The sequence below is a fragment of the Citrobacter sp. MGH110 genome (assembly GCF_001037515.1).
Lineage (GTDB): Bacteria > Pseudomonadota > Gammaproteobacteria > Enterobacterales > Enterobacteriaceae > Citrobacter > Citrobacter portucalensis.
The window spans coordinates 461,370-519,040 of the sequence record NZ_KQ089831.1 but is presented as its reverse complement, the minus strand read 5'-3'; the positions used below and the strand labels follow the sequence as shown (position 1 = coordinate 519,040).

The 57,671-nt window shown below is 53.2% G+C and carries 46 protein-coding genes, 1 tRNA gene and 4 pseudogenes (2 of these 51 cut by a window edge); 18 read left to right on the top strand and 33 right to left on the bottom strand.

From position 1 onward, the window contains the following. From tssM to tssB, 13 genes and pseudogenes are all read right to left on the bottom strand, one after another. Positions 1-3,048 carry the 5' portion of a type VI secretion system membrane subunit TssM gene (tssM, locus tag SK38_RS18505; protein WP_156183274.1) on the bottom strand. It extends 384 nt beyond the left edge of the window, so 3,048 of the gene's 3,432 nt are visible here — the first part of the coding sequence; its start codon is at positions 3,046-3,048; the stop codon falls past the left edge of the window. Positions 3,049-3,158: 110 nt separating this feature from the next. After that, positions 3,159-4,580, bottom strand: coding sequence for a type VI secretion system protein TssA (gene tssA, locus SK38_RS18500; protein ID WP_048236757.1), 1,422 nt, complete (start codon positions 4,578-4,580; stop codon positions 3,159-3,161). 2 nt (positions 4,581-4,582) lie between these two features. Next, positions 4,583-5,311 (bottom strand): type VI secretion system-associated protein VasI, encoded by a 729-nt coding sequence (gene vasI / locus SK38_RS18495; protein ID WP_048236756.1) that lies wholly within the window; start codon positions 5,309-5,311, stop codon positions 4,583-4,585. Then, positions 5,308-8,063: pseudogene (tssH, locus tag SK38_RS18490) on the bottom strand (type VI secretion system ATPase TssH). The gene vasI and the pseudogene tssH overlap by 4 nt, the downstream one beginning before the upstream one ends. Before the next feature lie 8 nt (positions 8,064-8,071). Next, a complete protein-coding gene (icmH, locus tag SK38_RS18485; protein ID WP_048236755.1) occupies positions 8,072-8,830 on the bottom strand; it encodes a type IVB secretion system protein IcmH/DotU in 759 nt (252 codons plus the stop codon). Positions 8,831-8,834: 4 nt separating this feature from the next. Continuing rightward, positions 8,835-10,166, bottom strand: coding sequence for a type VI secretion system baseplate subunit TssK (gene tssK / locus SK38_RS18480; protein WP_048236754.1), 1,332 nt, complete (start codon positions 10,164-10,166; stop codon positions 8,835-8,837). Positions 10,167-10,168: 2 nt separating this feature from the next. Continuing rightward, entirely contained in the window at positions 10,169-10,702 is a 534-nt protein-coding gene (gene tssJ, locus SK38_RS18475) for a type VI secretion system lipoprotein TssJ (RefSeq protein ID WP_048236753.1), read from the bottom strand. Further along, positions 10,699-11,988 carry a type VI secretion system-associated FHA domain protein TagH gene (tagH, locus tag SK38_RS18470; RefSeq protein ID WP_048236751.1) on the bottom strand — a complete coding sequence of 430 codons (1,290 nt, stop codon included), beginning with the start codon at positions 11,986-11,988 and terminating at the stop codon, positions 10,699-10,701. Before tagH ends, tssJ begins: the two co-directional genes overlap by 4 nt. A gap of 24 nt (positions 11,989-12,012) precedes the next feature. Continuing rightward, positions 12,013-13,101, bottom strand: a complete 1,089-nt coding sequence (gene tssG / locus SK38_RS18465) for a type VI secretion system baseplate subunit TssG (RefSeq protein ID WP_048236750.1) — start codon at positions 13,099-13,101, stop codon at positions 12,013-12,015. Next, complete coding sequence (gene tssF, locus SK38_RS18460; RefSeq protein WP_048236749.1) at positions 13,065-14,918, bottom strand: type VI secretion system baseplate subunit TssF; 1,854 nt, start codon at positions 14,916-14,918, stop codon at positions 13,065-13,067. Before tssF ends, tssG begins: the two co-directional genes overlap by 37 nt. Before the next feature lie 4 nt (positions 14,919-14,922). After that, a complete protein-coding gene (gene tssE / locus SK38_RS18455) occupies positions 14,923-15,339 on the bottom strand; it encodes a type VI secretion system baseplate subunit TssE (RefSeq protein ID WP_048236748.1) in 417 nt (138 codons plus the stop codon). Next, complete coding sequence (tssC, locus tag SK38_RS18450; protein WP_032944954.1) at positions 15,336-16,808, bottom strand: type VI secretion system contractile sheath large subunit; 1,473 nt, start codon at positions 16,806-16,808, stop codon at positions 15,336-15,338. The genes tssE and tssC overlap by 4 nt, the downstream gene beginning before the upstream one ends. A gap of 290 nt (positions 16,809-17,098) precedes the next feature. Beyond that, positions 17,099-17,602, bottom strand: coding sequence for a type VI secretion system contractile sheath small subunit (tssB, locus tag SK38_RS18440; RefSeq protein WP_048236746.1), 504 nt, complete (start codon positions 17,600-17,602; stop codon positions 17,099-17,101). Positions 17,603-18,229: 627 nt separating this feature from the next. Between tssB and SK38_RS18435 the strand changes: the two genes are divergently transcribed. From SK38_RS18435 to SK38_RS24795, 8 genes and pseudogenes are all read left to right on the top strand, one after another. Further along, positions 18,230-18,748, top strand: coding sequence for an Hcp family type VI secretion system effector (locus tag SK38_RS18435; protein WP_032944948.1), 519 nt, complete (start codon positions 18,230-18,232; stop codon positions 18,746-18,748). Positions 18,749-18,971: 223 nt separating this feature from the next. Next, a complete protein-coding gene (locus tag SK38_RS18430) occupies positions 18,972-21,086 on the top strand; it encodes a type VI secretion system Vgr family protein (protein ID WP_048236744.1) in 2,115 nt (704 codons plus the stop codon). 148 nt (positions 21,087-21,234) lie between these two features. Continuing rightward, a complete protein-coding gene (locus SK38_RS18425; RefSeq protein WP_048236743.1) occupies positions 21,235-25,689 on the top strand; it encodes an RHS repeat-associated core domain-containing protein in 4,455 nt (1,484 codons plus the stop codon). Between the two features lie 19 nt (positions 25,690-25,708). Further along, entirely contained in the window at positions 25,709-26,692 is a 984-nt protein-coding gene (locus tag SK38_RS18420; RefSeq protein ID WP_231587329.1) for an SEL1-like repeat protein, read from the top strand. A gap of 266 nt (positions 26,693-26,958) precedes the next feature. Then, positions 26,959-27,412 (top strand): annotated as a pseudogene (locus tag SK38_RS24800) (hypothetical protein); the annotation flags it as partial. 57 nt (positions 27,413-27,469) lie between these two features. Continuing rightward, positions 27,470-27,769, top strand: a complete 300-nt coding sequence (locus SK38_RS18410; RefSeq protein WP_053069350.1) for a hypothetical protein — start codon at positions 27,470-27,472, stop codon at positions 27,767-27,769. 247 nt (positions 27,770-28,016) lie between these two features. After that, entirely contained in the window at positions 28,017-29,153 is a 1,137-nt protein-coding gene (locus SK38_RS18405) for an ISAs1 family transposase (RefSeq protein ID WP_048236741.1), read from the top strand. 9 nt (positions 29,154-29,162) lie between these two features. Next, a pseudogene (locus tag SK38_RS24795) lies at positions 29,163-29,745 on the top strand (RHS domain-containing protein); the annotation flags it as partial. A gap of 139 nt (positions 29,746-29,884) precedes the next feature. Here SK38_RS24795 and SK38_RS18395 read toward each other — a convergent pair. The 3 genes from SK38_RS18395 to SK38_RS18380 form a co-directional block, all read right to left on the bottom strand. Continuing rightward, positions 29,885-30,667 (bottom strand): lipoprotein YafT, encoded by a 783-nt coding sequence (locus SK38_RS18395; protein ID WP_048236740.1) that lies wholly within the window; start codon positions 30,665-30,667, stop codon positions 29,885-29,887. Positions 30,668-31,299: 632 nt separating this feature from the next. After that, positions 31,300-31,375, bottom strand: a tRNA-Phe gene (locus SK38_RS18385). A gap of 105 nt (positions 31,376-31,480) precedes the next feature. Continuing rightward, positions 31,481-32,188: a DUF554 domain-containing protein gene (locus tag SK38_RS18380; RefSeq protein ID WP_003825390.1), complete on the bottom strand. Its 708-nt coding sequence runs from the start codon at positions 32,186-32,188 to the stop codon at positions 31,481-31,483. Between the two features lie 468 nt (positions 32,189-32,656). On the opposite strand from SK38_RS18380, the gene SK38_RS18375 reads away from it, so the two are divergent. Next, the gene (locus tag SK38_RS18375) at positions 32,657-34,792 is read left to right on the top strand and encodes an ornithine decarboxylase (RefSeq protein WP_048236909.1); all 2,136 of its coding nucleotides are present in this window, start codon (positions 32,657-32,659) and stop codon (positions 34,790-34,792) included. Between the two features lie 52 nt (positions 34,793-34,844). On the opposite strand, the gene SK38_RS18370 is transcribed toward SK38_RS18375, so the two are convergent. The 4 genes from SK38_RS18370 to mutY all read right to left on the bottom strand — a co-directional run bounded on the left by SK38_RS18370 (position 34,845) and on the right by mutY (position 38,833). Then, positions 34,845-36,101 carry a nucleoside permease gene (locus SK38_RS18370; RefSeq protein WP_008785778.1) on the bottom strand — a complete coding sequence of 419 codons (1,257 nt, stop codon included), beginning with the start codon at positions 36,099-36,101 and terminating at the stop codon, positions 34,845-34,847. 210 nt (positions 36,102-36,311) lie between these two features. Then, positions 36,312-37,397, bottom strand: a complete 1,086-nt coding sequence (mltC, locus tag SK38_RS18365) for a membrane-bound lytic murein transglycosylase MltC (protein ID WP_008785777.1) — start codon at positions 37,395-37,397, stop codon at positions 36,312-36,314. Positions 37,398-37,483: 86 nt separating this feature from the next. Beyond that, a complete protein-coding gene (locus SK38_RS18360) occupies positions 37,484-37,753 on the bottom strand; it encodes an oxidative damage protection protein (protein WP_003027126.1) in 270 nt (89 codons plus the stop codon). Positions 37,754-37,780: 27 nt separating this feature from the next. Next, entirely contained in the window at positions 37,781-38,833 is a 1,053-nt protein-coding gene (mutY, locus tag SK38_RS18355) for an A/G-specific adenine glycosylase (RefSeq protein ID WP_048236908.1), read from the bottom strand. 160 nt (positions 38,834-38,993) lie between these two features. Between mutY and trmB the strand changes: the two genes are divergently transcribed. From trmB to ansB, 4 genes are all read left to right on the top strand, one after another. Further along, a complete protein-coding gene (gene trmB, locus SK38_RS18350; RefSeq protein ID WP_048236737.1) occupies positions 38,994-39,713 on the top strand; it encodes a tRNA (guanosine(46)-N7)-methyltransferase TrmB in 720 nt (239 codons plus the stop codon). After that, positions 39,713-40,039 (top strand): YggL family protein, encoded by a 327-nt coding sequence (locus SK38_RS18345; RefSeq protein ID WP_003027115.1) that lies wholly within the window; start codon positions 39,713-39,715, stop codon positions 40,037-40,039. The genes trmB and SK38_RS18345 overlap by 1 nt, the downstream gene beginning before the upstream one ends. A 49-nt stretch (positions 40,040-40,088) precedes the next feature. Then, positions 40,089-40,808: a YggN family protein gene (locus SK38_RS18340; protein WP_003825409.1), complete on the top strand. Its 720-nt coding sequence runs from the start codon at positions 40,089-40,091 to the stop codon at positions 40,806-40,808. Between the two features lie 188 nt (positions 40,809-40,996). Beyond that, positions 40,997-42,043, top strand: a complete 1,047-nt coding sequence (ansB, locus tag SK38_RS18335; RefSeq protein ID WP_003027108.1) for an L-asparaginase 2 — start codon at positions 40,997-40,999, stop codon at positions 42,041-42,043. Positions 42,044-42,157: 114 nt separating this feature from the next. Here ansB and hemW read toward each other — a convergent pair whose 3' ends face one another. Genes hemW through SK38_RS18310 form a run of 5 tightly spaced genes read right to left on the bottom strand, consistent with a single transcriptional unit; the run spans position 42,158 to position 45,464 of the window. After that, a complete protein-coding gene (gene hemW / locus SK38_RS18330) occupies positions 42,158-43,294 on the bottom strand; it encodes a radical SAM family heme chaperone HemW (protein ID WP_048236736.1) in 1,137 nt (378 codons plus the stop codon). Next, the gene (locus tag SK38_RS18325) at positions 43,287-43,880 is read right to left on the bottom strand and encodes an XTP/dITP diphosphatase (RefSeq protein ID WP_048236734.1); all 594 of its coding nucleotides are present in this window, start codon (positions 43,878-43,880) and stop codon (positions 43,287-43,289) included. Before SK38_RS18325 ends, hemW begins: the two co-directional genes overlap by 8 nt. 7 nt (positions 43,881-43,887) lie before the next feature. Then, positions 43,888-44,178 carry a DUF167 family protein YggU gene (gene yggU, locus SK38_RS18320; RefSeq protein ID WP_003027101.1) on the bottom strand — a complete coding sequence of 97 codons (291 nt, stop codon included), beginning with the start codon at positions 44,176-44,178 and terminating at the stop codon, positions 43,888-43,890. Next, positions 44,175-44,741, bottom strand: coding sequence for a YggT family protein (locus SK38_RS18315; protein ID WP_003825417.1), 567 nt, complete (start codon positions 44,739-44,741; stop codon positions 44,175-44,177). The genes yggU and SK38_RS18315 overlap by 4 nt, the downstream gene beginning before the upstream one ends. Before the next feature lie 18 nt (positions 44,742-44,759). Continuing rightward, on the bottom strand, positions 44,760-45,464 hold the full coding sequence (locus SK38_RS18310; RefSeq protein WP_032944928.1) for a YggS family pyridoxal phosphate-dependent enzyme: 705 nt from the start codon (positions 45,462-45,464) through the stop codon (positions 44,760-44,762). Positions 45,465-45,481: 17 nt separating this feature from the next. Here SK38_RS18310 and SK38_RS18305 point away from each other — a divergent pair, with 17 nt between their 5' ends. Next, complete coding sequence (locus SK38_RS18305) at positions 45,482-46,462, top strand: type IV pilus twitching motility protein PilT (protein WP_048236732.1); 981 nt, start codon at positions 45,482-45,484, stop codon at positions 46,460-46,462. Here the strand turns inward: SK38_RS18305 and ruvX are convergent. The 8 genes from ruvX to metK all read right to left on the bottom strand — a co-directional run bounded on the left by ruvX (position 46,459) and on the right by metK (position 53,710). Then, positions 46,459-46,875, bottom strand: a complete 417-nt coding sequence (gene ruvX / locus SK38_RS18300; protein ID WP_008785771.1) for a Holliday junction resolvase RuvX — start codon at positions 46,873-46,875, stop codon at positions 46,459-46,461. The two genes, SK38_RS18305 and ruvX, sit on opposite strands and share 4 nt — an antisense overlap. Continuing rightward, positions 46,875-47,438, bottom strand: a complete 564-nt coding sequence (locus SK38_RS18295; protein ID WP_003027086.1) for a YqgE/AlgH family protein — start codon at positions 47,436-47,438, stop codon at positions 46,875-46,877. The genes ruvX and SK38_RS18295 overlap by 1 nt, the downstream gene beginning before the upstream one ends. A 176-nt stretch (positions 47,439-47,614) precedes the next feature. Beyond that, positions 47,615-48,562, bottom strand: a complete 948-nt coding sequence (gene gshB / locus SK38_RS18290; RefSeq protein WP_003027083.1) for a glutathione synthase — start codon at positions 48,560-48,562, stop codon at positions 47,615-47,617. A gap of 19 nt (positions 48,563-48,581) precedes the next feature. Then, positions 48,582-49,313: a 16S rRNA (uracil(1498)-N(3))-methyltransferase gene (gene rsmE / locus SK38_RS18285; RefSeq protein WP_008785768.1), complete on the bottom strand. Its 732-nt coding sequence runs from the start codon at positions 49,311-49,313 to the stop codon at positions 48,582-48,584. A 74-nt stretch (positions 49,314-49,387) separates the two neighbouring features. Beyond that, complete coding sequence (gene endA / locus SK38_RS18280) at positions 49,388-50,095, bottom strand: deoxyribonuclease I (protein WP_003825437.1); 708 nt, start codon at positions 50,093-50,095, stop codon at positions 49,388-49,390. Positions 50,096-50,189: 94 nt separating this feature from the next. Beyond that, positions 50,190-50,687: a SprT family zinc-dependent metalloprotease gene (locus SK38_RS18275; RefSeq protein WP_003825440.1), complete on the bottom strand. Its 498-nt coding sequence runs from the start codon at positions 50,685-50,687 to the stop codon at positions 50,190-50,192. 76 nt (positions 50,688-50,763) lie between these two features. Continuing rightward, on the bottom strand, positions 50,764-52,158 hold the full coding sequence (gene galP, locus SK38_RS18270) for a galactose/proton symporter (RefSeq protein WP_008785766.1): 1,395 nt from the start codon (positions 52,156-52,158) through the stop codon (positions 50,764-50,766). Positions 52,159-52,555: 397 nt separating this feature from the next. Next, positions 52,556-53,710: a methionine adenosyltransferase gene (gene metK / locus SK38_RS18265; protein ID WP_020996311.1), complete on the bottom strand. Its 1,155-nt coding sequence runs from the start codon at positions 53,708-53,710 to the stop codon at positions 52,556-52,558. Positions 53,711-54,250: 540 nt separating this feature from the next. Here metK and SK38_RS25310 point away from each other — a divergent pair. From SK38_RS25310 to speB, 4 genes and pseudogenes are all read left to right on the top strand, one after another. After that, positions 54,251-54,352, top strand: a pseudogene (locus SK38_RS25310) (hypothetical protein); the annotation flags it as partial. 258 nt (positions 54,353-54,610) lie between these two features. Further along, positions 54,611-54,757, top strand: a complete 147-nt coding sequence (gene yqgB / locus SK38_RS24315; protein ID WP_071692618.1) for an acid stress response protein YqgB — start codon at positions 54,611-54,613, stop codon at positions 54,755-54,757. Continuing rightward, the gene (gene speA, locus SK38_RS18260) at positions 54,750-56,726 is read left to right on the top strand and encodes a biosynthetic arginine decarboxylase (RefSeq protein ID WP_071692619.1); all 1,977 of its coding nucleotides are present in this window, start codon (positions 54,750-54,752) and stop codon (positions 56,724-56,726) included. Before yqgB ends, speA begins: the two co-directional genes overlap by 8 nt. A 207-nt stretch (positions 56,727-56,933) precedes the next feature. Next, a protein-coding gene (gene speB / locus SK38_RS18255; RefSeq protein ID WP_003027056.1) for an agmatinase crosses the window boundary here: on the top strand, positions 56,934-57,671 show its 5' portion. Its footprint extends 183 nt past the window's final position; only the first 738 of its 921 coding nucleotides appear in the window; its start codon is at positions 56,934-56,936; its stop codon lies off the right edge, out of view.

Sequence of the window (57,671 nt, the reverse complement as noted above, 5' to 3'; positions counted from 1 at the left end):
CTGAGCGCCAAGGCCGTTTTGCCTGCTGAAGAAGGCATCGCGAATTTCCTGCGCGGCATTCAGTTGCTCCTGGACGTCTTCGCGAATAATCACGTTGTTATCCCCGTCCTCCAGACTCAGGTCGTTTTCTATAAACAGACGCAAATTCTGTTGGTAGAACGTGTCCAGTAAACCATCCGGTTTAAAGAAGCGTTCAAAGGCATCCAGCGATGCATCCTGTGACGAACGAGGGTTAAACGGATAGTTGTTGGCGAGCTGCTCGTTAAACGGTTTCACCACGTTGTCACGCCAGTCAATCTCCATGTAATGGACTGCTTCCACCATCACCACATGCCAGGCTTGCTCCGCCAGCTTGCCCACCCAGCGGTTAAGCGGGGCAGGCAGAGTTTTTGCCATCTGTCGGGTGGCGAAGATCGGATCGCTGCTGTTTTGATCAAGCCGTAGCTGCACCGCCTTCAGTGCTGATTTTCCCTGTACCGGTGCGTTCTGGATCGCCAGCAGATAACGGTGCAGTTCCGTCAACTGTTGATAAACTGCCTGCAGAGTGTTTTCTTTGTCTTTCTGTACAGCCAGCGTGCTGTTCTCCGGGGAGAACTCATGCCCCAGGCGGGTCAGTAACTGATACTCCGACTCTGCCATGGCTTCCTGAAGCGCTCTGTCATCCAATTTTTCAGAGAGTACGGCGGGCTGTGTATTGTCGCGCAGTGCCGTCAGCGCCCGCTGGAGTGGCTGATCGCCGCTGATAATTTGCTCCAGTGCGCCGGTCAGTTCAGCGATGGATTCGTAATTGCGCACGTTAAGGTTATCCATCCCGGCGCGCCAGGTGGCGGTGTAGTCGCTGAGATACTGTTCGGTGAGCTGACGCTGGATTTCCGCCCGGTCTGCCTCGCTGTATTTCACACTGTGGGTCAGGTTCAGCACCCAGGAATCCATCGCCGTCAGTTCGACCAGCGCATCGCGCTGTTTGACAAAATAACTTTGCAAGCCGTAACGGGTGAGGAATTGCGGAACAATAAGTTTATTATCATCCCCGGAGGTAAACACCTGATCAAACGTGGCGCCCACCTGGTCACGCAGGTTCAGATCGGCGGGCAGCACGCCGAGGGCACGCGTTTTCAGACTCTGGTAAACACGCTGGTAGACGGGCAGTTTGCTGAGTTCTTTCTGGGCCGCCACCACCGGGCCGTCATAAGGCGTCCAGCGGCTGGTGGCGTCGACGTTGCCTGCCTGACGTTCCGCGTGCCAGTCTGTATGCTGCAGGGCATAGTCCAGATGAGACATAAGCTGCGCCTGGAGATCTCGCTGGCCATGGAACTTATCGCTCCAGCGTTTTGCCATGTACTGTTTCACTACCTCGTTGCTGCGTCCGCTTTTATCCTCCAGCATTCTGATGACGCGCAGTACCGCAAGTTTTTCCTCGCTCTCCGGCGGCGCGGCGTTCATCTCTTTGAGCAGACCATTAAACAGGGCCGGCAGGTAACGCTGCTCCAGCAGTTGCAGGTAGGTCTGCTCCACATACGGGCCGACACGCCTGCCCTGATACAATCCCATATCGGCCAGACGGCTGCGATCGCCCCAGTCACCGTAGGCCAGCGTGGCGTCACGCACCGGGTTGAGTAACGGCAGTTGCAGGTTGCCATAATCATCCATACCCTGCGGTGGCGGAACCGACATAAAGGCTTTGGCCTGCTCCAGTACGGTGATGCCGGAACGCCAGTTGTTATTGTAATAGTGATGCCAGCCCATAATCAGCAGCAGCGCGGCGATGCCCCCGGTGACGGAAAACACCGATAACCGGCGGCGGGACTGCATCAGCCAGACGCGGCTTTCACCGGCGAGGTTAGGCTCTGCCAGTAAAGTCTGTGGAAACAGGTTGCGGGTAAAATAGGGGGCCGTGTCCACCAAAGGCCAGGCCGTCATCGGGCTATTGCCCAGGCGGAACTGACGGGCGGCAGACTGCATAAAAATATCGTCTATCTGGCCGCGTTGCAGGGAGGAGGTGAAGTACACGCCTCGCAGCATGACGTCCATATTTTCCCCGTCCAGTAATCCGCTCAACAGGGATACCAGCGGTTCACGGCTACCCTGTATCTGACGAACAAAGCTGAACAGGGAACTGCGGGAGCCGGGGGTTAGCAGTCGCTCCGGCAGGGCGTTATTGAGCTGTTCGCTCCAGGTCTGCCAGAATGCATTCAGCTCTGCGCGCCAGTCGTCATTTTCATGAGCATGACGGGTAAAGGTAACGCCAAGAATGGCATCGCGATCGTTCCTGTCCAGAGACTGAAACAGAGCAGCGAAACCGTACAGTAAATCCAGCCGGGTCAGTACCACATACACCGGTAACTGGCAGTGAAGGTGCTGGCGTATATCCTGCAAACGTCCGCGCAGAATTTGCAACAGGTGCTCCCGGCGGCGTTTGTCGGCAGTCAGCAGATCGGGCAGATCCAGCGTCAGTATCAGGCCGTTCAGCGGCTGTCTGGCGCGTTTTTGTACCAGCCAGTCCAGCATAGTTGTCCACAGGCGACGGTGCAGCACATCCGCCTCCTGTTGCTCAAACAGGAGGCCGTCTGCATCAAAAATGACCGCCTGTTTTCCCACATGTGGGATAACATACCGGCGCAATTCCACTCCCCGCACGGCCTCCGGGGCGTAAATAATGTCGGATGGAAAACCTTCGCGCAGCAGTGACGTTTTGCCACTTCCGGATGGACCAATAGCCATATACCACGGCAGTTGCCACAGGTAGCGACGGTTGTCGAGATGGCGTTGCAGACGCAGCAGCCAGTGGTCGAGATAACGTTGCTGGGCAGTCAGTTCTACAGTCAGCGGATCTTTTTCCTCTTCACGCTGTTGTTTTTGCTGTTTTTCCAGCAGTTGCAGGCGCTTCATTACCCTGACGGTAAGCCATACCAGCGCTGCGAGCGCCCAGGCTGCCGTCGCCAGCCAGCGGTTCGTCAGCGGTTTAAGCCACTGCTCGTCGTAGAACGACCATGACGGGCCTTTCCACCAGATGCATACCAGCAGCACAATCCACGCCAGTGCCAGCAGCCAGGCGGCGGAAACCTTAACGCGGGGCATCGCCGGTCGGAGGACGGATCGCAGACTGCTGAACAGTCGAGGGGTTGGTAATCTGAACACGGTAACTCCTTGTTACGTTATTATTTTTCTGCCGTGAATTTGTTTTCCAGTTGCTCCAGCAGGGACGGCTCCCAGTCAGCCAGCGTCATACGCAGCCCTGCTTTAAACAACATCCGGTACTGCTGCTGTGCAAGCTGCACCATTCCGGCGTCTTCCATCAGTTGCGCGCCCAGATACTGCCGGAGAAACTGATCGCGCGGATCGCCTTCCGGCAGCTTTTCCAGGTATTGCAGTGCGGCTTCCAGTCCCTTCTCGCTGAAACACTGGTGGACAGCCTCTGTGTCTTCGTCGGTCCGCATAATCGGGGCTGTCTGACTGCCCGGAGACGTCGCCAGCCACTGTTTTGTCTGCTCACTCATAAACGGCGTGCGGTCATTAAACCGCAGGGTGGCAAGTTGCGGCAGGCGGACGAGAAAACGGGCCATTTCATCCCGGATGGCTTCTGCTGCACTGGAGTAACCCAGGCGTTGCGCGGTTTGCGCCGAAAGGTAATGCCCATCGAGCCAGTACGGGGCCAGAAGCAGGCTTTTTTCCACCTGTTGCCAGAGCGCCAGATCGGCATTGCTCAGTCGGGTCTGATAATCGGCGGTCATATCAGCAGGTACCGCCGCCAGCGGCGTTCGCCCGTCGCTTTCTGCCTGGGGTACGGATGTAATGGCCTGCCATAACGCATGGCGACGCAGGCGGTAACCCTGCGGCGAATCCGGCTGGCGCTCACAGAGAATGGCGGAGACTTTCAGCAGTGTGTCGCGCCAGGCCTTATCATCATGACTGTCAATATCGACGGTCGGGATAGCGGGGGCGGACACCGATGGCGATACCGGGGAGGGTAGTGTGGCTGCAGCCGGAGGTGCGCCGACGGATGGCGTGGGTGACGGGGCAGACAGCGCAAGCTTTGCCCCGCGAAATGCCCGGCGATACTGCGACGAGAGATCATCGACGGCCTGCGCCAGTGCCGGGATATTTTGCTCCTGCCAGCGCTGCGCCAGTTTTGCCAGCTCAGCCAGCAGGCTGTCGCGTTGCGTGATATCTGCCGATTCTGCGAAGCTCTCTGCACCGGATTCAAATCGTTTCAGTACCTGGGCGGCGAAACGCTGTTTATGAGCTGCATTTTGCGGTGCGGCCTGCGTCCAGTAATGTTCCACATATAACGTCAGTAAACGTAACGCCAGCAGCGGATCACCGGCGTGTTGCAGCGTACGTAAAAGGTGGGCCAGCAGGCGAAAATCTTTGCTTTCCGACGCCAGAAGCACTAATCCCCGGCGCTGTATTTCCGGGATATCCAACTGACTGTGCGTCAGTGAGCCAAGTTTAAGCATTTCGCCATCGATATATTCCCAGTCGGGATTATCGTCTTTCATCGCGGAGGCATGTTTATCTTCCGGCAGATTTTCCAGCAGGTGTGAAATCCAGGTATCCGGGTTACGTAAGTCCATTGCCATTTTTATTCCCCCGCCCAGTGGCAGGCGTCACGCAGCGGTGCGATGGTTTTCGCCAGCCCGTCAATGTTAAATGTCAGTTTTCCGGCGGCACTGTCCGTACCGGTGTTGATGGTCAGGGTTTTTGCGCCAAAGAGCTGCTTAATTTCGTCAATACCGGATAGTCCGCGGCTGGACTCCAACAGGACACCGTTCTCACGGATAAACCAATGAGACTGAAAGCGTCCGTGGTCAGTTGTCAGCGTCACGGCGATGTCGTTCTGCGTCATGGAATGGGTCAGCGCCACCTGCATCCGGGTGATGTTGTCCACACAACTGAACATCAGTACCGGGCGTGGCGGGACGTTGCCGATGGCTGGTGTAGTAATAACCACTGTTGGGCGTTCGCCATCGCTCTGCGTCATCAGTAGTGCGGTGGAATTATCCGGGCGCTGTTTCTCCTGGGCGAAAGCCCGTTTCCAGGCTTCACCTTCATAACGGGCCTTTACCAGCGCGCCATTAAAGCTGGATTGCTCTGGTGCCAGAATATGGTCATAGCAGTCAAGACGCTCCAGTGCAGCAGGCTCCCGGCGACAGTCCAGCATGGCACTGAGCGTCGTCTGTGCGTTGGTTTCCGGCACCACAATCCCCGGCAATACGGCAATCACCTGTTTTGCAGGTGTTTCCGCCTGTACTGCGCGGGGGAATAATCCCGGCAGCAGCATTATGATCATGAGCGTCTGTATTCTGCTCATAGAACGGTTTTGTCCTCTGTTTCTGGTTCCGACTGTGTGTCGGAATCAGTGCTATCCTCCGGTGCATCTTCCACATCAGCGATAAAGGAGCCGTTTGTCACACCCAGCGTGATACGGGCAATGGCGATATTCGCCGCCATTTTCTGCAACAGCAGCAGGGAGAGCGGCGGCAGCATCTCACCGTCGATGACCGACTCCAGCATCCGCGCGCCGTTTTCAGCGCGGGTGACGCGCTGCATTATTTCGTCGGTGACTTCCGGCTCAATTATCACCTCTGCACCGAAGCGGGTACGCAACACGTTATCCAGCCGCGCCAGTTTCCCGGCGATAATGACGGAGAGTGTTTCACGCGACAGCGGCAGGTATGGCACCACTTCCATGCGTGCCAGTAGCGCAGGTTTGAAGAAGTCTGCCAGTATCGGATACAGCGCGTCGTGCATGGTTTCAGGGTGATCGGCATGTTCGACAATCAACTGATAACCGAGGTTGGAGGTGAGGAAAAAGACGATGTTTTTACAGTCAATCAGACGGCCTTCGCCATCTGCCATCTCGCCCTTGTCGAACGCCTGGTAGAACAGGTTAAGCACGTCCGGGTGCGCTTTTTCCACTTCATCAAGCAGCACTACGGAGTAAGGTTTTTGACGAATCGCTTCGGTCAGCACGCCGCCCTCGCCGTAGCCAACATAGCCTGGAGGGGAACCAATCAGGCGGGAAACAGTATGTTTCTCCTGGAATTCGGACATATTGATGGTGGTGAGGTACTGGTGACCGCCATAGAGCAGTTCTGCCAGTTGCAACACGGTTTCCGTTTTACCCACGCCGCTGGGGCCGGCCAGCAGGAATGCACCCAGAGGTCGCCCCGGGCGGCGCAGATCCGCACGCGCTGTCAGCAGGTGCTTATGCAGATGCTTAATCGCCAGATTCTGGCCCTTGATAATGTCACCCAGCCACAGCGGCAAATCGGTGATGACCGACATCTCGTTCTGCGACAGACGGTTAAGTGGTACGCCTGTCCATTCGGCAATCACAGCTGCGATTTGTTTTTTATCGACGTGTGGGGAAACCAGTAGCTGCGTATGGTGCAGAGTATTCAGTTCGGCGGTCAGCGCTGCCAGTCGTTCTGCAGGACAGCGTTCTGGGACGGTTTCTGGTTGCTTCGTCGCGAATTCATTTGCCGGAACGGGGGGGGGGCGGCATCCACTTCTTCTGACTGCACATTTTCTTCTTCACTGCTAACGGATTCATCCAGCAGCCCTTTACGCAGCGAGATAATTTCCTGTACCAGCGCCTGCTGCTGGTGCCATGCTGTTTCCAGCTCATCCAATTCGGTCAGCGTTTCGTCATACTGCACCAGTACTTCATTCAACCGCGAGGTATCAGATCGCAGGCCTATGCGGATTTCACGCTCAAGCTGGTGAATTTCTGCTTTGCACTGATGGCTCAGTGTGGTCAGCGCTGAAATTTGCCGTGGTGGAGAGGAAAGATTGATCGCAACGCGGGCGCAGGCGGTATCCAGCACATCAATGGCTTTATCCGGTAACTGACGCCCGGAAAGATAGCGCTCGCTTAACGTTGCTGCTGCCTGTAAGGCTTCATCATCAATCAGCACGCCGTGGGACTGCTCATACACCACCGACAGGCCGCGCAGAATAATGGTGGATTCGGCAGCATTGGGTTCGCGTACTTTTACCAGTTGGAAACGACGCGACAGGGCAGCGTCTTTCTCGAGATATTTTTTATATTCGCTCCAGGTGGTGGCGGCGATGGTTTTCAGCTCGCCGCGTGCCAGCGCAGGTTTTAGCAGGTTAGAGATATCCAGCCCGCCCTGCTGGTTGCCCGCGCCAATCAGCGTGTGGGCCTCGTCGATAAACAGAATAACGGGTTTCGGTGACTGAATGACCTCCGCCATCAGCCCCTTAAAGCGCTTCTCAAACTCGCCTTTCACCGATGCGCCTGCCTGTAGTGCACCAAGATCCAGGGTCATAATATCGGTATCGCGCAGCTTGTCCGGTACCTTGCCTGCGACAATGCGCAGCGCCAGTCCTTCGATCAGCGCGCTTTTGCCGACGCCTGCCTCACCGACTACCACCGGATTATTTTTACGGCGGCGGCAGAGAATATCAATCATCAGGTCAATTTCATTATCGCGGCACAATACTGGATCGAGCCTGCCGTTGCGGGCATCATCGGTCATGTTTCTGGCGTAGCGGGCAAGCAGGCTGTCGCCGGTATCGGTTGCGGCGCTGATGACCTGCCCGTCCGCATTCAGCATAACCGACTCGGCTGACGCCTTCGTCCATCCAGCAAAATCCTGCTGTAGCTGGTCGCGGTTGATGGCAGTGAGCAGCCGGGCGGCGGTGGGCAGTACGTAGCGCAGCGGCGAGTGGAGCAGGGCGAGCAGCAGGACGCCGCCGCGCAACTCTGTCTGCTGCATTTCAGCGGACGCCAACAGCCAGGCCTCTTTCAGCCATTCAACCAGCATGGGGGAAAACGACGGATAGCTATCCACTGAACGGGTGGTGGCGTAATTTTCCACTGTCAGCGCTTGGCGTAAATCATCGGTGCCGATCCCGGCGCGTTCAGTAATGACCCGCAAATCGCTGCGCGGGATAGCCAGCATCTGGAGCAGTACGTGGCTGACAGTGATTTCCGCCGCCTGCTGGCTCATACACTCCGAGGCTGCGGCTTCCAACGCCTGTTTCGCGAAGGGATTAAGCCGTTTTACCAGTGTGGCCAAATCAATCTGGATCATATGTGTCCTTACCTGGCGAGCAGCCGGTTTAACTGGTGAAGAATGTCCTGCGTCTGGCCGTCCAGGCGCAGCAGATAGAACAGATAAAACAGCGCCAGCACGATGATACCGCCGGACAGAACATGGCGGATGGTCAGTCGTTTAATGAGCTGGTAGCGTCCGCCATGGGCTTTTTTATCCTGGTGCAGCAGTGGAAAGGGCGCATCGCCGCGCAGTTTATGCAGGACGTGATACAGGCGGCGGTATATCTGCTCAAACTCCCCCTGATCCTGAGGCGCGACTTTATAGCGCCCGCGAAAGCCCAGTGAAAAGCAGATATACAAAAACTCCAGCAGATCCTGGTAGCGTTTTGGCTCGCGCATCAGGCGTTCCAGCAGAATAAAGACCTTTTCACCACCCCAGGCTTCATTGTGGAAATGCACCAGTAACGACTGTTTGATCCACTCGTTCTTGTTGGACCAGCCGTTACCCAGTGCCGCTTCATCTATAAAAGTACAGAGGATGTAACGAAACGAGATAATCACACCTGGCTCATAGCCCTGCTCCTGAAGTAGCTGCTCCATTGCCTGCACATCCGTCACCACCTGAGTGAACAGGTGTTCAGGCATGGCATGGCTGTTCATCCCCGCAACACGCATTACCATCCCCAGCAGCGGTGTTGCGGCGTCGATCATCGGGTTCAGGCTGTTGCCGCGCAGCGTAAGCTGGTACTGACGGAGGCCTTCGCTTTCGTATTCGGGTAAAGGGGGCAGTGATAGCGCATCCATCGTCTTATCCTCTTATAGCCCACAGTTGCATGTTCAGATCCGGAAACGAACCGGATACATGCAGGGCGACGGCACCGGTAGCCGCCACATCCGCCCAGGCTGGACCGCTCTTGTCCAGTTCGAAATAGCTGAAACCGGCATGGTACGGAAGCTGGCGGGGGGCCACCATCAGCGTATGCAGCGGGATACCGGGGATTTGCACACTGACCATATTGCGAATTTTTTCCGGCGAGGAAATTTTTGACTGCTGGATAAACTGGCGCTGGAGTTGCTGTGTCTCCATTTTCGCCGCCACTGCCAGCACGAAGGTGGCTGACTGCAACAGTGCTGAGTCATGTACGTCAGCCTGCCAGATGCCATCGCGCAGATGCAGCGGCAGGTTAACCGCCCTGGGCGATAGGACGGTATGCAGTGCCCGCTTCACTTCCGGTAACAGCGTGTTGAAGGTGTCCGTCAGGTTACGGTGATCATAGACATCCAGCGGACAGGGCAGGCGGGACGGCTCGGTAAATGTCATGAGTTCTCCCAGCAGCCCAGCAAGATCGAGATAAAACTCTTCCGGATGAAGCTGTGGTCTGCGGGCGCGGTGAGTGAAGCGGGTCTGGTTACGGTTGAGCAGTTGCAGCATCATAAATTCCGCCACATCGGCAATACCGCTTTGCGCCGGAGAACCAATGCGGTTAGCCAGGTCATTGGCCCGGCCGCCGACTGCCTCCTGGATTTCGCGGAGAAATTCACGAAGCCGTGCGCTGACATGGATGTTCTGGCAGGAGGGGATAAAACTGTCATCCAGCATCAGAGAGCCGTCTGCACGCCTGTCTTTGATACGGCACAGTGGCAGTGTGACATATGCACTCATATCGTCTGCCCCACTCATAATGCGGGGGGTTAACTGCCCCAGCGTCAGTGCACGCGCATCACCATTCTCTGAATGCAGATCCCGGACATCAGCATCGTGCAGCCGGTAACGCCCGATCTGTTGCCCGTAACTGACTTCGCCTCTCACATCGCTGGCGACAGGTAAGGCCAGATAGACATTACGGCTTTCTTCATCGGGAAAACTGTCCGGATGCAGCGGAGCGGGCAGCGAATCCTGATCCGGAAGGGAGAACACCGTGCCATCCGGCAGCGTGCCCGACGCACTGTCGAGCATGATTTTACCCTGTGCCAGCAACTCGTTGTTGATGGACAACTCCGTAAATCCCCAGGATAAATCATGAATGGCCCGGAAACGCAGGTTATTCACATAATCGTTATAACGTTGCTGTTGCTGGAGGTGGTGCGGACGCATCAGTGTCCCTTCCCGCCACATCACCTTGTTTCGCGTGGTTGCCATCGTTAATCATCCTCTTTTTTCATTTCAATACTGCTCTGGCGGATATGTACCAGCAGGCGGTAGTTGTGTCCTGTCCCTGCCACCGGTTCGATTTGTTTCCATTGTGTGGTCTGGTCGTCGGAGAAGTAGGCAATCACGCCGATAAACTGCGTCTTCTCATCCATCTTCACTGGCGGCAGGGTTTTTATGGTGTCGGGCAGCAGGCTGAAATCCTGGTGATCGATATAGTTTTTCCCCAGTGCATCCGGTAACGGCGTACTTGCGAGCTGGTCATAATCCGCAGCCTGTAATTTCGAATCATCACTCAGGTAAACCAGTTGTACGTCCACCGCCGCAGCTTCACCGTCCGCATTGATGTTGGCATCCGGCTCCGTCAGCAACGTAATCGTCACCAGTGACGACTGGTCAGCCAGTTTTCCGACCTGAATATCTGGGTTTTTAATGACCTGGCCGATTTTTTTTGCTGTTTCACAACCACACAAGGCGATGGTTAACAACGCCACCAATACCCAGGCGAGGAAACCACGCCCTGTCATGCTTCCGGCTCCCGCTGTTTTTCACGAAGTACCCGGTCAAAGATCTGGGCATACACTTCGTTAAAAAGCATCTCAAAGCCCTGCTGGCGGCTGGAGGCCAGTTCGTCGTAGTAATCGCAGTACATCTGCCAGGCTCCGGCATCATCCAGCGGATTGCGTAGTTCATGGCTGCGGCGATACTGCACAAAACGGCGCATCAGGCTCTGCGGCGAGAAGGCGTCCAGCAGCACGCGCAGCGATTCCACAATGGCCGCGTGGTTGGCTTCTTCGTGATGGCGGATATTGCGCAGGCTCTCGCTGACGGCGGCAGGTGCGGCGAGATGAACCGGGCTTTTTCCTTCGGCAAACAGCACGTCCAGAGCGGTGGCGTAGTCCATATTCAGGCGCAACGGATTATCTTCCAGCGGGCGCAGATGTTTGTCAGATAGGCTGTTGCGGTGCTGCTGTAGCTCAAGCAGCCCTTTAATCGCCGCCTGCAGTGTCCTCCCGGCTTCTTCCAGAAAATCATCGGCATCTTTCGTGTTATGCACAGTAAGCGATCCTCCCAACCCTCGCAGTAACGGGGTTACAGCGAGATGGCGCTGTGCCGCCTCTGCCGGTGAAATTGCGTCATCATCGCTGTCCTGCGGATAGGCATACATTGATGGCAGATCCATAAACGGTGTGTTGATCCCGCCATGTGTGACCGGATCGGACAACGGAGCGGATGGACGTACAGGCGTGATTGCCGCAAGAGGATTGTCCCTTGTGGTCAGACTTTCGGTCCGCAGCGCCTGCAATGGGTCGGTGGAAAAGCCATTCACAACGGTATCGGCAAGCTGGTGGCGGGACGGCATTCCCGGATATTCCGGTGCGCTGTCAGTGGACAGCAACGTGTCTGACAAAGTGTCGTGGTTAGAAACAATGGTTTCAGGGGTAGCCATCTCTTCGTCGTAATGCCGCATCCCGCCCTGATTCAGATAAACCCGGAGTATCAGATGCCCCGTCTGGATCTCATCGCCCTGGCGTAACTGCACCAGATCCGAGGCTACCGTGACTTTGGCCTGATTCAGCCATAGTGGTGCGGTCAGCTGATGCAGGCAGAATGCGCCATCATGCAGACTGATGCTGAACGCTTTCGCCGGAACATCCTGATGCCTGCCCTGAACCGGCCAGTGGCACTCACTGCTGTGGCCCACATCCCCGCTCTGTGTGAACAGACACCGTGCCGCGCGCCCGCTTTCCAGTTCGCTGCCGTTGACGACATGCAGTGAAAGCGTTTGTTGTCGCGTTTTTTCTTCCGCCATATCATGCTCCATGATGGTTATATTTTACTCCCTGACCCTGATGGTGACTGAGGGATGCTCTCCCGGTTCGCCGAGAAATGACGTCCAGCCCAGTAGTGAGCTCTTGTTATCGCCCAGCCGCATGGTGCCCACCTGCTCCGGTGCCAGTCCCAGGTGCAAATCCCAGGCAAGTTGATCGCGCAGGACGAAGGAGACAAACATCGCCAGCGGCAGAAAGCTTTCTCCTGATGGCAGGAACGAGAGAAACCGCTTACGACTCAGGTTGTTAATGCTTAACTGAAATTTACCGCTGAGATCGGGAACACTCGTCCCGAGAACAAAACTGCCCAGCACCGATCGACCGGCCAGTTTTTCGCCATTTTTAATCGTGTAACATCCGAGACTGTTTTGCTGATCCGGCTCTATTTCCACCATCCGTCGCTGCCAGTTTTGCAGTGTCACGTCAGATAAATTTAAATCGAAACAGTGCGCGACCAGCGAGCAGACGATCTCTGGCGAGCGTCCCGGATTCGCCAGTATTCCGGCATAGGCCAGCATTTTGCTGTGATTAACTGGTAGCCTTTCGCGAAGTTGCCGGTGGCCAAGCCCGACCAGGGAATACATCCGTTGCGAGAACACATCCACGCCACCGTTACGGAAAGAGACGTGGTAGCGATACTTACGCCAGGTATGCCAGACGAACTGTGTCAGGCGGTGGCTGAACATATCCAGAAAATCACCAACCGGACTTTGCTCATGTGCGGATTTCCAGGCCAGGTGATCAAGGTAATAACCTGGCAGGGGAGACTGGCTGCCCTGTAACCCCATAAAGGTGGTGGTCATCCGGAACTGCCCGGAGGTCTCCTGCTCTAGCGCGCTGACATCACTTACCGGAAAGCCCAGGCTGGCATCAGCCCGGAAATGAATGGTCTCCTGTGACGGAGGGGTATCCAGCGATAATTCCGGTGTTTCTTCCCCCTCTGATGCCAGCCGGTGCAGCAGTTCTGAGAGAGCAAAAAAATTACAGGCGCAGGCGTCCTGAAGAAAACTCTCCCGTAATGCGTTTTGTTCATCCTGTACCGTAGCATCGTCCGGAGTCAGATGAGCGGGTGTTGTCCGGTTCTTTCCGCCCATTTCCATGACTCCTGGCTTTCCGTGTTAACAACGGTCAGCATGTGGAATGAATTGACGCTGGCATACAGCGACAGAAAGTGCGACAAAACTGCACCCAGAAGGTACATCTCTCCTTCACAGACAAACGGTCCCGGATGGATATACAGAGTTGACGCCAGACCACGCACCGGTATCCCGGTAAACAGGCGATCAACGGGTCTGGTGTCCAGCCGTTCAATGGCATCCAGCTTTTGCTGTGACAGGCGAGCCATCTGTGGATGATGAATGGCGTGGCGGTCAAAATTGGCTATGACCTGTTTGAGCGCATCAGCATCCAGCAGTGAGAGATAATTCAGGTTCATGGCGGACAACAGGGACCAGTGCAGGCTGCCGTCTATAACCGGCCAGAGTGGCGGCGTGGGTCGGGTGATATTGCGAAACGATGCCACTGACGCGTTTTTACCTGTTGTACCTGTTATGTCGCCAGGCAGGATCTGTATCGGCAACTCACGGTTGGTGCAGGTCAGCGATACTGAGACCACTTCATTATTAAGCAGCGAGGCATCCGGGTGGCCGCCATCAGCGTGAATAAAAGCAAGGCTATGATCAAAGCCCCGCTGAAACAGCGAGGTCTTTGTCCGGTGCTGCCAGTAGACAACTTCCCGCTTGCGACTGTATTCCATCTGATGACTGAAACTTTCAAATGCAGGCCACTGACGCACAGAAGGTGTTGTAATGGGTTGTCCAAACTCTTTTTTTCTGAATATACCCTGCGTCTGGCTCACCACACTGTTAACCGAAAAAATGTCGTAATGATCCGGATAGTGGCGGCTGGGTATCAGTGGATAATCTGCCCGCTGGTGATCCAGCGTAATCGCTTCGGCATGATGGAAAAAAAGATTAATGGCGGGCGCACAATATAAACGCAGGGAGTCGCAGTGTAACTGGATATCCACGGGTAAAGGGCGCGAAAAACGCAGCCGCAGGGTGAAACGATTCTCCTTCAATCTGTCAAGTAGCGCCGGAATGCCACAGACATCGAAAAAGAGAAAACTGTCGGTGTAGCAGAAAAATTCCTGGAGAATGCGGTAGCCGCTGTGGACATTACCGGGCCAGGGCAGCATGGCATCTTCTGGTTCAAACCCCACAGCTTTCAGCATAAATTCGGGCATCGGGATCGACTGCTCGCCCGTAAGCAACTCTGCGCCCTGTAAATATTCGCAAAACCACAAATACAGCTGGTAGCGGGTATAGTTATCATCGTTGCCCAGCCAGAAGCGCAGCTTGTTTAGATCCAGAGTGGTGAAATCTGTACCAGGTGCGATGGCAAATGTAATATCAATAATGCCATGGCGGGGCGTACTGCGATCCTCTACCTGATCCAGTTGAACGGGCAGCAGCCAGATATCCCGGCAAAGAGTGAACGTACAGGGCGGGGCTACATCGTGTTCATTGCCGGAATACGCAGACAATACCTGGTTTCCCTGAGTCTCTTTCGAACCGGTTGTGAACTGTTCGTTGCGGGGGATGCATACCGGCACGGAGGTTTTGTCCATATCCGGGCTGTATTCAATCAGCGTCATCGACGGCACCGGGCGCAGATAATTGGGCCACAGCATTTTGATCAAGCCGTGTGTCAGCTCAGGAAACTCATCCTCAATTTTCTGGCGCAGATTGCCGGTCAGAAATGCCACGCCTTCCAGTAGACGCTCGATATCCGGATCGGCTCCTTTTTCAGCCAGAAACCGGGCCAGATGCGGCTTTTCGGTTGCCAGTTGTTTACTTAACTGGCGAAGGTAATTCAGTTCCTGCCTGTAATAACGCTCTTCGAATTCCATTTTACTACTCCACCCGATAATGCTGACTGCCGTCCGGTGCCATATCAAACTCAAGCACATCGTCGATGTCGTTAAATGTCACCCAGGCGGTGATATGGAATGTTATTTCCTGTGGGCTGGCCATAAGGGGAAGCACCGCCCGAACCTCAGAATGTGAGATTCGGGGTTCATAACGCTCAATGCACTGCACGATAGCCTGGCTCATGGCGCTGCGATAATTATCTGCTCCTTCCGGCTCTTCGATGCCGAGCTCCGGGGTACCCCGACAACTGCCGGAGCGGGTATTCAGGATATTTCGCAGGCTGTGGCGAATGGACTGTCTGAATGCCTTTATATTGCTGTCCCCCCGCCAGTTTCTGGCAGGAGGGTTTTCCAGACGCTCAAACAGCGATCCGGCAGGTCTCTCGTGCTCCGGTATCACTTGTCTAACCGTCCGACTAAAGACAGTTCAAACGACGCACCCATATATTTAAAATGGGGTCTTGCGGAAATTGCCACCTGATACCAGCCTGGTTCGCCGTCCACGTCCAGGACCTCAACTTTAGCGCCACGCAGGGGCTTACGGCTGCGGACGTCAGTGGGCGGATTCTCCTGGTCAGCGACATACTGGCGGACCCAAATATTGAGTTCTCGCTCAAGGTCACTTCTCTCTTTCCACGACCCGAGCTGCTCGCGTTGCAAAACTTTAATGTAGTGTGCGAGGCGGTTGATAATGAACAGGTACGGTAGTTGTGTACCCAGCTTGTAGTTGGTTTCGGCATCTTTGCCCGGAAAATGCTTGGGTTTCTGAACCGAATTGGCGGAGAAAAAGGCGGCGTTATCGCTGCCCTTGCGCATGGTCAGCGTGATGAACCCCTCTTCGGCCAGTTCGAACTCACGGCGGTCGGTGATCAACACCTCTGTTGGGATCTTGGCCTGAATCTGTCCCATTGATTCATATAAATGTACCGGAAGATCTTTTACCGCGCCGCCGCTCTGCGGCCCAATAATATTCGGCGCCCATCTATATTTTGCGAACGAGTCGGCCACATTACTGGCTAGCATCCAGGCGGTATTGCCCCAAAGATAATGCTCGTGGCTGTGGCTGACATCTTCGGCGTAGTTGAAGCTTCTGATGGGGTTTTCGGTGGCTGAATAGGGCTGGCGGAGCAGAAAACGCGGTGCGGTCAGCCCCAGGTAGCGAGAGTCTTCGGAATCACGTAGGGCGCGCCATTTTGTGTAAGCAGGGCTTTCAAAGATGGCATAAAGATCTTTGATATTGGGCAGCTCAGTCCATGAATTGAGTCCCATAAATTCCGGCGATATGGAAGAAAGGAACGGCGCATGGGCCATAGCGCCGACGGCGCTGACATAGTTCAGCAGTTTCATGTCTGGCGTGGTATTTTTGAACTCATATGCGCCTAATACCGCCGCGATGGGTTCACCACCAAACTGACCAAATCCGCTGGAATAAACATGCTTGTAGAAGCCTGACTGGGTAATCTCTGGCGCGAACTCGAAATCGTCCAGCAGTTCTTCTTTGGTGACATGCAGGATATTAACCTTAATATTCTCGCGAAAATCAACGCGGTCCACCAGGGCTTTCATTGAACGCCAGAATGACTCCAGTTGCTGAAACTGAGGGGCGTGAATAATAGCATCCATCTGGCGGCTGATTCGGGCGTCAATATCCGCAATCATACTGTCCACGGCCAGTTTATTTACGGGTTCTGCTGGTGAGCTGGATTGCAGAAGGCTGGCAACAAAAGCCGTTACGCCCTGTCGGGCAATATCATAACCGTCAGCACCGGGCTGGATACGGGTTTGTGCCATGATTTCATCAAGCAACGACGGGGCATGGCTTCCCTGTTCAGCGCGGGTGGAAACAAGTTCCTCTTCCTTTAACGACATACTGAAAATCCTTGTGTTGATCTGTATTTCTGGAGTCAGGTTTCACGGTCAGTGGAACACCTTCCGCCAGTGTGGCTTCATCTGCTGATACCCGTTGATATGGATGATTTCATCCATCAGACATCCGAGCCTCTGGTCAGGCGCCGCGATCAATACATCCAGTGTTTCTGTGTTGATATCGCCTGTCTGAGTGATACATAACCGGCTCACTGTCTGCGTTATTGCGTCATCGGTTCTGGTGGTATCTTTCCGCAAGCCCATACCAGGATAATCTCCCTGAAAAACAGAGATTACTGGTTTTCTGCCTGGCTGATCTCCCGCAGTAACTGTTCGCGGGATTCTTCATTTTCCAGCAATGCCTGAAGCTGGGCGCGAAATGCTGGCAAATTACCCAGCGGCCCTTTTAATGCTGTCAGCGCTTCGCGTAGTTCCAGCAATTTGTTCAACTCCGGCACTTGTTTTGCCACACTGTCCGGAGAAAAATCGTTCAGGGATTTGATTTCCAGCGAGACATTCATCTCATCGTCATCTTTTGCGTCGTCCTTCAATGCTGCCGGAACTGCAAAATCTAGGCTAATGGAAGCTTCTGCCATCACTGAATTGAATGAATGCTTGTCGATAGAAACCATCTGGCGTTCATCAAGTGGTGCTGTTTCTTGTGAGTTTCCGGTATCTCCCACTATCAACATATTGAGGGGTAATTCCACCTCAGAAGGCTCGCCGTCAGTTTTTGGAACGTAAGAAATATTAATGCGTTCTTTGGGGGCTACACTGCCGTTATAATCTTTGCTCATAGAGATCATCCATCAGGTTATGTTATGTTTTCTGCATCTCCGTACAGACCATGAAATACCGTGCAATAAAAACAACTGGCAATCATTATTACGCGAAGAAAATTTTTTGAGAAGCACTTTTTCTAAATGAAATACAGGAGTATCCTTCTGTTGTGGTTATTGTTCAGGTTGTATTGGTTTCGTTAAGAATAAATTAAAAGAAATTTCAGTGATTTTTATTTTTATGTAATTATATGATTTATATGTGGTTTTTATTTTGTTTTATATGTTGTTAATATATTTTTCATGAATCCATATACCGCAATTATCTTTATGTTACGGGTTGGTTGGTGAATGGGTTTTACCGATTGGAGTAATGGAGCAATGATGAATATAATATTTATTCATGAATATGATATTGTCATTATTTTATAGAAATGAATATTGATGTATCACCATAATGGATGTGTGAATATTTAATTCAGTCATCAGGAATATGCTTTTTAGCCTCTGGGTTTACGGTTCAATCTGCCATGTGAAGAGAGTTTAAACTACAGAGTTTTTTATGTGTTAAGCATGTTTTTATCTGCCGGATATCTTTTGGCAGATGTATGTAAGTGTCGTTAATCGTTAACAAGGAGTTTATGAATGCCAACACCGTGTTACATCTCAATTACGGGGCAAACCCAGGGGAATATTACCGCTGGTGCATTTACCGCAGATTCTGTCGGCAATATCTACGTGCAGGGGCACGAGGATGAAATGCTGGTACAGGAATTCCAGCACAACGTGACTGTACCCACCGATCCGCAGTCCGGGCAGCCGAGTGGTCAGCGTTCGCACAAGCCGTTCATTTTTACTGTAGCGCTGAACAAAGCCGTACCACTGCTGTACAACGCGCTGGCCTCCGGCGAAATGCTGCCGAAAACTGAACTGCACTGGTGGCGTACCTCTGTTGAAGGCAAACAGGAGCACTATTTCACCACCCGCCTGACGGACTCGACGATTGTGGATATGAAGTTGCATATGCCGCACTGCCAGGATCCGGCGAAGCGCGAGTTCACGCAATTGCTCGAAGTCTCACTGGCCTACCGCAAAATCGAGTGGGAGCACGTCAAGTCCGGCACCTCTGGTGCTGATGACTGGCGCGCGCCGCTGGAAGCGTAAGGCTGAATCCACAGCACCCCACCCTTACGGGCAGGGTGCTGTTTTTGTTGGGGATCGTAAACAAAAAAGCAGTGTCAGTAAGGGGTTACGTTTTTTACGGGAGATGGCGGACGCCGGAAACTTCGGCGGTAGCGTGCCTGAATAATGCAAACGTAACACTGTACTGTCATTCGCCGCAGTCTGGCTGGTGGTTTCTTTTCCCTGTTAATTCAGGAGATTATTCATGTCAACAGGATTACGTTTCACACTGGAGGTGGACGGCCTGCCACCGGATGCGCTGGCCGTGACATCCTTTCACCTGGAGCAGTCCCTTTCCTCGTTGTTCACCCTCAATATTTCGCTGGTCAGCCAGCAGCTTCTCAGCATTGATTTCTCTCAGGTTCTGGAAAAAACAGCCCATCTTAAAATCTGGCAGGGCACGGAGATACAGCGCCGGGTGAACGGTATTGTGACCTGGTTTGAGCAGGGGGAAAACGATGGACATCAGATGCTGTACAGCATGATTGTCCGGCCACCGGTGTGGCGTGCCTCCCTGCGGCAGAACTCCCGTATTTTTCAGAATGAGGATATTAAAAGCATTCTGGGGACGATATTGCAGGAAAACGGGGTGACGGACTGGAGTCCGCTGTTCAGTGAGGCGCATCCGGCGCGGGAATTCTGCGTGCAGTACGGTGAAACGGATTATGACTTTCTGGCGCGGATGGCGGCGGAGGAAGGACTGTTCTTCTACGAAGAGCACTCGCCTGACAGCGACGACCAGAGTCTGGTGCTGTGTGACACGGTGCGCTTTCTGCCGGAGGCGTTTGACATCCCGTGGAACCCGAATACCCGGACCGAAGTGAGCACGCCGTGCATCAGCCAGTTCCGCCACAGCGCACAGATACGCCCCTCTTCTGTCATTGGCAAGGACTACACCTTTAAACGCCCCGGCTGGGCGGGCCGCTTTGAGCAGCAGGGGCAGAACCAGGATTATCAGCGTACACAGTATGAAGTGTTTGATTATCCGGGGCGCTTCAAGGACGGCCACGGGCAGAACTTCGCCCGCTGGCAGGTGGAGGGCTGGCGCAATAATGCCGAAGAGGCGCAGGGAAAAAGTCGTTCTCCGGCAATATGGCCGGGGCGGCGTATTCAGCTGACGGAACATCCGCAGGCGGGCCTGAACCGGGAATGGCAGGTGGTGAGCAGCGATTTGCAGGGGAAACAACCGCAGGCGGTGGCGGGGCGTTCCGGTTCAGGGACCACCCTTGAGAATGATTTTACGGTGATACCGGCGGACAGGACGTGGCGACCCCGGCCAATGGAAAAGCCGTCAGTGGACGGCCCGCAGTCAGCTACTGTTACCGGCCCTGAGGGGGAGGAAATCTTCTGTGACGAACATGGCCGGGTGCGGGTGAAGTTTAACTGGGACCGGTATAACCCGGCGAACCAGGACAGCTCGTGCTGGATACGGGTGGTGCAGGCGTGGGCGGGACCGGGGTTCGGCAACCTGGCGATACCGCGGGTGGGCCAGGAGGTGATAGTGGACTTCCTGAACGGGGACCCTGACCAGCCGATAATCATGGGACGGACGTACCATGCGGATAACCCGCCGCCTGGCGGTCTGCCGGGGACGAAGACGCAGATGACGATACGGTCGAAGACGTACAAGGGCAGCGGGTATAACGAACTCATGTTCGATGATGCGACAGGGAAGGAGAGGGTGTATATCCACGCACAGAAAAACATGAATACCGAGGTGCTGCACAACCGCACCACCGATGTGACGAATAACCATGCTGAAACCATCGGTAATAATCAGGTGATCGCTGTCACCAATAACCAAATCCAGACCATCGGCGTCAACCAGGTGGAGAAAGTGGGCAGTAACCAGGTGATCAAGGTGGGAGCAAATCAGGTGGAAACTGTGGGGATTGTCCGTGCCCTGAATGTGGGACTGGCATATCAGACCACCGTAGGCGGCATCATGAATACCTCGGTGGCGTTGATGCAGTCTTCTGAGGTTGGGATATTCAAATCACTTAATGTGGGAATGAAATACAACGTTAATGTCGGGCGTAACGCCAGCGTTAACGTGGGGAACAGCAAAACCGAAAGTACCGGTAAAACCGCTGTGTATTCCGCTGGCGAGCATCTGGAGCTGGTGTGTGGTGAGGCCCGTCTGGTACTGACGAGTGACGGTGGAATTTTTCTGAATGGTAAACATCTTGAGTTGCAGGGCGTGGACAGTATAAACGGGGATTCAAAGCTGATTAGCTGGAACTGTGGAGTAAGTAAAAAGCCGCCTGAAGCACCTGAACAACAGGATAGCCCCGATCCATCGGATCTGATCATGTACTGAATAACATGACGAATGCCGGGTAACAGCAAAAACAACCGATGCTGTGTGATTAATTTTGTGTGGAATATCTGAGGGGATATCCCCTGGAAACTGATCCGCCAGTGAGATGGCGGGTACAGTTGAATACACATTAAAGGAAGAAATAAAGATGAGCGGAAAACCAGCGGCGCGTCAGGGCGACATGACCCAGGTGGGCGGCCCGATAGTCCAGGGTTCAGCGGGGGTACTGATAGGCGCGCCGACGGGGGGGGCCTGTTCGGTATGTCCGGAGGGGAAGGTGCCCGGCAGTGACGCGGGCGGAAGCGGGAACTACGGCAATCCGGTGAACCCGTTGCTGGGGGCGAAGGTACTGCCTGGCGAGATCGATATCGCGCTGCCTGGCTCGTTGCCGTTCGTACTTTCCCGCGCCTACAGCAGCTACCGGACCCGGACGCCCGCGCCGGTGGGGCTGTGCGGACCGGGCTGGAAGCTGCCGTCAGATCTGCAGTTACAGCTGCGCAGCGACGGGCTGATACTGAACGACAATGGTGGCCGGAGCGTGCATTTTGAGCCTCTGGCACCGGGGGAGATACAGTATAGCCGCAGTGAGTCATTCTGGCTGGCGCGAGGTGGGGCGGAGTCGCAGCACAACAGCCATCCACTGTCGGCCGTGTGGGGCGCACTGCCGGAGACGGTGCGGCTGTGCCCGCATATCTATCTGGCGACGAACAGCCCGCAGGGACCGTGGTGGGTGCTGGGATGGCCTGAGCGGGTGCCGGGTGCGGATGAGGCGCTGCCTGCGCCGCTGCCGCCGTACCGGGTGCTGACGGGGGTGGTGGACGGTTACGGCCGCCGTCTGGTGTACCACCGTGACGGAGCGTACGACGGTGCGGTGACGGGGGTGACGGATGGCACCGGACGGCGCTACCGGTTGGTGCTGACAACGCAGGAGCAGCGCGCGGCGCAGGCGGCGTCAGCGTCTTCTTCGTCATTATCTTCTGCATTTTCTCAGCCACCTTCATCTTCCTTATCTTCTCCCCGGTCATCCTCTTCCCGCTCCCCCTCTTCCTGGCCGGAGACCCTGCCCGCCACGGCATACGGGGAAGACAGTGGCATCAGGCTGTCGGCGGTGTGGCTGGTGGAAGACCCGGCATATCCGGATGCGCTGCCATCACAGCCGCTGGTGCGTTACGGGTACACGGCGCGCGGGGAGCTGGAGGCGGTGTATGACCGCAGCGGTGCGGAGGTGAGGCGCTTTGAGTATGACGCCGGACATCCGGGGAGGATTACGGCGCACCGTTACGCGGGAAGACCGGCGAGCCGCTACCGGTACGATGAAGCGGGGCGGGTGACGGAGCAGGTCAACCCGGAAGGGCTGGGTTATGCGTTCGCGTATGAGAAAAACAAAATAACGGTAACGGACAGCCTGGAGAGGCGTGAAGTGCTGCACACGGAGGGCGAGGGCGGCCTGAAGCGGGTGGTGATGAAGGAGCAGGCGGACGGGAGCGTTATCCGCAGCGGGTATGATGCGTCGGGAAGGCTGGAGTGGAGGACGGACGCGGCGGGGAGGAAGACGACGTACAGTCCGGATGTGGCGACAGGGAAGCTGACGGCGGTGACGGGGCCGGACGGGCGGAAGACGAAGTACAGTTATAATGACCGGCAGCAACTGATAACAACCGTTTATCCGGACGGACGGCGCAGCACGCGGGAATATGACCGGCAGGGCCGTCTGGTGAAAACGGTGTCGCGCGAAGGGAAGGCGACGGAGTACGGGTATGACAGCGCCCATGACAGCCAGCCGTCGGTGGTGAGGGACAGCACCGGGAGCCGCCGGATAAGGCGCGGGCGTAACGAGGAGGTGGTGTCGCGGACGGACTGTTCGGGCTATGAGACGCGGTACGACTATAACCGTCACGGGCAGCAGACGGCAGTGCATTATGAGGAAGGCCTCAGCGTTTACCGGGGTTACGACAGCCGGGGCAGGCTGTCGTCAGTGAAAGACAGCCAGGGGCGGGAGACGGGGTACGAATATAATGATGCAGGCGACCTGACGGCGGTTACCCGTCCGGATGGTCAGCGGCGCGTGGCGGAATATGACGTGCGCGGGCGGCTCATCAGCCTGACGGAAGGAGGACTGACGCGGCGGGTGGGGTACGATGCGGCGGGGCGTGTGGTGTGGCTGGAGAACGAGAACGGCGCGCAGATGTGCTTTGTTTATGATGCGCTGAACCGGGTGACGGAGCAGCGTGGCTTCGACGGCAGGACACAGCGGTATGATTACGACCGGAGCGGGCGACTGGTGCGCAGTGAGGACGAAGACCTTGTCACGCACTGGCGTTACGATGTGTCGGACCGGCTGACGCAGCGCACCGTCAACGGGCAGGAAGCTGAAAACTGGCAGTATGACGAGCACGGGTGGCTGACGGCACTGAGTCATGTCAGCGAAGGCCACCGGGTGACGGTGCATTACGGCTACGATAATAAAGGCCGTCTCACCGGCGAGCGGCAGACCGTCCATAACCGGGAAACGAAAGCGCTGCTGTGGGAGCACAGCGTGCGGCATGGTTATAACGATCAGGGGCTGGCGGTACGGGAGGCGTATGACGGCCTGCCGGTGGCGGAGTGGCTGACATACGGCAGCGGGCACCTGGCGGGGCTGAAGCTGGGAAACCAGCCGCTGGTGGAGTACACGCGTGACAGGCTGCACCGTGAGACGGAGCGGCTGTTCGGCGGCTGGCGGATGGAGACGGGCTACACGGCGGGCGGGGAGGTGGCGTATCGGCACCTGCCGGAGGCGGCGCTGAACCGGGAATACCGGCATGACGAATCCGGATTCCTGACGGGTATCGACGGCGCGGGGGAAATCTGGCGCTATGATTATGACGGCGCGGGAAGGCTGTCGGCAGCAGGCCTGACGACCAGAGACGTGAGTGTGGACATTCCGTATGAGACGGACGGGGCGGGAAACCGGGTGGAAGCGGGCGCGGCACGCCGGGAGGCGAACGGACTGCCGGGCATCTTCGCGGACAACCGGGTGACGGAGGACGGGCGGTACGTGTACCGTTACGACCGGTACGGTAACATGGTGGAGAAGGGCGAGCGCCTCCCGGCAGGGGCGATACGCAACGGAGATGAGCGGACGCACCATTACGGCTATGACCGTCAGAACCGTCTGGTGCGCTACCGGTGTACGGAGGGCTACAGCGGGCGGAGCATCACAGAGAGCCGGTACGTGTACGATGCGACGGGACGCCGGGTGAGCAAAAAGGTGTGGCGGCGTGAGCGTTATAGTTCGGGAAGCTCGCAAGACTACAGTGCGATGCCGGAGACTCCGGAGGTGACGTGGTACGGGTGGAGCGGGGACAGGCTGGTGACGGCGCAGACGGCGCGGAGCCGCATCCAGACGGTGTATGAGGGGGGAGGTTTTACGCCGCTCCTCAGGGTGGAGACGGCGACAGCTGCCCTAACAACGGTCCGTGGCCGGAGGAGCCTGGCGGAGAAGCTCCAGGCGGAAGGGAGCGAGGATGGCGCGGGCGTGGTGTTCCCGGCGGAGCTGGTGAGGCGACTGGACAGTCTGGAGGGGGAGCTGAGGCGCAACGCTGTGAGTGAGGAGAGCCGGGCGTGGCTGTCGCAGTGCGGACTGACGGCGGAGCAGATGGCGGGGCAACTGGAACCACGGCATGAGCCGGAAAGGAAAATCCATCTTTACCACTGCGACCACCGCGGGCTGCCAGTGGCGCTGATAAACAGCGACGGGGGGCGGGAATGGAGCGCGGAGTACGATGTGTGGGGAAACCGGCAGAAGGAAGACAGCCCGCAACAGCTTGAGCAGCTACTGAGACTGCCGGGCCAGCAGTATGATGAGGAAACGGGGCTGTATTATAACCGGCACCGTTACTATAATCCGGAGCAGGGTCGCTACATCACGCAGGACCCGATAGGGTTGCGCGGTGGCTGGAACCTGTATGCGTACCCGCTGAATCCGGTGCAGGGGGTGGACCCGCTGGGATTGGATGAGGGCGATATATTCTCTGAATATGACAATTCTGCTGCTGATACTTTAGATAATTATCTGAACTCTCATGGGTCATCACCGGAAGAAAGAATTAAAGCGGGGGAAGAGTATGTTCGCGGAGTAGGCGGATGGAACCCTGCTGCTGACTATGTAAAACTTTGGGCTATAGATACGCCTGTTATTATTGGAACAATACTTACCGGTCCAGCATCAAGTTTATCAGCATTAAGTAAGGGCACAATTTCATGGGGAAAAACCGTAATTGAAAGTGCCACTTCATGCGCTGCAGTTGCAACAACAAGCTATATGGATGATAAAAAAATCCCAGATAAATCCGAGTTAACGCTGTGTGCTTTAGGGGGAGCCTTTGGCGCTGGAAAAGGTTTTTTGGAAAAAACAGCAATGAAAATGGGATTGTCGTTTTTAAGTCAGGGGGCTGATATCCAGGCTGGTATGGATGCTGCTGCGAATACAGGAGTAGAAGAGGTCGTTGGTGGAGGCACAGGCAAACTACCTTATGTTCCTGAGAATGAGTTTGGGGATGCCGTTACTGATGTTTTTGCAGGTGAGTTAGTCGGTAAATTAAAAGATGATAATAAAAAATAAGAAAATATGGCTATACATCATGCCCGCGCTCTTTTTATGGGGGAGCTGTATTCGTGATGTAACAGGAGCATCAGCAGATACAATAGTTGCTGATGATATACAAATGATGAAAAGCCTGGCAGGTAAAGGAGGTGCTGCTGAGCAATTTAAACTTGCAGAACGCTATCGAGTTGGCAATGGTGTGCCTGAAAGCTATGAGGAAGCAGCATATTGGTACATGCTGGCGGCAAACCAGGGTCTGACTGAGGCTCAATATAATCTTGGTGTCCTGTATGCTAATGGTCAGGGCGTACCAAAAAATTACGAAAAGGCTTTTGAGTTATATCAGAAGGCAGCAGAAAAAAATTTTCCAGAAGCACAGTGGAACTTGGCTGTGCTATATATAAAAGGGATGGGTGTGCCTAAAAATTATGAGAAAGCATTTTCTCTTCTCAATAAATCGGCAAACTCTGGAATAATTGGGGCTCAAACAAATCTTGCTTTATTATATGATGAGGTGGGTAATGATGAGCAAGCGGAGAAATGGTACCGTATAGCTGCCAAACGCGGAGAGAAAGTAGCTCAGTATTATTTAGGTCATATCTACAATAAAGGTATTTTCCTTCAAAAGGACTATGAGAAAGCTGCTTTTTGGTACAGTAAATCAGCAAGTCAAAATTTCTCAAAAGCTCAATCTGCTCTGGCGTTTTTTTACTATAGTGGCTTGGGTGGACTTCCTGTGGATAAATCAAAAGCAATAGATTTACTAAAAAAAGCATCTGCTCAGGGCTATGCCCCGGCACAATTTAACCTTGCATTTATTTATTCTAAAGGAGAAAAGGAACTTCCTTGTGATAATAAGCAGGCGTATGCATGGTATTCTGTTTCATATAATAACGGGCTTAAAGAAAGTGGTGTTCTAAAAGCCGAGATTGCAAATAGATTAACATCAGACGAACTTGTTGAGGCTGATATTCTATCAAGAGAGTATATAGCGAAATACAAAACCAAACAGATGCAATAGCAATTAAATTGGTTTGTAACTGTAACGCTGTTTCTAACGAATTAGAACTAGTTTGTAATGGGGGGACTGTGGTCTATAAATATGTTTTTTTTACTTTGTGATGTACTTTAAAAGCTGATGATTAAATATAAACTAATTGGCAAGGTATAATGTAAAATTTAACCGAAACAAAATTATTAACGGCGACCGGCTGAATAACTGATCGATAAGAAAACAAAAAAAGAGATATAAAAAAGGGCGGAAAACCAGCGGCGCGTCAGGACGACATGACCATGAAGGGCGGGAAAATCGTCCAGGGTTCAGCAGGTGTGCTGATAGGTGCGCCGACGGACGTGGCGTGTTCGGTGTGTCCGGGCGGCATCACCTACGGTCCGCCGGAGCATCCGCTTTGAACCGTTGTCACCGGGCGAATGGGCATACAGCCGCAGCGAATCGTTCTGGCTGGCGCGGTGCGGGGTGCTGACGCCGGACAGGAGCAACCCGCTGTATGGCCTCTGGCAGACCCTGCCTGAAGATATCCGGTTAAGCCCGAACACGTACCTGGCAACGAACAGCCCGCTGGGGCCGTGGTGGATACTGGGGTGGGCAGAGCGGGTGCCGGGCGTGGATGAGGTACTGTCCGCACCGCTGCCGCCGTACCGGGTGCTGACCACGCAGGTGCAGCGGGCGGAGGCGGCGCAGGCGGGTTACGCCACTGCAGCCACTTCCGGCAGTGTCCGGCCTGCATCTGCTCCTTTTCCGGAGACTGTAGTGGCCAGTATTACTTGACCACTACAGGTGGAAGGTAATTATGGTTTAGAAGTGAAAGACGATTTGGCCCAAAAAGTGGCGGGTACGATGGGTATCAATGTTCAGGGGGATATTGTTTTACAGAGTGACAGCAAAATCAGCCTGCGCGTGGGCGGTTCTTTTATCGTGATACATGCAGGCGGCGTTGATGTCAGCGGGCCGAAGATAAACCTCAATGGAGGTGGCAGTCCGGGTGAAGTCATTCTGCCCATGCGTCCGGCCATTTTGAAGGCTGCAGCAGGAGAAGGAACCATGTTTGTGGCTCATTGTCCAATGGATGAGGAATAATAATGCTTCCAGTTCGTTATGCTATTATTGATGGTGCTGTCGCGGAAGATCTTATGGATTTTCTTTCCGAGCACAATCCACCACATACCTGCCTGTATTCAGAGCAGGGAAAGATCACGTAAAGTACGTTTTTTGTACTAACAAATCCGCATTTTTTGTTTAAAAATTAAGCTAATCATTACCCGCTGCAACTGTCTTTTTGACATTATATATGATCAAATATCTCCTTAAAATAAGGAGGAAAAACATGGATATCGAGAAATTAATGGCGCACATATCAATTATTCCTGATTACAGACAATCATGGAAAGTTGAGCATAAATTATCAGATATTCTTCTATTGACGATCTGTGCCGTTATTTCTGGCGCTGAGGGTTGGGAGGATATAGAAGATTTTGGCGAAACGCATCTTGATTTTTTAAAGCAATATGGTGACTTTGACCATGGTATTCCTGTTCATGATACTATCGCACGTGTTGTTTCCTGTATAAGTCCTCAAAGATTTCATGAATGCTTTATTAACTGGATGTGTGATTGCCATATTTCAGAAGATGGTAGTGTTATTGCTATCGACGGTAAAACGCTTCGTGGATCTTATGATAAAAGCCGTAGGCGTGGGGCAATACATGTTATCAGTGCATTTTCGACAATGGATGGTGTCGTTCTTGGACAACTAAAAACCGCTGAGAAAAGTAATGAAATTACTGCTATTCCAGAGTTGATTAACTTGCTGGATATTAAGGAGAAAATAATCACAACTGATGCCATGGGTTGTCAAAAGGATATTGCAGAGAAGATAGTTTCTCTGGATGGTGACTACTTGTTTGCAGTGAAAGGAAATCAGGGTCGATTACAAAAAGCATTTGAAAAGAAATTCCCTCTTAAAGAACTGAATAATCCTGAGTACGATAGTTATTCAACAACTGAAAAAAGTCATGGAAGAGAAGAAACTCGTTTACATATTGTAAGTGATGTTCCTGATGAACTTATTGATTTTACGTTTGAATGGAAAGGGCTGAAGAAATTATGCGTTGCTGTTTCCTTCCGTAAAGAAATAGCATCTCAAGTGAAAGAGTCGGAAATGCAGATAAGATATTATATAAGTTCAGCGAATTTAACAGCGGAGAAATTTGCGAGATCCGTCAGGGATCACTGGTCGATCGAGAACTGTTTGCACTGGTGTCTGGATACAGCCATGAATGAAGATGACAGTCGAATAAGAAGAGGAAATGCTGCTGAATTATTTTCGGGGATAAGACATATTGCAGTAAATATTCTCCGGCAAGAAATGGTGTTCAAGGCGGGACTGCGTCGCAAGATGAGAAAAGCGGCAATGGACAGAGGGTATCTGGCTACAGTCCTTGCGGGGTGCGGGGTTTCGTAATCTTGCCCTGTGGACATCACCTTCCTCTATGCCACCGACCCGGCGGGAAACCGTCTGGCAGACCCGAATTTTATCCTGGCAGCAGCAGAAAGGCATGGGCGGATAACCGCATCACGGAAGATGCACAGTACCTGTGTCGCTATGACCGTTACGGGAGGATGACGGAAAAAATGGACCGCATCCCGGAGAGGGTTATCCGGATGCATGACGAGCGGACGCACCGATACGAATACGATAACCAGCACCGGCTGGTCCACTATGTGCGCACGCAGTATGGCGAGACGCAGGCGGAGGGGCGGTATGTGTATGACCCACTGGGCCGCCGGGTGGGTAAGCGGGAACCTGTTCACTGGATCCACACCATGAGCCGGAGAGGAAAGTGCATCTTTACCACTGCGACCATCGGGGTCTGCCGCTTGCGCTAATTACCCCGGACAACACGGTGGCGTGGCGTGGGGAGTATGATGAGTGGGGAAACCTGTCGGGCGAGGAGAACCCGGCACAGCTGGAGCAGGCGATACGGCTGCCGGGGCAGCAGTATGATGAGGAGTCGGCGCTGTATTACAACCGGCACCGGTATTACAATCCGGGGTAGGGAAGGCATATCACGCAGGACCCGATAGGGCTGGCGGGGGCGTAATCTTGCCCTGCTGCTCCAGCCCGCCAGGGGCAGCAGGCACGTCGGATTCGCTGACGCGCCGCTACAAGTCAATAATGGTAGCCAGGACGGATTACTGGTAACGGTTCACCAGGTCTTTAACCATTGATGCATAGGCTTTTTGCTTAAGCTGCGAAATCTGTTGTTCAGTCGCTATGTCTGCGGCATTTTTTTTCCCTGACAGCGGTAGTAGTACTTTATCTTCATAATTGACCGGCGACCAGGTAGCCCATTCACCTGTTGCCACGTCCACTAGAGTGAAACGCACCAGATAACGTAGTGATGTATTGTCGATTAGTTTTTCATTTTTATAATCTGACCAGACTATGCTTTTTGTCGCAGCGTCATATTTGCCTGACTGCAATGTATCCTGATAAACGATGATTGCTTTCTGATGACCTTTCGCGGCGACATAACGCAGAGCCTGCATCCAGTTCATGTTTTCTACAACAGCAATATCCTGGCTCTCGTCTTTATTTTTATCTTTATTACAAGTCACGGTCTTTTGCCTGTCCGGGATACCGGAGAAGGTTGCGACGGTATAATATCGACTCATTTCCTGCTGCATGATGGCTTCCGGTGCTCGGCTACCGGACTGTACCAGAATAACAGGCGAACTCAGAGGTACGCGAAATACATTCCCTTCCAGCGCAGCCTGGATCTCCTCTTCGGACACCGCCAGCGTAGTTTCATTGCCAAAAATATCCTTGTCCGTCAGTTTCTGTGCTGAAGCAGTCTTACTTACGCCGTTCTCTGTCCGTGCCCCTGCTTTCTTTACATCAATAGGAGAGTGTGGCGCGCAGCCAGCTAGCAGAAATACTGCTGTACATAAAAATACTGCTGACCTGGAATTCATATTTGCATCCTCAATGGCGTCAGGTGTTTCCTGCAATTATTTATCTGAAAACTCAAACTGAATTATACACATGAAATAAAGACCTAAAAAGAGAGTTGCTGTTTATTAAAACATTCGGTTAAATAATAATTGATGGTTTTGTATGTATTATTTAAATATATGCAATCCTATTGCAGAGTACAGTTTATCCGTGTGGGGCTGGCTGGCAGTATTATTGGGAGAATTATAACAGTACGAAGAGTTTTTAGGGGGATGCAATATTCGGGAGCGAAACTATATTATTGCCTTAGCACTAATATTGGTTTGTTCTCCTGAATGAATTTAAGCCGGAAATAAATGATGAAAACTCTGGAATATACAACATCAGAGTAAGACAAGAAGCGCCTCCTTCGGATCAGATTTTAAGATTTCGGGTATACAGGTGGGGGGGCGGTGTGTCTCAACGTCCTGGATTCGCCCATGCTCTTGAGTGTTGCCGAGAAAGGTAGATGCCAGCAGCTTACGCGCGACTTCTGCCAATCTAATTTGTGTATAAGAGTAGACGAATTGGAGGTGAGCAGTTGGCAAAGTTCGATGAAGAGTCCGTTTCGCCAAAAGCAAAAAACCCGCCATAGGCGGGTTCTTCTAAATAGTGGTGCCCGGACTCGGAATCGAACCAAGGACACGGGGATTTTCAATCCCCTGCTCTACCGACTGAGCTATCCGGGCAACGAGGCGCATTAAAACCGATTCGCTTCGTTTCGTCAACGAAATTTCTTCAAATCAACGCAGACTGCACAATCTATCACCACATTGTTGCTATTGCACGCATTCTCAGGCAAAAAATGCCGTCCACGCGGCGGAAAGCGGCATTGCCAGCAGAAGGGCAGGAAGCATATTCACAACCGCAAACATTTTGATTCCACAAATACGTAAACCGGTTGCCAACAACAGCAGTCCACCTACGGCGCTGAAATCGGCCATCATGGCTGGCGTCGTCAGGGGCAAAATAAGTGCTGCGCAAGTGGCAAGCGTTAGCTGGATTGCCAGCATTGGTACACAAATGGCAGATACCGCGATTCCTAATGAACAGGCGAAGATGATGGCCGTGAAGAAATCAAGAAACGATTTGGCGATTAAAATATTCGGGTCGCCGGTCATCCCTTCATGTATCGCCCCGAAGATCCCAGTACCACTGGCGCAAAATAGCACGATGATGGCCACATAGCTCTGGATGAAGGATTCGTGCGTGGTGTTGGCATCCGACCGGGTGAAAAGCTGCTGCGCTTTGGCAACCGCGGTATTGATCCCTTTTTCCAGATAACAGAACTCGCCAATTAATGCACCGACCAACGTAGCCAGGACCATCACCGGTAGGTTAGCGCACTTGATAACCAGCAAAATACCAATCCCCAAAGAGCACAGTCCGAATATGGAGGTCATGGAGGCACGAATGCGTTCCGGTAAATGCTGGCTGAGTAGTGCGCCGAGAACACCACCAAATAAAATGGCGCCAGCATTAATAAAGGGTCCAATTACCACGTTTGCTCCTGCATACCCATTATCGTCTTGATGCTAAAGGCAATTCTCTGGGTAAAATATGTTTTCAGATTGCATTATTATGCCGCGATTGGCAGACGAAATGCTTGTTTATCTGTGAGGTTCAGGCTCCGGATTTTATCTTGCGCCTGAAAGTGAAAGGTGCCATGATTGCGCGAATTTTCTCCTGTCTGAATGGGGCTGCCTGGGATGATATTACTCCCCCTACATCGCCTTCAACATCGCCTTTTTGCGCGATGTTTGCCCCTTCCTGCGACTTATCCTTACGCTCCCACCATGCGGTGAGGGCAGCGCACGCTCACTGCAGGATAACAGTAAAATCAGAGGCTATCTGCTTTTACTGATGTCTGGCGGTCGGGGCTGGTAACCAGTTTGACCTGTCATTTCGTGGGCAAAGCAATGTGGCTTTGTCCGGGACTTTTGATTTTCCCGAAACGGGTTATTGCGCTTATGAAATCAATGAAAATTGCCGCCAGTGGAGAACTGGTTTCTCGTCTGTCCAGCCATCGTCAGGTGGTGTCGCTGGACAGTACTGATTTTACTGACGTTGCGGCAGTCGTCATTACCGTTGCGGATAGCCGCAGCGGGATCCTTGCTTTGCTGAAACGCACCGGTTTTCATATACCCGTGTTTCTGTTCGCAGAGTCGGATGTTGATCTGCCGATGGGTGTGAATGCGGTCATTCGCGGTCAGGCGCAGGACTGGCTGGAGCTGGAGTCTGCTGCCTGTCAGTATGAAGAAGATTTGCTGCCGCCGTTCTATGACACATTGACTCAGTATGTCGAGATGGGGAACAGCACATTTGCCTGCCCAGGACATCAACACGGTGAGTTCTTTAAAAAGCATCCCGCGGGGCGCCATTTCTACGAGTTCTTTGGCGAGAATCTGTTTCGCGCGGATATGTGCAACGCCGACGTTAAGCTTGGCGATCTGCTGATTCATGAAGGCTCGGCGAAACATGCGCAGAAATTTGCCGCGAAAGTTTTCCACGCGGATAAAACCTACTTTGTGCTGAACGGGACTTCTGCGGCCAATAAAGTAGTAACCAATGCGCTGCTGACGCGCGGCGATCTGGTGCTGTTTGACCGTAATAACCATAAGTCGAACCACCACGGTGCGCTGATCCAGGCGGGTGCGACGCCGGTGTATCTGGAAGCGGCGCGTAATCCGTTTGGCTTTATTGGCGGTATTGACGAGCACTGCTTTGATGAGGAGTATCTGCGCCAGCAACTTCGCGAGGTTGCGCCGCAAAAGGCCGATCAACCGCGCCCGTTCCGTCTGGCGATCATTCAGCTCGGCACCTATGACGGTACGATCTACAATGCCCGGCAGGTGATCGACAAGATCGGTCATCTGTGTGATTACATCCTGTTTGACTCTGCATGGGTCGGTTACGAGCAATTTATTCCGATGATGGCCGATGGGTCACCGCTGCTGTTGGATCTCGATGCTAACGATCCGGGGATCTTTGTCACCCAGTCGGTACACAAACAGCAGGCCGGATTCTCGCAAACCTCGCAGATCCACAAAAAGGATAACCATATTCGCGGTCAGGCGCGGTTCTGCCCGCATAAGCGTCTGAATAATGCATTTATGCTGCATGCTTCTACCAGTCCGTTTTACCCGCTGTTTGCGGCGCTGGACATTAACGCCAAAATCCATGAAGGCGAGAGCGGTCGTCGGCTGTGGGCGGAGTGTGTGACGCTGGGCATTGAGGCCCGTAAAGCGATACTTACCCGCTGTAAGATGATTCGGCCGTTTGTTCCCCCGGTAGTCGATGGCAAACCGTGGGAAAGCTATCCGACGCAGGTGATTGCCAGCGAGCGTCGCTTCTTTAGCTTCGAACCAGGTGCTAAATGGCATGGTTTTTCCGGTTACGCGCGCGACCAGTATTTCGTCGATCCTTGCAAACTGCTGTTAACCACTCCGGGCATTGACGCACAAACCGGGCAATATACCGAGTTTGGTATTCCGGCGACGATTCTGGCGCATTACCTGCGTGAAAACGGCATCGTGCCGGAGAAATGCGACCTTAACTCGATTCTGTTCCTGCTGACCCCGGCAGAAAGCGCAGAGAAACTGGCGCAACTGGTGGCGATGCTGGCGCAGTTTGAGCAGCATATTGAAGACGATACGCCGCTGGCAGATGTGCTGCCCACCATCTTCAATAAGTATCCGGTACGCTATCGGGATTACACCCTGCGTGAACTGTGCCAGGAGATGCACTCACTGTACGTCAGCTTTGATGTGAAAGATCTGCAAAAAGCGATGTTCCGTCAGGAAAGTTTACCTGCCGTGGCGATGAACCCACAGGATGCGAACAGCGCTTTTATCCGTGGTGATGTTGAACTGGTGCGGATTAGTGAAGCAGCTGGCCGCATTGCGGCGGAAGGTGCGCTGCCTTATCCTCCGGGCGTGCTGTGCGTGGTACCGGGCGAAGTATGGGGTGGGGCGGTACAGCAATATTTTCTGGCGCTGGAAGAGGGCGTAAACCTGCTGCCAGGCTTCTCGCCGGAGCTGCAAGGTGTTTACAGTGAAACGGATGCAGACGGTATTAAGCGTCTGTATGGATATGTGGTGAAGTAAGCGCAAAAAAAGCGGGTTACCTTTTGGTAACCCGCTTTTCTCTGCGTAAACGTTAGTGCGCGATAGTCTGTGTGCCTGCTGGAACGCGTACGTGTTTGTATTTAAACAGCGCAACGAAGGCAAAAGCCAGAACCAGCGAGTAACCTGCGAAGATCAACCACACGGTCTGCCAGTCGGTAATACCGTTCAGCGTATAGTGTTCAACGACTTTACCGCTCACCAGTCCGCCCAGAATACAACCGAAGCCGTTGGTCATCATCAGGAACATACCCTGTGCGCTGGCGCGGATTTCAGGGCGTACTTCTTTCTCCACGAACACAGAACCAGAGATGTTGAAGAAGTCGAAGGCGCAGCCGTAAACAATCATCGACAGAACCAGCAGCACGGTACCGAACGGCGTTGGATCGCCGTAGGCAAACAGGCCGAAGCGCAGCATCCACGCCACAATACTGATAAGCATCACGTTCTTAATACCGTAACGGCTTAAGAAGAACGGGATGGTCAGGATAAACAGCGTCTCGGAAATCTGTGAAATCGACATCATCACCGATGCGTGTTCCACGATAAAGCTACCGGAGAACAGTGGGTTGTTATCGAAGCTGTGCAGGAAGGTGTTACCAAACATATTGGTAATCTGCAGCTCTGCGCCCAGCATCATTGAGAAGATGAAGAAAATCGCCATACGCTTGTTTTTAAACAGCGCGAAAGCATCCAGACCGAGCATTGATGTCCAGCTCTGGTTTTTCTGCTGATTGGCAACCGGAATATGCGGCAGCGTCAGGGTGAACAGTACCAGTACCAGGGACAATGTCGCACCGATATAAAGCTGCATATGGCTCAGTTCAAAGCCGGAGAAGCTCACGGCCCACATCGCCAGAATAAAGCCGATGGTGCCCCAGATACGAATTGGCGGGAAGTCGGTAACGATATCCATCCCGGCAGATTGCAGGCGATAGTAGGAGATGGTGTTGATTAGCCCCAGTGTTGGCATATAGGCCAGGGAGTTAAGCAGGATCACAAAGAACATGGCCCCTGGCGTGGTGACTTCGGCTGCGGCAAACAGCGTTCCTGCGCCGACCAGGTGGCAAAGGGCGTAAACCCACTTCGCACTGATCCATTTATCGGCCACGATCCCTAACAGCGTTGGCATAAACACGGCGGCGATCCCCAGCGAGCTATACACCGCGCCAATGGATGCACCATCGAATTTAAGGGTGACAAACATATAGGAGCCGAGGGTAGTGAGCCAACTACCCCATAAGCAGAACTGCAGAAACGAGAGAACTTTCAGCTGCAGCTTAAGATTCATGTTAATTTCCTCACACCGTAATGCGGATGAATGTTTTAAAAGGCACATTTGCCGTGGCTATATGATGTGATTCTATCAATGAGAGGCACTCTTTTTTTGTTACCTGTGACAAATATTTGCAAACAATTTCTGATTGCAAAGCAAAAGAGTGATGGAGTTAACATTTTTGGTGCTTCAGGCCCCCGTTTTAGGGGGCTGAAGAGGAATACATTAGCGGCGTCGATAGGATTTTTGTGCGGAATTGACCTTGTAAAGGTATCGGCGTGATTCAGCAGAGGGATGTCGGGTGGTCAGCGTTTGATAAACGTCACCTGGAGACATGCTGTTAATGATATTCGCGGCCTGAATTTTATCGTTCGAGAACACGCGTAGCACGCTGCCCGCGCCGCCGTTATACGCGGTGATTACCGCATAGCGACGTGAGGTCGGATTATCGATACCGCCCAAATAGACATTGTTGAGCATTGCCAGATAGGCCGTACCGGTATCAATGTTGCTGGCCGGGTCAAACAAGAAGCTACGGCTTGGTGTGCCTGAGCGCCCTTGCGAGCGGAACACATCTTTCCCGGCGCTGTGCTGTACCACCTGCATCAGTCCCAGCGCATCGGCATGGCTCACCGCATACGGGTTAAACGAGGATTCGGTTTGCATGATAGCCAGAATCAGCGACTCGTCGACGCCGTACTTACGTGAAGCCTGACGCACCATACCGACGTATTTATGCGCGCGCTTATCAAGGTGGTTCGGCACCAGATTGATCGTCACGCTATAGATGATACGCAGGCCATTGCTGCGGCTTTTAAGTCGTGTTTGCAGCAGGTAGTTGGCAAAGTTGGTGGCACGCCCCTCCCAACGAATGGGCTGGCCGGTATTATCAACCACCTGTCCGTACAGGAATGGTTCTTTGGAAATCTTAATGTCGTCGACATCGGAATAGAGGTCGATAGAACCCGGATCATCGCCCATCAGCAATGTCTTGATAATCGCCCGACGCAGGTGTCCGGCGGGATCTGTCCCGGCAATGGTCTCGACGGTTATTGTACCGTCATCAAAGTTGATGTGGCTGCGGGTTTGATACTGATCGGTATACTTTACGTAGTCCTTCGGACCCGCAATCAGCACTTCCTTAAATCCCCACAAATTCTCAATATTATGGGCAAATTGCCCCATCAGAATATCAAAACCGTTGGTATCCTTGACCCAGGCTTCGTTATAGGAATCGCCTTTTTTGGTCGAACTGGAACAGGAGATGAGCAACGGCGCAATAACGGCAAGCGCGAGAAATTTTTTCATCATTCCGGGAGTGCGTGTTGTGTTTGTTGTTTGCAAGGACCAGATTAAAACGTAGGCCGGATAAGCGCAGCGCCATCCGGCAACGGTTCTTATGATTCTGGCGTATAGCCTTCAATATGCACATCCTTACCTTCAAACAGGAAGTTAATCATCTCCTGTTCCAGTAACTTACGGTGTTCGACGTTCATCATATTGAGTTTTTTCTCGTTAATCAGCATGGTCTGTTTATGCTGCCATTGCGCCCATGCTTCTTTAGAAATCTCGTTATAAATGCGTTTTCCCAGATCGCCCGGGTACAGCTGAAAATCCTGGCCTTCTGCTTCGCGTTGCAGGAAAGTGCAAAAAATCGTTCTGCTCATAAAAAGTCCTCTTTATCGTCCGGTACGTTAAACGTGTGTACCGGCACGTAATTGCTGTAACAAACGCTCCACGGGGGCCGCCAGTCCGACCGACGGCGGTTGCGCTAAGTTATACCAGAGCGCGCTGCCTTCATCCATGCATGAGGTGAATGAAGACACGGGAAGCCACATAGGCACAATATCTAAGTGGAAATGGCTAAAGGTATGGCGAAACGCATTAAGTTGGGTCAGATTATCTGCGTTAATTTGTCGTTGCGCCAGCCAGTTGCGCAGTCCATCTTCGTCGTCAAACTGCGGAAAACAGTATAAGCCACCCCATAAGCCGCTGGGCGGTCGCTGTGAGAGCAGCACTTCGTCATCATGCTGCATCAGTAAAAAATAGCCCGTTCGTTCCGGTAACGTCTGTTTGGGCTTTTTACCGGGATACAGCGCCCAACTTGCATTGGCGCTCGCCACACAGCCATTTTCCAACGGACACAGGGAACATTTAGGTTTTGAGCGCGTACAGACCATGGCGCCTAAATCCATCATCGCCTGATTAAAACGCTCAACACCCTGGGCTGGCGTAACTTGCTCGCTCAGCTCCCACAGCTTCTTTTCGACCTCTTTTTTACCCGGCCAGCCGCTTACAGCATAACAGCGAGCCAGCACGCGTTTGACGTTACCGTCGAGAATCGGAAAATGCTGACCCAGAGAGAGAGAAAGGATCGCGCCTGCGGTTGAACGTCCGACGCCAGGTAGGGCGGCTACTTCATCAAAGGTTTGCGGAAATATACCGCTATGCAGCGTCACAACCTGCTGCGCGGCTTTATGCAGATTACGCGCACGGGCGTAATAACCCAGCCCGGTCCACAAATGCAGAACTTCATCCAGCGGCGCATGGGCCAAATCCGTTACCGTTGGGAAGCGCGCCATAAAGCGCTCAAAATAGGGGATAACGGTCGCAACCTGAGTTTGTTGCAGCATTACCTCAGAGAGCCATACTTTGTAAGGCGTCTTGTCAATTTGCCAGGGCAGCGTTTTCCGCCCGTATTTGTCGTACCAGCTCAAAACCTGAGCCGAAAATTGAGACGCTTGCATGATTACCGTTTCATTATTGCCGGGGGCAAGATTGCAGCACAGCGGCAACGGGGTGTAAACCGGAACTTTCCGCTGCTCACTTTCTTCCTTTACTTGCATCCGGCAACTAACTTTGGATAATGCCCGTTTTCAGAACTCAAACACAGCAGACTAAACTTTTATGAAGAACGACGTCATTTCACCGGAATTTGATGAAAACGGCCGCCCTCTGCGCCGGATTCGTAGTTTTGTTCGTCGCCAGGGGCGACTGACGAAAGGGCAGGAACACGCGCTGGAAAACTACTGGCCGGTGATGGGCGTTGAGTTCAGCGAAGAGCCTGTAGATTTCGCAGAACTGTTTGGCCGTAACGCGCCAGTCACGCTGGAAATCGGTTTTGGTATGGGAGCGTCGCTGGTTGCAATGGCGAAAGCGCGTCCGGAACAGAATTTCCTCGGCATTGAGGTTCACTCACCGGGCGTTGGTGCGTGTCTGGCTTCAGCCCATGAAGAGGGTGTCGAGAACCTGCGCGTCATGTGCCATGATGCCGTTGAAGTCCTGCATAAAATGATTCCTGACAATTCTTTATCTATGGTTCAGCTGTTTTTCCCTGACCCGTGGCATAAAGCACGTCATAATAAACGCCGTATCGTTCAGGTACCGTTTGCTGAGCATATCTTAAGTAAGCTGAAGCTGGGCGGCGTGTTCCATATGGCGACCGACTGGGAAGCGTATGCGGAGCACATGCTTGAAGTGATGTCCTCGATTGACGGGTATAAAAACCAGTCAGAGAGTAACGATTATGTACCGCGCCCGGAATCGCGCCCGGTAACCAAATTTGAACAACGTGGTCATCGTCTTGGCCACGGCGTATGGGACTTAATGTTCGAGAGGGTGAAATAATGGCAAAGAACCGTAGCCGTCGTCTGCGTAAAAAGATGCACATCGAAGAATTCCAGGAAGTAGGATTTTCGGTTGCATGGCGTTTCCCGGAAGGTACATCTGGAGAGCAGGTCGATCAAATCGTTGATGACTTTATCAATGAAGTCATCGAACCGAACAAGCTGGCTTTTGACGGCAGCGGCTATCTGGCCTGGGAAGGTCTGATCTGTCTGCAGGAAATCGGCAAATGCACCGAAGAACACCAGGCAATCGTGCGTAAGTGGCTGGAAGAGCACAAACTCGAAGAAGTGCGTACCAGCGAACTTTTCGATATTTGGTGGGACTAAGTAGCACAGGGTCGGCAAATGCCGGCCCGATTTGTATTGAGGGAAAGATATGATGCGCAAAACGCTGCTGGCGGCAGTCCTAACGTTCACGGCGATGGCCGCACATGCAGATTACCAGTGCAGCGTCACCCCGCGTGACGATGTGATTTTGAGCCCACAAACGGTGCAGGTGAAGGGCGAGAATGGCGACCTGGTTATTACCCAGGCTGGTGATGTCACCTTCAACGGTAAACAGTACAACCTGAATGCCGCACAGCGTGAGCAGGCCAAAGATTATCAGGCGGCGTTGCGTAGCAGCCTGCCGTGGATCGACGAAGGTGCCAGAGCGCGCGTAGAGAAAGGTCGCGTGGCGCTGGACAAAATCATCGCCAAAGAGGTCGGTGAAAGCAGCAACATGCGTGGCCGCTTAACCAAGCTGGATGCGCAATTGAAAGAGCAGATGAACCGCATCATCGAGCATCGAACTGATGGCCTGACTTTCCATTATAAGGCGATTGATCAGGTCCGCGCGGACGGACAACAGCTGGTGAATCAGGCGATGGGCGGCATTTTGCAGGACAGCATCAACGAAATGGGGGCGAAAGCCGTGCTCAAAGGCGGTGGTAATCCACTGCAGGGCGTACTCGGAAGCCTCGGTGGTTTGCAGACCTCAATTCAGAACGAATGGAAGAATCAGGAACAAGACTTCCAGCAGTTTGGCAAAGATGTCTGTTCCCGCGTTGTGACGCTGGAAAACGATCGTAAAACGCTGGTTAGCACTCTGAAATAATCTTCACCTCTTATTAACGGCACAGAAACATTCTGTGCCGTTTTATTTTGTATATTTCTGTTTTTTTGATATCCATCTCTAAGAACGGCAATTTGGTGGAGATATAAATCTGGTTAATTGGAACTCGTCACATTATTCATCTGTAGGATAGACATAATGCTGCAAATTCAAGTAACTGGAGAAATAACATGGAGTTTTTCAAGAAAACGGCACTTGCCGCACTGGTTATGGGTTTCAGCGGCGCGGCGCTTGCACTGCCAAATATCACCATTTTAGCTACTGGCGGAACGATTGCCGGCGGTGGTGATTCCGCGACAAAATCTAACTACACGGCAGGCAAGGTTGGCGTAGAAAATCTGGTTGAGGCCGTACCTCAATTGAAAGATATCGCTGTCGTTAAAGGCGAGCAGGTGGTGAATATCGGCTCCCAGGATATGAATGACGAAGTCTGGTTAACGCTGGCGAAAAAGATTAATACCGAGTGCGATAAAACCGACGGCTTCGTGGTAACACATGGTACGGATACCATGGAAGAAACCGCCTATTTCCTCGACCTGACCGTCAAGTGCAACAAGCCGGTGGTGCTGGTCGGTGCAATGCGTCCGTCTACGGGTATGAGCGCTGATGGCCCGTTCAACTTGTATAACGCGGTAGTAACTGCCGCAGACAAAGCCTCTGCCAACCGCGGAGTGCTGGTGGTGATGAACGACACCGTTATGGATGGTCGTGACGTGACTAAAACCAACACTACCGACGTCGCTACCTTCAAATCCGTTAACTACGGCCCGCTGGGTTACATCCATAACGGTAAAATCGACTACCAGCGTACGCCTGCGCGTAAGCACACCACGTCTACTCCGTTCGATGTGTCTAAGCTGACCGAGCTGCCGAAGGTTGGAATTGTTTATAACTACGCTAACGCCTCTGATCTGCCGGCAAAAGCGCTGGTGGATGCGGGTTACGCCGGGATCGTCAGTGCGGGTGTAGGTAACGGTAACCTGTATAAAACCATTTTCGATACGCTGGCAACCGCCGCGCATAAAGGTACCGTTGTAGTGCGTTCATCCCGTGTACCAACGGGCGCCACTACACAGGATGCAGAAGTTGATGATGCAAAATACGGATTTGTGGCTTCAGGTTCCCTGAACCCGCAAAAAGCACGTGTTCTGCTGCAGCTTGCGCTGACTCAAACCAAGGATCCTAAGCAGATCCAGGAAATGTTTAATCAGTATTAATCGATGAAGGTGGCTGCGCTTACCGCCCTAACCCTGTAGGCCGGATAAGACGCAGCCGCCATCCGGCAATTTTCCTGATGGCGCTACGCTTATCAGGCCTACGTTCACCAGCCATCACTCCGCCAGAAACAGCTCCAGCAGCGAATTCAAGAACAGCTTACCGTGTTGGGTAATCTGCCAGTACTCATCGCATTCACTCAGGTAGCCCTGGGAAATAGCCTCATCGATCTGTCGACGAATAACGTCTTCGGTAAGACCGGTATATTGCGTAAACTCCGCGCGAGGCGCGGCTTCCAGCAGCCGGAAACGATTCATGAAGAACTCGAACGGCTTATCGGCTTCGGCGACATCGCGCTGGCTTTCGAGATAACGCCCTTGCATATACCCACGTGGATGCCGTGTTTTGGTGGTGCGCAGGATGCGTCCGTCAGGGAATGTGATCTTACCGTGTGCGCCGCAGCCAATGCCAAGATAGTCGCCAAAACGCCAGTAGTTAAGGTTGTGCTGACACTGATAACCCGGTCTGGCGTAGGCTGAGGTTTCGTACTGCTGATATCCCGCGGCGGTCAGTAGCTGGTGGCCTTGCTCAAAAATATCCCACAGCGCGTCATCGTCCGGTAAAACCGGCGGTCGGGAACCGAACAGCGTGTTGGGTTCGATGGTCAACTGATACCAGGAAAGATGTGGCGGGTTGAGCGCGATGGCCTGCTGTAAATCGCCCAAAGCTTCTTCCAGCGTCTGATCCGGTAAACCATGCATCAGGTCGAGGTTAAAGCTGCGTAGCCCCAGACCGCTCGCCAGGTGTGCTGCACGCTTAGCTTCTTCCGGCCCGTGAATACGTCCCAGACGTTCGAGTTTGGTGGAGCTAAAGCTCTGTACGCCAATCGAGATACGGTTGACGCCAGCGCGTTGATAATCCACAAAGCGATCGGCCTCCACCGTCCCGGGATTCGCCTCCATCGTGATTTCTGCATCTTCGGCCAGATTCAGCCGTGCTCGCACGCCGTCGAGCAGCGTTTGCATCGCCGGGCCAGAAAGCAGGCTCGGCGTGCCACCACCGATAAAAATCGTCTTTACTTCACGTCCCTGGGCGTGGGCCACCTCAGTATCCAGATCGCTCAGCAGATGCTGCACATAGTCGTCATGAGGGACTTCGCCCTTTAGCGCATGCGAGTTGAAGTCGCAGTACGGGCATTTCTGCACGCACCACGGGATGTGAATATAAAGACTTAGCGGTGGAAGCTTAACCATTACGCAGGGCATCCAGCAGCAGCTTTAGCGCCTGTCCGCGGTGAGAAATTGCACTCTTTTCTTCACGGGTCAGTTCGGCTGCGGTTTTCCCTTCAGACGGCACAAAGAAGATCGGGTCGTAGCCAAAACCACCGTTTCCGGCAGGTTCGCGGGTAATCACGCCCGGCCAGCTTCCGTGGCAAACAACAGGCGTTGGATCGTCTGCATGGCGCATATACACCAGTACGCAGTGGAACTGCGCCTGGCGCTTGTCATCAGGAATATCCTGCAGGGTGTGAAGCAGTTTTTCCAGGTTCTGCTGATCGGTCGCATCTTCGCCGGAATAGCGGGCTGAATAGATACCCGGCGCGCCGCCAAGGGCATTTACTGCCAGACCTGAGTCATCAGCTATGGCCGGTAAGCCGGTAATTTGCGCAGCATGACGCGCCTTCAGAATGGCGTTCTCAATAAACGTCAGCCCGGTCTCGTCTGCAGAATCAACACCCAGATCCGTTTGGGCAACAACATCAAGACCGAAATCACTCAGAAGAGAGGCGAGTTCACGCACTTTACCGGCATTGCCGGTCGCGAGGACAACTTTTTGCATGGGATACCTAATCAGTTAACGCCGCAATTTCGGGCGGGATCTGTTGCGGATGAATGATTTTAACCTGTTTGTGACGACCAAGCTCGCCCTTCTCAATGACGACCTGGCTTTTTGCCACACGGAACTGTTTGCCGAGAAACTTCACCAGATGGCTATTGGCCTGGCCATCAACCGGTGGGGCGGTAATGGCGACTTTAACTTCGTCGCCATGTAAACCCACAATACTGTCACGGCTGGCTTTAGGCTGAATATAGAGCCGTAAAACCAGACCGTCGTCGCAGGGTGTAACGGCACTCATAGCGCCATCCACAGCCCCGGCAGCAGCATGTTGCCTGTCGCCTGTAACACTTCCGCGATGCCCATGTTAATAACGTAGAGCAGCAGAACCAGAATCATTGGGGAGAAATCGATCCCGCCCATGCCTGGAAGTATGCGACGGATAGGACGCAGCAGCGGATCTGCCAGTTGAATCAGCACGTACTCTACAGGACTGCGGCCCTGGCTGACCCAGCTCATAATCGCCATCACAAGCAGCACCCAGAAAATCAACAGCCCGATAGTCTTCAGGACAATCAGTACGGCGGCGATCCAGATGATCGGCTGGAACGTGACCACCTTAAACAGCACGATTGCTTTGATAAAGCTGAGAACGAGCGCAACTAATGCCGAGGCGCTGTCGATCGGTCCCATCGGGGGAATAATGCGGCGTAACGGCCCAATGATGGGCTGAGTGATTTTCACTATAAACTGCGAGAACGGGTTGTAAAAATCGCAGCGAGACCATTGCATCCACACGCGTAGCAGCAGCGCCATGGTATACAGCTCAATTACCGTTGAGAGCAGGAAGGTCAACGTATTCATGGTGTTCCTTAGTTTTCCTTATTTTTTAGTGTAATCACGAGCACCAAAAATGGCAGTGCCAATGCGCACCATCGTGCTACCCGCCGCGATGGCGGCATCCATATCATCAGACATTCCCAGTGAGAGAGTGTCGATGCCTGGGTAGCGTGTTTTCAACCCGGCAAATGCTACCGCCATTTGCTGTGCAACTTCAAACTGCCTTACATAATCTGACTCTGGAGCCGGAATCGCCATCAGACCACGCAGGGTAATGCGCGGCAGTACAGCGACTTCAGCGGCCAGTGCATCAAGCTCTGCCAGCGGAATTCCTGACTTACTGTTCTCATCGCTGATATTAATTTGAATCAGTACATTGAGCGGCGGCAGTTCCGCCGGGCGCTGTTCGCTCAGACGGGCAGCGATACGCAGACGGTCGATCGTATGGCACCAGTCAAAGTGCTCGGCGACCAGACGACTTTTGTTGGACTGCAGCGGGCCGATAAAGTGCCACTGCAGATCGTTGACGCCTTTTTCCTGGAAGTAGCGGATTTTATCCACCCCTTCCTGCACATAGTTTTCACCGAAGGCACGCTGCCCTGCGGTAATGGCTTCTTCGATGGCGCTCGCAGGTTTGGTTTTACTGACTGCAAGCAACGTAACTTCTTCTGAAGACCGCCCGCAACGCGTCGCGGCGGCTGAGATTTTGTCCCGGACATGTGCCAGGTTATGCGCGATATCGTTCATTTTCCGAGGATGTTCATATGAATATGGAAGAAATAGTGGCCCTTAGTGTAAAGCATAACGTGTCGGATCTACACCTGTGCAATGCATGGCCTGCGCGCTGGCGCATACGTGGAAAAGTCGAAATCGCACCATTTACTACGCCTGACGTGGAGAATCTGCTGATGTGCTGGCTCAGTGAGCAACAACAGGTACAGTGGCAGGAACAGGGGCAGATTGATTTTGCTATTGCGCTGGCCGGTTCCCAGCGGCTGCGCGCCAGTGCTTTTGTTCATCAACAGGGAACCTCACTGGCGCTAAGATTGCTCCCGCTTGATTGTCCATGTTTAGACGATCTCCAGACCCCTGACGTCATACCTGAACTGCTGCGCAGTGAAAATGGGTTAATTCTGGTGACAGGCGCTACCGGTAGCGGTAAATCAACGACCCTGGCGGCGATGGTAGAGTACCTTAATCAGCATGTTGCGGGGCATATTCTGACGCTGGAAGACCCGATTGAATATCGCTACACCAGCCAGCGTTGTCTTATTCAACAACGGGAGGTGGGCGTACACTGCGCTTCTTTTGCCGCCGGTTTACGCGGCGCGCTGCGTGAAGATCCCGACGTCATTTTGCTGGGCGAACTGCGCGACGCGGAAACCATTCGTCTGGCATTAACGGCAGCGGAAACCGGGCATCTGGTGCTGGCAACGTTACATACGCGAGGGGCGGCACAGGCCATCGCGCGGCTGGTGGACACCTTTTCGGCAACAGAGAAGGATCCGGTGCGTAACCAGTTAGCAGACAGCCTGCGGGCGGTACTTTCGCAAAAGCTGGAGGAAGATAAGCTGGGAGGACGCGTGGCGCTATTTGAGCTGCTCGTCAACACGCCAGCCGTGGGCAATTTGATTCGTGAAGGGAAAACGCATCAGCTGCCCGGCGTAATTCAAACCGGGCAACAGACAGGTATGCAGACATTTGCACAAAGTCAGCAGCAGCGTCAGGCGCAGGGACGGATTTAGTAACCCTGCTCGAAATAGCTTTCGAGGATGACCACGGCAGAAGCGGAATCTACTTTGCCTTTATTCAACGCCCGGTATCCGCCTTGTTCGAACAGGCCGGAGCGGGCCTCGACGGTGCTCAAGCGTTCATCGTGCAGCGTTACGGTTACGCCAAAGCGACCGTGAATACGGTTAGCGAACTTACGTGCGCGCGCGGTAAGGGGCTGTTCGGTGCCATCCATGTTGAGTGGTAGGCCGACAATGATTTCATCCGGCTGCCATTCTTTCAGCAGGCGTTCAATCAAACTCCAGTCTGGCGTACCGTCCTGCGCCTTAATGGCGGGCAACGGTCTGGCCGTACCGGTAATGCGCTGACCGACAGCAACACCAATACTTTTCGTACCAAAATCAAAAGAGAGTAATGTTCCGCTCATCAGGCATGTCCCGCCACGCCAGGCATGGTCTGAATATCTATCCCGATAAGCTTCGCCGCATCGCGCCAGCGGTCGGCAATCGGCGTTTTGAATAAGATGTTGAGGTCTGCGGGCGCCGTGAGCCAGGCGTTATCCAGTAACTCTTGTTCCAGTTGACCTTTTTCCCATGATGAATAACCCAGCGCAACCAGCACTTCGGACGGTTGTTCTTGTGTGCCCAGGGTTTCTAGTACATCGCGGGAGGTGGTGATGATGGTGTTATCTGAAATGCGGATACTGGATGCAAAACGTGACGGCGGGGTATGCAGAATAAATCCACGGTCTTCCGCCAGCGGGCCGCCGAGCATCACTGGTTTATCCAGACGAATGGCCGGATCGCGTTCTTCTGGGGTAATCTTCAGCTTTTCCAGAATCCCTTCAATTTGTAAGTTTTCCAGAGGCTTATTGACGATAATCCCCATTGCTCCGTTCTCATTATGTTCACAGATGTACACCACGGAACGGCGGAAAATCGGATCCTGGAGAGCAGGCATGGCAATCAGAAAGTGATGCTGTAAATTCATTGTCAGAGGTTCTGTTTCCTGGTTCAAAAAAGCAACAGAGCCCAGTATGTGGGCAAAGCTCGAAGATGTCACCCTCTGAAGATAGCATTGCCGGATGACGGCTTCGCCTAATCCGGCCTGCGGGGTGCAATTCCAGGCCGGATAAGACGCGATGGCGTCGCTATCCGGCAACGTATTTATTTCTGCAAACGCGCCTCAATGGCATCCATCAGCATACCGGTAATCGAAACCGGGAACTCCGCTTCAATTTCACGAATACAGGTTGGGCTGGTAACGTTAATTTCCGTCAGGCGATCGCCAATGATATCCAGACCGACAAAAATCAAACCTTTCGCTTTCAGCGTTGGCCCAATGCGACGTGCAATTTCCCAGTCGCTGTCGGTCAATGGACGCGGCTCGCCACGACCGCCAGCGGCCAGGTTGCCACGGGTTTCGCCGCCCTGCGGAATACGCGCCAGGCAATAAGGAACGGGTTCGCCATCGACCACCAGGACGCGTTTATCGCCATCTTTAATTGCTGGCAGATAGTTCTGCGCCATGCAGTAGCGGGTACCGTGCTCGGTCAGCGTTTCAGCAATGACGCCAAGGTTCGGGTCGCCTTCCTTCACACGGAAAATAGATGCGCCGCCCATACCATCCAGCGGTTTGAGAATGATGTCGCTGTGTTTTTGCCAGAAGGCTTTCAACTGCGCTTTGTTACGCGTGACCAGCGTTTCCGGCGTCAGGTCGGCAAACCATGCGGTGAACAGCTTTTCGTTGCAGTCGCGCAGGCTCTGCGGTTTGTTGACGATCAGCGTCCCTTTTTCTTCTGCACGTTCCAGAATATAGGTTGCGTAGATGAACTCGGTATCAAATGGCGGATCCTTACGCATCAGAATAACGTCCAGGTCTGCCAGCGGGAGATCCTGCTCGCTCTTGAACTCATACCATTTGTCGTAGTTCTGCTCTACGCTCAGGGTACGCGTATGGGCGCGGGCTTCACCGTTGATCAGATAAAGATCGGCCATCTCCATATAATGAATTTCGTAACCGCGACGTTGCGCTTCCAGCAGCATAGCGAAGCTGGAATCTTTCTTGATGTTGATGCTTGCGATGGGATCCATCACGATGCCGAGCTTGATCATTTTCTTCTCCGTTTATGCCTTAGCCCAGATCGCCAAAACGCACCTGTAGCGCAGTAATGGCGGTGAGCGCGGTTGTCTCAGTACGCAGAACGCGAGGTCCTAACAGAATATCAGTAAACTGATAACGTGCGGTCATGGCAATTTCATCTGCCGACAACCCGCCTTCCGGGCCAATCAGCAAGCGGATGCGCTCCACCGGCAGCGGCAGCGTATTGATGCTGGCGCTGGCGCGCGGATGCAGGTTTAGTTTCAGACCTTCGTCCTGTTCCGCGCACCATGCTTCCAAATCCATTGCCGGGCGAATTTCGGGCACCCGGTTTCGACCGCACTGTTCGCAGGCGGCAATGGCGATTTTCTGCCACTGCTGGAGCTTCTTGTTCAGGCGTTCACTGTCCAGTTTAACGCCGCAGCGCTCAGAAAAAAGTGGCGTAATGAGGCTTACACCCAGTTCGATCGATTTCTGGATAGTAAATTCCATTTTTTCGCCACGCGACATCACCTGGCCCAGGTGGATGTGTAACGGCGACTCACGATCGTCGAGTTCAGCGTTAAGTACCTTCACATCCACGCTTTTTTTACTGGCGTGGGTGATTTCAGCGTCGAATACCTGATTGCTGCCATCAAACAGCTGTAGCGCCTGGCCCGGTCCCATACGCAGCACGCGGCCGATATGGTTGGCTGCATCTTCACACAGTGAAATTTGGCTGCCGGAAGTGATTGGCTCAGGGTGATAAATGCGAGGAATGCGCATAGTTAAACATCCGCGTCATGGCCCTGGGCTGCGAAAGGCCAGGGCATGGTTAAAAATATTGACGCTAGTGTAGGTTAGCTCTTTTGCGCCTGGCAAGCGCGTTGCACATATGGGTTATGGTTCCCCTGTACCTTTGCAATGCGTTCGTCGCGCTCACACTCCCAGTCAGTGACCGGATATTGCTTATTCCAGGCGTTAAAAAGCTGAGTTTGCTGGCGGGAGAGCGTTAGAGAGTACTGGTCGCGCATGTAAAAATAGGTACGAGCAATGGCACCGCGGGCGCGGGCTGGCGGCTCGGCAACTTTCTCTTTGAAGTCGACCTTCATGGCGCATTGCCCATACTGACCCTCGCCACCGTTCCACTGGCTGTACATGAAGTTAGCGCGATCGCCATTTACCTCACCCACCGCAGGTTGCAGGTTATGCATGTCGCTTTCCATTTTGCGATAGACCGGATCTTTGGCGCAGTTTTTACGCCCTCCGTCCTGCCAGCACTGACGCTGATGACCAAATTGCCAGGCGGGGACAACGTGCTCCCATTCAATTCGACTGGCGCGGTTTTCATTTTTTCGCACTTTATAGCCGCAGGATTCGAGGTCAACGACCCCTTTTTTGCCTTGCCAGTTAATTTTACAACCGCAGTAGAAATCGCCCGGCGCATCGGCGTTCACCTTGACGCCTGCTGCTTTTGCCTGAGAAAAACTGTTGATGCCTTCGGCTAAAACCGGGCCTGAAAACGCAGCGGCTAACAGGGCCGCAGCAAAAGAAAAATGACGGTACATCACAAACTCCGTGTCAAAACGAGCCCGCAACGTAGCGAAAGTTATTCCAGTATGCAATCAGTTAGGTCAGAAAAGTTCCTGATAATTCTGAAGATTATTCTGCAACCAGCGGTTCGCCGCAGTGAACACAGCGGTAGGTGGCCTCACCGCGTACAACGCGGTTATGGCGGCGGACGGTCAGTTGGTGCTCCTGACACTTACAGCGGTAAGTAAAGGTCTTGCGCTGCACCGATTGCAGTTCAAACTGATGCGTGCGCCGGGCCGGTACGCCCAGAACGCTTTCCATCATCCATTTCCATTCTTTCCCGTGTGGCGGCACGCGCCCAAAGTGTTTCCACACCAGTAAATGCGCCAGTTCATGGGGTACCACTTCGTTAATGAATGCGTCGACGTTTTCCATCAGCAGGACGGGATTAAGGCGAATTTCATAGGTTTGTAGCCATGCGGTACCCGCGGCGGTGCCGCGCTGTTGGTAAACCAGCTTTGGCTCCGGATATTGGCGTTCGAGCTTGAGATTGGCCTGGGCGAGTTTTTCCCGCAGGCTACGCATAACGGCTTGTTGGATGGCGATAGGGAGACGGGAGGTTTTCATAACGCCAGAGGATAGTGCGACAGGGAAGGGACTGCAAGAGGAAGGCTTCCTCCGCTGGGGAGGAAGCCTTTGGTGATTAGTCGTGTGCGCCAATTTCGCGCAGTTTACGACCCTTCATCAGGTTACGCTCAATGTGTTCCAGAGAGACGTTTTTAGTTTCAGGGATCAGCCACAGAGTCAGGAAGATGAACAGTACGTTCAGGCCGCCGTAGACCCAGAAGGTGTTGGCGCTGCCCAGCGAGTTCAGCATCGTCAGGAAGGTTGCGCCGACGATCATGTTGGCAATCCAGTTGGTTGCAGTAGAGCAGGTGATGCCGAAATCGCGGCCTTTCAGCGGCTGGATTTCAGAGCACAGTACCCAAATCAGCGGACCGGCGCTCATGGCAAAGCCAACGATAAACATCAGCAGCATCAGTACTGCGAAGTATTGTGCGGATGCCGAGTGAATACCCACGTGCATCATTGTACCCAGCACGCCCATACCAACAGCCATCACGATAAAGCCAAGGATCAGCGTAGGCTTGCGGCCCCAACGGTCAACCAGGCCAATGGCGATAAAGGTTGCCAGCACGTTGGTCAGACCGACGATAACAGTCCCCCACATCTGCTCGGTGGTGTTGGTGTAGCCCGCCAGCTCAAAGATTTTCGGTGCGTAATACATGATGACGTTCATCCCGGTGAACTGCTGCATCACCTGTAACAGAACGCCAAGGAATACCGCGCGACGGAAGTTGCTGTTTTCTTTAAAAAGCGCCCAGCCGCTCTGCTTCACCTGCAGACTTTCACGGATTTCATCCAGCTCGCGTTTGGCTTCTGCGCTGGTGTCACGCAGACGCAACAGGACGCGTTCAGCATCAACAAAACGACGTTTAGCTGCAAACCAACGTGGGCTGTCCGGCAGGAAGATAACGCCGACCAGAAGCAGCAGGGCAGGGATGATGATTACACCCAGCATCCAGCGCCATGCGCCGCTGTAGCTAAAGGCTGTATCGGAAAGATACGCGCCCAAAATACCGATGGTGATCATCAGCTGATACATGGAGATCATGCTGCCACGAATCTTTTCCGGGGCAATTTCAGACAGGTACAGCGGCGCGGTATAAGACGCAACGCCTACAGCCAGGCCGAGCAGCACGCGGGAAACCAGCAGGACTTCAACGTTTGGCGCAGCGGCGGAGAACAGTGAACCCGCAACAAACAAGATCGCACCGATCATCAGGCTTTTTTTGCGTCCCAGTTTGAAGGATAGCCAACCGCTGCCGACAGCACCTACCGCCGCACCAAACATCATGGAGCTCACCACCCATTCCTGAGTGTGCGGGGTAATTTGAAACTCGTCGGTGATGAACGGTAAAGCACCGGCAATAACACCGATATCCAGGCCAAAAAGTAATCCAGCCAGGGCTGCCAGAAAGCAGACAAAAAATGTCATGGCTTTGTTGGAACGCCCCGTTTTTTTATTGTCAGGCATGATGCCCTCCGGTTGGGTAGCTAGTTTTGTTGATGTTAAGGGTAGGTGAGTACGGGGTAAAAAAATGCGAATCACATCACATTAGTGTAATCGCTTACACTGCCATTCATGCTGGTTATTGGTTAATTCATTGAAAGTTAACATTATTTATTGGGATTAAATAATGTTGGTCGTCTGAATTTAAGACAATGATGAAATATAATGTAACAGTGATGCAAGTATGCTGGCTAAAAGATGTTAATTCAAGGTAGAGGGAAATATGGTGTGATGTAATCGCTTTCATTTTCATTTAAAGCAATAGTAATCAGCGCGGTTTGGTGATGGATGTGGGAGAGGAAATAGGTATAAAAAAGACCAGCGTGAGGCTGGTCTTCATAAGCGTTAAGTCTGGTTTAAATTACTTCAGACCGGCAGCGTCGCGCAGCAACTGTGCTTTGTCGGTTTTTTCCCATGGGAAATGTTCGCGACCAAAGTGACCGTAAGCAGCGGTTTCTTTGTAAATCGGGTGCAGCAGATCCAGCATCTGAATCAGGCCATACGGGCGCAGGTCGAAGAACTCACGCACCAGAAGAGTCAGCTGCTCTGAAGGCACTTTTTCAGTACCGAACGTTTCCACCATGATAGATGTCGGTTCTGCCACGCCGATTGCGTAGGAAACCTGAATCTCACAACGGTCAGCCAGGCCTGCGGCAACGATGTTTTTCGCTACGTAACGGGCTGCATAGGCTGCGGAACGGTCAACTTTAGACGGATCTTTACCAGAGAATGCACCGCCGCCGTGACGCGCCATGCCGCCGTAGGTATCAACGATGATTTTACGACCGGTCAGACCGCAGTCGCCCATCGGGCCGCCGATAACGAAACGACCAGTTGGGTTGATGAAGAATTTGGTCGAAGCGGTCAGCCATTCAGTCGGCAGTACCGGCTTGATGATCTCTTCCATAACGGCTTCTTGCAGCGATTTCTGGTCGATATCTTCAGAGTGCTGAGTAGACAGAACAACCGCATCAATACCGACGATTTTGCCGTCGTCATACTGGAAGGTTACCTGGCTTTTGGCATCCGGACGCAGCCAGGATAAGGTGCCGTTTTTACGCACTTCAGCCTGACGCTGCACCAGACGGTGAGCATAGGTAATAGGTGCTGGCATCAGCACGTCGGTTTCGTTGGTTGCATAACCAAACATCAGGCCCTGGTCGCCTGCGCCCTGTTCCAGCGGATCAGCACGGTCAACACCCTGGTTGATGTCCGGAGACTGTTTACCAATCGCGCTCAGTACCGCGCAAGAGTTGGCGTCAAAGCCCATGTCGGAATGCACATAGCCAATTTCGCGAACCGTGTTACGGGTGATCTCTTCGATATCAACCCATGCGCTGGTGGTGATCTCACCGCCAACTAAAACCATACCGGTTTTGACGTAGGTTTCGCAGGCAACGCGTGCTTTTGGATCCTGTTCCAGGATTGCATCCAGCACAGCATCAGAGATTTGGTCAGCGATTTTGTCAGGATGCCCTTCTGATACGGACTCGGACGTAAAAAGGTGTTTTGCCATATTTAATTTCACCTAAGGAGAATTTGGTTAGCTCAAACTGTCGAGTGGAATAGCCATGTGTAGAAGATTCTACCATGAGTCTGCAGATGACGGACACTGGCAGTCTGAGTGTTAATCGGTATAGATGGATTAACATCTGGACGGCTATTTTAGGACAGTTCTTCGCCTGATTTCCAGCTTTTTTTGATTGAGGTCGCATTGTACTGAAAATGTAACTGGAAATTTTTCCTGACGGTGCTGGCAATGTGCATATTTATCTTTTGCTTTTTGACTTTCTTATCGGTATAAAACGCGGCGCGCGGCTCATATCCGTCATACTTCAAGTTGCATGTGCGTTGGCTTCCTCGCTCGCCCCAGTCACTTACTCATGTAAGCTCCCGGGGACTCTCTGCGTTGCCGCCTTCCCGCAACTCGAATTATTTAGGATAGACAAAAGCACACGACGTTTTCATCGTGTTGCCACTTCCAGCCGGGTTAAAACTTTAGCTTTGGCTTGTGGGTTCGTTCCGTAAGGAGCAACCGTGGAGGTGATACGAGATAATGAACCGTTGTATTCTGCAGAATCTGTCGCACCGTTCTGGTGTACATATGTCCCCCGCAATCTGCATCTCTGCTTTGCATACCTGTCGATGTTATATACACAAAATCATTTATGCTGCGTCGAGGCGGCAAGTGAATGAGTCTCCTGAACGTACGAGTAGTGCGTGACTAGGGCGAATGAGCGTAGCCAACAAAGAGGCTGCATGAAGGATGAAGTGTATACCCATCTCGGCGTATCTCAGGACTCAAGAGCCGGTAACGGTCACTAAGAACTGAACAAGGGCGCTCTTGGTAAACAAGAGTTTTCTCGTGGTTTCGCCGAACCGTCAGCATTAAGTTCGGTTACGTGTTTACATTGATATGAAAAAGAAACCGGTCGCACAGTCGGAGCGTCAGCACTATCTGCTGCAAATTCTGCCTGTATTTGGGTTGTTATCGCGTCTTCGGATTGCGATAGTAGTCAACTGTTTTACACTTGTTAATAAAATTGAGGTTCGCTATGTCTGACGACATTTCTTTGGGTTCGCCTTCGTCAGCAGGCGAACACGGTGTACTACGCTCCATGCAGGAGGTTGCAATGAGTTCCCAGGAAGCCAGCAAGATGCTGCGTACTTACAATATTGCCTGGTGGGGTAATAACTACTACGACGTCAATGAACTGGGTCACATCAGCGTGTGCCCGGATCCGGACGTACCCGAAGCGCGCGTTGACCTTGCTGAGTTGGTGAAAGCCCGTGAAGCGCAGGGCCAGCGTTTGCCTGCATTGTTCTGCTTCCCGCAGATCCTGCAACACCGTCTGCGTTCGATTAACGCCGCGTTTAAACGTGCCCGTGAATCTTACGGTTACAACGGTGACTATTTCCTCGTTTACCCGATCAAGGTCAACCAGCACCGCCGCGTGATTGAATCGCTGATCCACTCCGGCGAACCGCTGGGACTGGAAGCGGGTTCCAAAGCTGAACTGATGGCCGTTCTGGCTCATGCCGGAATGACCCGTAGCGTGATCGTGTGTAACGGTTATAAAGACCGCGAATATATCCGTCTGGCGCTGATTGGCGAGAAGATGGGCCATAAGGTCTATCTGGTCATCGAGAAGATGTCTGAAATTGCAATCGTGCTGGATGAAGCTGAACGCCTGAATGTCGTTCCGCGTCTGGGCGTGCGTGCGCGTCTGGCGTCGCAGGGCTCTGGCAAGTGGCAGTCCTCCGGCGGGGAAAAATCAAAATTCGGCCTGGCGGCAAACCAGGTGCTGCAGCTGGTCGAAATTCTGCGCGAGCGCGGTCGTCTGGACAGCATTCAGTTGCTGCACTTCCACCTTGGCTCGCAGATGGCGAACATTCGTGATATCGCCACCGGCGTACGTGAATCGGCGCGTTTCTACGTTGAGCTGCACAAGCTTGGCGTCAATATCCAGTGCTTCGACGTGGGCGGTGGTCTGGGCGTGGATTACGAAGGTACCCGTTCGCAGTCTGACTGTTCCGTAAACTACGGCCTGAACGAATACGCCAACAACATCATCTGGGCAATTGGCGACGCCTGTGAAGAACACGGTCTGCCGCATCCGACGGTAATCACCGAGTCTGGCCGCGCGGTTACCGCGCACCATACCGTGCTGGTATCTAACATTATCGGCGTTGAGCGTAGCGAACACACAGAAGCAACGCCTCCGGCTGATGATGCGCCGCGTGCTCTGCAAAGCATGTGGGAAACCTGGCAAGAAATGCATGAACCGGGAACTCGCCGTTCGCTGCGTGAATGGCTGCACGACAGCCAGATGGATCTGCACGATATTCACGTTGGTTACTCTTCAGGTACCTTTAGCCTGCAAGAGCGCGCGTGGGCTGAGCAGCTTTATCTGAACATGTGCCATGAAGTGCAGAAACAACTAGACCCGAGCAACCGCGCGCATCGCCCGATTATCGACGAGCTGCAGGAGCGTATGGCGGATAAGATTTACGTCAACTTCTCGCTGTTCCAGTCGATGCCGGATGCGTGGGGGATCGATCAGCTGTTCCCGGTAATGCCGCTGGAAGGACTGAATCAGGTACCTGAGCGCCGCGCGGTGCTGTTGGATATCACCTGTGACTCTGATGGCGCGATCGACCACTACGTTGACGGTGATGGCATTGCGACCACCATGCCGATGCCGGAATATGACCCGGAGAACCCGCCGATGCTGGGCTTCTTTATGGTGGGGGCGTACCAGGAGATCCTCGGCAACATGCACAACCTGTTTGGTGATACCGAAGCGGTTGACGTGTTCGTCTTCCCTGACGGCAGCGTAGAAGTTGAGCTGTCCGACGAAGGGGATACCGTGGCGGATATGTTGCAGTACGTGCAGTTGGATCCGAACACCCTGCTGACGCAGTTCCGTGACCAGGTGAAAAACACCGATCTGGATACCGAGCTGCAGCAACAGTTCCTCGAAGAGTTTGAGGCCGGTCTGTACGGATACACCTATCTGGAAGATGAGTAACGATAAATGCCTGCTGGCGCTACGCTTACCGGGCCTACGAAAGTAGGCTGGATAAAGCGAAGCCGCATTTGTGGCACTTACTTGAATCCGTACAAAATAACGGCGATAATTTGCCGTAAATATGCAGTTACCAAATCAATCCCTTCCTCGTCGGGCTTAACGACGCGGAGGGGATTTTTTTTCATCGATTTTTAAAGAGGTCAGTACATGAGCACCTTAGGTCATCAATACGACAACTCCCTGGTTTCTAACGCCTTTGGTTTTTTACGTCTGCCGATGAACTTCATGCCGTACGACAGCGACGCCGATTGGGTGATCACCGGCGTACCGTTTGATATGGCAACGTCTGGTCGTGCGGGCGGGCGTCATGGTCCGGCGGCGATCCGTCAGGTTTCCACTAACCTGGCGTGGGAGCATAACCGCTTCCCGTGGAACTTCGATATGCGCGAGCGCCTGAACGTGGTGGACTGCGGCGATCTGGTTTATGCCTTCGGTGATGCGCGTGAAATGAGTGAAAAACTGCAGGCTCATGCTGAGAAACTGCTTTCTGCCGGTAAGCGCATGCTCTCCTTCGGCGGCGACCACTTCGTCACGCTGCCGCTGTTGCGCGCGCACGCTAAGCATTTTGGTAAAATGGCGCTGGTGCATTTTGATGCCCACACCGATACCTACGCGAACGGCTGCGAATTCGACCACGGCACCATGTTCTACACTGCGCCGAACGAAGGGCTGATCGATCCGAATCACTCTGTGCAGATTGGTATTCGTACCGAATTCGACAAAGACAACGGCTTTACCGTGCTGGATGCCTGCCAGGTGAATGATCGCAGCGTGGATGACATCATCGCCCAGGTTAAGCAGATTGTCGGTGATATGCCGGTGTATCTGACCTTTGATATCGACTGCCTGGATCCTGCGTTTGCGCCGGGTACCGGTACGCCAGTG

Coding starts and splice junctions, on each gene's coding strand:
- tssA (WP_048236757.1), bottom strand. CDS start 4,580: ATGGCAATGGACTTACGTAACCCGGATACCTGGATTTCACACCTGCTG.
- vasI (WP_048236756.1), bottom strand. CDS start 5,311: ATGAGCAGAATACAGACGCTCATGATCATAATGCTGCTGCCGGGATTA.
- icmH (WP_048236755.1), bottom strand. CDS start 8,830: ATGGATGCGCTATCACTGCCCCCTTTACCCGAATACGAAAGCGAAGGC.
- tssK (WP_048236754.1), bottom strand. CDS start 10,166: ATGGCAACCACGCGAAACAAGGTGATGTGGCGGGAAGGGACACTGATG.
- tssJ (WP_048236753.1), bottom strand. CDS start 10,702: ATGACAGGGCGTGGTTTCCTCGCCTGGGTATTGGTGGCGTTGTTAACC.
- tagH (WP_048236751.1), bottom strand. CDS start 11,988: ATGGCGGAAGAAAAAACGCGACAACAAACGCTTTCACTGCATGTCGTC.
- tssG (WP_048236750.1), bottom strand. CDS start 13,101: ATGGGCGGAAAGAACCGGACAACACCCGCTCATCTGACTCCGGACGAT.
- tssF (WP_048236749.1), bottom strand. CDS start 14,918: ATGGAATTCGAAGAGCGTTATTACAGGCAGGAACTGAATTACCTTCGC.
- tssC (WP_032944954.1), bottom strand. CDS start 16,808: ATGTCGTTAAAGGAAGAGGAACTTGTTTCCACCCGCGCTGAACAGGGA.
- tssB (WP_048236746.1), bottom strand. CDS start 17,602: ATGAGCAAAGATTATAACGGCAGTGTAGCCCCCAAAGAACGCATTAAT.
- SK38_RS18435 (WP_032944948.1), top strand. CDS start 18,230: ATGCCAACACCGTGTTACATCTCAATTACGGGGCAAACCCAGGGGAAT.
- SK38_RS18430 (WP_048236744.1), top strand. CDS start 18,972: ATGTCAACAGGATTACGTTTCACACTGGAGGTGGACGGCCTGCCACCG.
- SK38_RS18425 (WP_048236743.1), top strand. CDS start 21,235: ATGAGCGGAAAACCAGCGGCGCGTCAGGGCGACATGACCCAGGTGGGC.
- SK38_RS18420 (WP_231587329.1), top strand. CDS start 25,709: ATGCCCGCGCTCTTTTTATGGGGGAGCTGTATTCGTGATGTAACAGGA.
- SK38_RS18405 (WP_048236741.1), top strand. CDS start 28,017: ATGGATATCGAGAAATTAATGGCGCACATATCAATTATTCCTGATTAC.
- SK38_RS18395 (WP_048236740.1), bottom strand. CDS start 30,667: ATGAATTCCAGGTCAGCAGTATTTTTATGTACAGCAGTATTTCTGCTA.
- SK38_RS18375 (WP_048236909.1), top strand. CDS start 32,657: ATGAAATCAATGAAAATTGCCGCCAGTGGAGAACTGGTTTCTCGTCTG.
- SK38_RS18370 (WP_008785778.1), bottom strand. CDS start 36,101: ATGAATCTTAAGCTGCAGCTGAAAGTTCTCTCGTTTCTGCAGTTCTGC.
- mltC (WP_008785777.1), bottom strand. CDS start 37,397: ATGATGAAAAAATTTCTCGCGCTTGCCGTTATTGCGCCGTTGCTCATC.
- SK38_RS18360 (WP_003027126.1), bottom strand. CDS start 37,753: ATGAGCAGAACGATTTTTTGCACTTTCCTGCAACGCGAAGCAGAAGGC.
- mutY (WP_048236908.1), bottom strand. CDS start 38,833: ATGCAAGCGTCTCAATTTTCGGCTCAGGTTTTGAGCTGGTACGACAAA.
- trmB (WP_048236737.1), top strand. CDS start 38,994: ATGAAGAACGACGTCATTTCACCGGAATTTGATGAAAACGGCCGCCCT.
- SK38_RS18345 (WP_003027115.1), top strand. CDS start 39,713: ATGGCAAAGAACCGTAGCCGTCGTCTGCGTAAAAAGATGCACATCGAA.
- SK38_RS18340 (WP_003825409.1), top strand. CDS start 40,089: ATGATGCGCAAAACGCTGCTGGCGGCAGTCCTAACGTTCACGGCGATG.
- ansB (WP_003027108.1), top strand. CDS start 40,997: ATGGAGTTTTTCAAGAAAACGGCACTTGCCGCACTGGTTATGGGTTTC.
- hemW (WP_048236736.1), bottom strand. CDS start 43,294: ATGGTTAAGCTTCCACCGCTAAGTCTTTATATTCACATCCCGTGGTGC.
- SK38_RS18325 (WP_048236734.1), bottom strand. CDS start 43,880: ATGCAAAAAGTTGTCCTCGCGACCGGCAATGCCGGTAAAGTGCGTGAA.
- yggU (WP_003027101.1), bottom strand. CDS start 44,178: ATGAGTGCCGTTACACCCTGCGACGACGGTCTGGTTTTACGGCTCTAT.
- SK38_RS18315 (WP_003825417.1), bottom strand. CDS start 44,741: ATGAATACGTTGACCTTCCTGCTCTCAACGGTAATTGAGCTGTATACC.
- SK38_RS18310 (WP_032944928.1), bottom strand. CDS start 45,464: ATGAACGATATCGCGCATAACCTGGCACATGTCCGGGACAAAATCTCA.
- SK38_RS18305 (WP_048236732.1), top strand. CDS start 45,482: ATGAATATGGAAGAAATAGTGGCCCTTAGTGTAAAGCATAACGTGTCG.
- ruvX (WP_008785771.1), bottom strand. CDS start 46,875: ATGAGCGGAACATTACTCTCTTTTGATTTTGGTACGAAAAGTATTGGT.
- SK38_RS18295 (WP_003027086.1), bottom strand. CDS start 47,438: ATGAATTTACAGCATCACTTTCTGATTGCCATGCCTGCTCTCCAGGAT.
- gshB (WP_003027083.1), bottom strand. CDS start 48,562: ATGATCAAGCTCGGCATCGTGATGGATCCCATCGCAAGCATCAACATC.
- rsmE (WP_008785768.1), bottom strand. CDS start 49,313: ATGCGCATTCCTCGCATTTATCACCCTGAGCCAATCACTTCCGGCAGC.
- endA (WP_003825437.1), bottom strand. CDS start 50,095: ATGTACCGTCATTTTTCTTTTGCTGCGGCCCTGTTAGCCGCTGCGTTT.
- SK38_RS18275 (WP_003825440.1), bottom strand. CDS start 50,687: ATGAAAACCTCCCGTCTCCCTATCGCCATCCAACAAGCCGTTATGCGT.
- galP (WP_008785766.1), bottom strand. CDS start 52,158: ATGCCTGACAATAAAAAAACGGGGCGTTCCAACAAAGCCATGACATTT.
- metK (WP_020996311.1), bottom strand. CDS start 53,710: ATGGCAAAACACCTTTTTACGTCCGAGTCCGTATCAGAAGGGCATCCT.
- yqgB (WP_071692618.1), top strand. CDS start 54,611: ATGAAAAAGAAACCGGTCGCACAGTCGGAGCGTCAGCACTATCTGCTG.
- speA (WP_071692619.1), top strand. CDS start 54,750: ATGTCTGACGACATTTCTTTGGGTTCGCCTTCGTCAGCAGGCGAACAC.